The sequence below is a fragment of the Pseudomonas mosselii genome (assembly GCF_003205295.1).
In the GTDB taxonomy this organism is placed as follows: Bacteria; Pseudomonadota; Gammaproteobacteria; order Pseudomonadales; family Pseudomonadaceae; genus Aquipseudomonas; species Aquipseudomonas mosselii_B.
The window spans coordinates 1-57,671 of record NZ_QJRP01000011.1 but is presented as its reverse complement, the minus strand read 5'-3'; the positions used below and the strand labels follow the sequence as shown (position 1 = coordinate 57,671).

Sequence of the window (57,671 nt, the reverse complement as noted above, 5' to 3'; positions counted from 1 at the left end):
GCACAAGGCCGCTCCTACAGAGGACGCCTGATTACTGGGCGATGACCACGCGTCCCTTATCCCGCTCGCTGATCACATACTGCCGATACTGCGGATCAGCCTTGATCTGCGCCTCGGTGAACGGGATCGGCGCCAGTTGCTTGGCCGCAAAGGCCCGCGTCTGGTCGGCGGCATGCGCCGATGCCTTTTCGCTCGACAGCGAGAACGCCAGCAATCCCTGAGCCTGTGGCCCCTGCTCGGTGAAGCTGACCACCTGCAGATAGCTCGAACCACTGACCACCAGGCGCTTGCCCGGCCCCACCGGCACACTGACCATCGCGTTGTAGACCCCCAGGGCCTGCGGACCGCCGGGCACCGGCGTGCCATCGGCGGCCTGCTGGATCTGCCCCCAGCGCTGATCGGCGGCAATGCCTGCCTCGCCCACCTGTTCCAGCGACGCCAACGCCGCCTCGCGCAGCAGCTTGCCTACCGCGGCCTGCTCCACTGCCAGCCCGCGAGGCGTGTGCTGCGGGTCGGCCGGGTCGAACGGCACGCGCCAGCTTTGCGGGTGCTCGGCCAACGCGCCGGCGATGTTCATGAAATGAACCAGGCCGACGCCGCTGTCCAGGTCGGCCTTGCCGTTCCAGTCGCGCAGGCTGGCGCACACTGATTCCAGATCCGTCTCCACACCCTTGCACCACTGCAGCAGGTCCGGCAGCAACAGGCTGGCCTGGTACACCTCGTCATCGAACACCATGCGCTGCAGCTCGGCGACACCCAGCTTGTCCCGGCCCTGCAGGCGTTGCAGGGCAAAGCGGCTGCGCATGCCCAAGGGCTGGTCGGCACGGCTGACCAGCGGCGAGAAACCGGTCAGCGGCTGGGCCGGGTTGGCCATCCACGCCGAATCGTTGGCGTGCTGCACATAGTCGCGCCGTTCCAGGCTAGGCAGCAGGCTCGCCGGGAAGATCCCCGGCTGGGCCGCCTGCGCATCGACCTTCCACTGGCAGGCGCTGCGCGAGCCATCGAGCACCACCAGCGGGCCGGAAGCCGCCGGATTGCTGCACTGCGCCAGCAGCGCCTGGTCGACATAGGGCACCACCGACTGGTTCAGGTACAAGGCCTGGCCAGCGGCATCCACCGCCAGTGTGTTGACCCAGGGAATGCCCTGCAACTGCCCTACAGACGCTTTCAGCGCTTGCAGGCTATCGGCGCGGTTGATCCGGTACCACTGCTGCAGGACCCGGGTATTGTCCAGGTTGGCGTCGCGCAGGCTGTAGGCCGCCTGGTTATCCCAATCCAGCCGCCCTGGCCACTGCACCACCGGGCCGAATTTCGACAGGTGGATCGTGCGTTGCACCTCGCTCAGCGTGCCGTCTTCGCCCTTCACCATGACCTTGAGCGGCTTGCGCTCCAGTGGCAGCGACTGGCCGTCATACAGGTAACGGGTCGCATCCTTGGGGTCCAACTGCAGGCGGTAGAGGGTGAAATGCTTCGAGGTGTCGACGGTGTGGGTCCAGGCCAGGTGCCGGTTGAAGCCGATATTGACCACCGGCAGGCCCGGCAGGGCCGCGCCCATCACATCCAGCTGCCCGGGGATGGTCAGCTGCATCTGGTAGAAGCGCATGCCACCGACCCAAGGAAAATGCGGGTTAGCCAGCAGCAGCCCGCGACCGTTGGCCGAACGCTCGCTGCCCACCGCCACGGCATTGCTGCCACGCTCGGCGGCGAACTGCGCCTGGCGCGCGAGGGCCACGCTGTAATCGACCGCCGGACGTTGCGCCGCCAGCTTCGGCGGGGTCGCGGCCACCACCCCCTCGACGAACTGACCGACACCGCCTTCGGCCAGCAGGCGTCGGGTCAGCTTGACCAAGTCGCGGCTGCTGATCGGCCGCACCCAGTCCCCTGCCCCGCATTCGGTCGGCAGGCCTGCGGTGCGCCGCTCGCCCAGGGCGCGGTTGTAGCCGCTGGCGTAGCCTTCGAGCAGGTCGCGCACCGCCACCGGCTGCGCCTGCAGGAAGGCATCCACTGCCGCCGGTTCGTTGAGCCAGGTAAAGAACAGGTCGCTGGACAGGTTGTCGCGCTGCTCGACCGTCTTGCCGTCGCCGCCAAAATAGCGCGAGCGCTCGCCATTGACCGTCAGCACCTCGTTGGCCAGCAGGCACAGGTTGTCCTGGGCGTAGGCGTAGCCGATGCCGTAGCCCAGGCCGCGTTCGTCCTTGGCCAGGATGTGCGGTACACCGAAGCTGGTGCGGCGGATCTGCGCAGAGGCCTCGTCGGCGACCTCCCGTGCCTGGACGGCCAGGCTGGAGGCGACCAGGGCGGCGGCGAGGCCCAGGCGGAACAGGGGAAGAGGGATCACAGGCACTCCTCGTGCTATCGGGGTCATCCCGAACAGACGAATGGCCGGATGAAAATTTTACGGTCGACGCGAGGCTGCAACGTCCTCAACAGAACGTGTCAGATTTTTTTCACCGAGGGTTGCAGTTTTGTCGATCTCATTCGTCTTTAGATGTGAGGCACCCATGATTTCGGGACAGTCCACGAAAAGGAGCATTCACATGTACAACCCGCAACAAACGCTATCGGCGCCGCCCGCCCCAGGCCAGGCCGCCGCCCCCCAGGAGGAACGCGTGGGCAACGAACAGATCCGCGAGCTGCTGCGCGCCTACGGCCTGCGCACCAGCCTGATCCGCCTGAAGGTCATCGACGCCCTGCACACCGCCGGGCGCAATGGCCGCAGCATCGGCGTGCGCGGCGTGCATGCGCAACTCGAGCAACTGGACATTCCGCTGTCGTTCCTGAGTGTGCGCGAAGTGCTCAAGCGCCTGTGCAGCGAAGGCGTCATCAGCCTGGGCAGCGACAAGTGCTACAGCCTGAACCCCCAGGCCTGGGCCGTGCTCGAGCAACCCGTCTCGCGTTGAGCGCCTGGCCGGCAAGGATATGCCGGCCCGCCCGTCTCAGGGCTTGACCTTGCGCCGCAGGATCCCGTTGATCACCACCACGACCACCGCGATGGCGATGGCGATGTACTGGAACGTCTGCTCGCTGATAGTGCCCTGCTTCTGCAGGTAGCTTAGGCCGAGCATGATCCCCAGGACCACCAGGATGATCAGGATCGAGTATTTGAGGCGCTGCACATGGGTCATCGGAGTTTCCTTGCGACATCGGGGACATGAGGCTCCAGCGGAGCCGACGCCATGATACCTCGCCCGTTTTTCCCTCGCTGAAGTTCCTGCCCTCATCTTTTCCCTGCACTTCCCTGCCCTCCCCAGGCTCACCCGGAATATCCCTGGGCGCACGCCTGGGTCATCCACCCAAACTGCCATCATGGAACCCCTTCACTAGACGGTTTGGGGCCTGCAGCCAAAGGGTGAAGGCGTTTCCTACTTGAAGCTATAGGATTGCCCGCAAACAGTAGGCAGTTGCGACTACAAGCTCCGGTCCGCTTCGCGCCTAGCGACCCTTTCCACTGCTGTTCGAAAATCGGACCACGCCACTCGGACCGCCACCCGTGGCTGACCACGCCGCAGCCATTCGGGCCTCGGCGTCTGCCAAACCTACATGACGGAAGGAACCATTTCGTGGAAAAGCCAGACCTGAGCAATATCGACATCACCCAACTGCCTCAATCGCTGCAGGCGCTGATCGAGTGCGTCGGCCTGGACAGCGCCTACCGCCTGACCTGCGCCTTCGGCGGACGCCCCAAGTACATTCCCAAGCATCGTGACCGCAGCAAGCTCGCCGACATGCTGCCATCCGAGGCGCTCGACGCGCTGATCGAACGCTACGCCGGCCTGGCCCTGGAAATCCCCAAGCCCGATCACTTCCAGCGCCAGCTGCGCAACCAGCAGATCCAGAAGGAAAGCGCCAGCGGGCTGTCGCGCAGCCTGCTGGCCAACAAGTACGGCCTGAGTCTGCGACAGATCGGCAACATTCGTCGCCAGGAGTGCCACGCCCGCTGAGCAGGCACTCCACCTGGTTTAGAAATCGCGCTTGTAGAAGATATCCAGCGAGCTGGCCAGGCCGCTGGCGGCCTCGAGGTAGACCTTCTTGCTGAGCTTGTAGCGCAAGGCGATGGTGTTCGCCGGCTCGAACACCCCGACGCCATAGCGCAGGCTCAGCCGCTCGGTGAGGTTGCCGCTGGCAACCACGCTGGTCTTGTTACCCGTGCCCTGGGTGTCGAGCTGAAAGTCATCGATGCCCAGGTTGGAAGCCAGCCCCCCGGTCAAGCCGGCGCTGCCCATCAGGCCTAGGCCCAGTGCCGCTTCGGCAAGCATGTTGTTGTCCTCGCCGGAGCTGTTCAACGGCCGCCCCAGCACCAGGTAGGACAACGCCTGCTCCTGGCTCATCGCCGGCTCCGAGAACACCTTGGTGGTCGGCTGCTCGGCGCTGCCGCTCAAGCGGATGCCGGCAATCACGTCATCGACCTGGCGAATGGCCTCGATGTCCAGGTACGGCTGGTCGATGGGCCCGGCGAACAACAGGCGCGCGCGGCGGATGGTCAGATTCTGCCCATACTGCCGATAGCGCCCGTCAGCCAGGCTCAATTCCCCGCGGGTGTCGAGGTTGTCGCCGATATGCACATGCCCAAGCAGGTTGGCGGTAAGGCCGAAGCCCTTGAACGACAGTTTTTCGCTACCGACCTCGACATCGATGTCCATGGCCACCGCCATCGGCGGCTTGCCCTGCTCGGTCTGGTGGCCGACGATCACCGTGTCGTCCGAGACCTTGACCGTCGACGGCGGCAACTCGCGCACCGTGATCTTGCCTTTGGGCACCAGCACCTTGCCGGTCACCGCCAGGCGGTCGTCCAGCAGGCGGATGGTCAGGTCGGGCGCAACCTCAAGCGCCGCGTACGGCTCGACGCTGACCGGCAGCTGCTGGCCCTGCAGGCGCAGGTCCATGCCCAGCGCCTGCCCCCAGGTCAGGTGGCCGGCCAGTTGCCCACGACCGACGGCGCCGCTGCGCCAGTTGCCGCTCAACTGCACCTGCTCACCGGCGATCAATGCCTGCAACGACAGGTCCTCAAGGCTGACCGGCAGTTCCGCGCCGCTGACTTCGCCACCGCTCAAGGCAAGGTTGCCATTGACCTGGGGCGCCAGCAGGCTGCCCGACAGACGCCCGCTACCATTGAGTTGGCCGGCCAGGCGCTCGACCATCGGCAGGAACGGGCGGATGACCGACAGGTCGAGCCCGGCCAGGCGGAAGTCGCCGGACAGCGGCTTGTTGCGCCCCAGCGGGTCGATGCGGGCATTCAGGCTCAGCTCGCCCAGGCGCTCGCCACGGAAATCCACGCGGGTGTCGACCCGGCGCGGCGCCAAGGCGCTGTCCAGACGCAGCACCTGGTAGGGGAAGTCGATCCAGCGGTCCTTGTCGCGCACCCGCAGGGTGCCGCCGCCGGCATCGATGCGGATGCTGCCCTTGGGGCCGCTGGCGGGGATGTCGAGGTTGATGTCGGCGTTGAGCAGGCCCTGCCAGGCGAAGTCCTTGGGCAGCCACTGCGCCAGGCTGTCCAGCGGGAACTGCTTGAGGTGGTAGCGCAGGCGCGGCTCCGGGACCAGGCGCTGGTCTTCGCCGCACAGGCTGGCCTGGCCGGAACGCCAGCAATGGGCACCGAAGTCGAGCTGGCCGCTGGCCAGCCGTTGCAGGCGCGCCGGGGCCTGCAACTGCCAGTCCTGCCCGCCGGCCTGGATGCGACCGCTGGCCAGGCGACCGCGCCAGTCGCCCTTGTTCAGCGCGCCGTCCAGCGCCAGGTCGAGCTTGAGTTGCGGGCCGTCGAGGGCCAGTGTCGCAGCCTGCTGGCGGATATCGCCCTTGCCTTGCACATCGAGGCTGCCCAGGGCGGTGTCCCCCAGGCGGATCCCGCCGGCCTTGAGCGTCAGCTGGCCGCGCTGGGCGCTGTCCAGTCGCGCGTCGAGGTCCAGGCGCTGCACGCGGTTGTCGGCCTGGCCCAGTTGCTGGCCCTGCAGGGCCAGGGTGCCCTGGGGCGCGGCCAGGGTACCGGCCAGGTCCAGGCGGCCCTTGGCCTGCCCTTGCAGTTGCGGCCAGAGCTGGCCCAGGCGCGGCAGGTCGAGGTCGATACGCCCGGCCAGGCGCTGCTGCAGGCTGGCGCTGCCGCTGATGCGATTGTTACCCAACTGCACCGTCAGGCTGCCCAGGGTCCAGCGCTCACCGGCGCCCTCGGCGTCGACCTTGACCAGCGCCGGCTGGCCGCGAAGGCGACCCTTGAGGTCCAACTGCGCCTTGAGCGCCAGTTGCTCGTGCTTCAACTCGCCCTGGCTGCGCAGTGGCCCGGCCAGGGTGCCCGGCAGCTCCGCCAGCCAATAGGCCGGGTCCAGCGCCGACAATTGCAGGTCGACATCCCAGGCCAGGGTGTCGGCAAAGCGTAAGGCGACACTACCGGCCGCCTTGCCCTGCCCCGCGCTGAGCAGCAGCTGCGGCAGGCGTACCTGGCCCAGGTCGCCCTCGAACGGGCTGGCCAGGCTGAAGGCGCCTGCCGGGCCGTCCAGGTCGCCGTTGAACGCGCCCTTGTAGTTGCCGTCGCGGTACTGCACCTGGGCGTTGAAGCGCTTGAGGGTGACTTGGGGCGCCTGCTCCAGCGGATACAGGCGCAACCAGGGGAAGTCCAGCCAGTCGAGGCTGGCGTCGGCGCTCAGGCCCTTCTGCCAGTCGGCGCTGGCCTGCAGCTTGAGCCGCTGCGTGTCGCTGGCGTTGAGGTCCAGGGCATCAATCCGGGCACCCTTGGCGTCCACCTTGCCGGCCAGCACCAGGCCCACCGGCCCTTGCTCGGCGGGCAAGGTGGCCGAGCCCGAGAGTTGGTAACCCTTGAGCAGATCGCCCTGGGCATCGAGCTTGAGCTGGTTCAACTGCAGGGTGTCGGGCAACTCGCCGGCGGACTTGAAGGCCTCCGAGCGGATGCTCAGGCGGGCCGGCAGGTGCTCGGCCAGGGCCTGCAATTCACCGTTCAACCGGGCATCCAGGTAACCGCTGCTGGTGGCCTCGATGACGAGGGTCTTCTGCAGCTCGCCCTTGGCATTCAACGCCAGCTGCCACGGTTTGCCATCCACCGCCGGCAGTTGCAGCGTGCCCTGCAGTTGCAGTGGCCAGTCACCCTGGGGCGTCAGGTCGCCCTGAACGTCCAGGTGCAGATCGTCCCGGCGCAGTTGCAGGCTGTCCACCCGCAGGCCGCTCGCGGTCCAGTGCGCGGCCAGGCTCAGGTCACCCAGCAGGTCACTGCCATCCAGGCGCAACCGGCCCACCTTGACCTCGCCCAGCTCGATGGCCAGTGGCAGGTTCAGCGCCGGCAATTGCAACGGGCCGCTGTCGGGCTGGTCTTCACCCGGCGCAAAGGCCATGTCGATGCGCTCGGCCTGCAGGTGCTTGACGCACAGGGTGGCACGCAGCAGGCAGGCCGGCGACCAGGCCAGTTGCGGCGCCAGCAGCTCGACCCGATCGTCGCCGGCGGACCAGCGCAGCAGGCTGGCCTGCCAGCTGCCGCCAAGGCGCCCGGTAAAATCGCTGACCTCGAGCCCCGGCACCCGCGCCAGCGCCCAGCGGCTGCCCGCCTGGGTGCCGAGCACCAGCCCCAGCGCCAGGACGATCAGCATCAGCAGGCCCGCCAGCACCAGCAGGGTCGTTTTGAACACACGCATCACAGCTCTGGCCCCATGGAGAAGTGCAAGCGAAAACCACCGTCATCATCCAGCGCGCGGGCCAGGTCCAGGCGCAGCGGCCCGACCGGCGACACCCAGCGCACGCCGATGCCGACACCGGTCTTGAGGCTTGGAAATTCCAGCGAATTGAACGAGTTGCCCTGGTCGACGAAGGTCGCCAAGCGCCATTTTTCCGCGATCGAATACTGGTACTCGGCGCTGCCGGCCACCAGGTAGCGGCCGCCGATGCGGTCGCCCTGGTTGTTCTTCGGCGACAGCGACTGGTAGTCGTAGCCGCGCACGCTCTGGTCGCCACCGGCGAAGAAACGCAGCGACGGCGGGATGTTCTGCTGGTAGCCGTTGGTGGCGCTGCCGCCGAACTGCACGCGACCAAGGAAGCGATGGTTCTTACCCAGGGTGGTCAGGCCCTTGAGCAAGACGTTGCCATGGATCAGGTTGGTGTCCGAACCCAGGCCCTCCTTGGCCGCTTGCAGGTCGAACTGCAGGCGGTAGCCGTTGTGCGGATCGATGCGGTTGTCGCTGCGCAAATACGAGAAGCTGACGCCCGACATCAGCAGGTTGCTCAGGCCCGAGTCGTCGCCCAGGCGGTATTCCTCGCGTTGGTACTTGAGCGAGATCACGCGCTGCCAGCCACTGGGCAGCTTGCTGTGCCACTCGGGGCCGACGGTGAGCAGCTTGCTCAAGGTGTCGGTACCGGAAATTTCCTCGTTCTGGTAGCCGCCGGCGAAGCGCAGCTTGTCGGTGAGCGGCGGGTCCAGCGGGATGTCGTACCACAGCCCGACGTTCTGCCGGGGCGCCGACAGTTCGGTCTCCCAGCCGTAGCTGTGCCCCTGCGGGTTGACCCAGTGCCGGGTCCAGTTGGCCTTGCCCCGCGGCCCGACGTCGGTGGAAAAGCCCAGGCCCAGGCCCAGGGTGCGCGGCTTGCGGGTATCGAGGCGCACATCCACCGGGATGTCCTCGCCCACCGCGGCGGTGGGCGCAGCGTCCACGCGCACGCTGTCGAAGTAGCCGCTCGATTGCAGGTCGTTGTTGAGTTCGGCGATCAGTTCCGAGTCGTAGGGCGTGCCGGGTTTGAACGATACCATGCGTTGCAGCAAGTCGTTGTCCAGCGGCGCGTCGCCGCCGAAGGTCACCGCGCCGAGGCGGTAGCGCGGGCCGCTCTGGTAGACCAGTTCGATGTCGGCCACACCGGCCTGCGGGTCCACCGCCAGACGCTGGCGCTCGAAGCGCCCGGCAAAGAAGCCGTAGCGCGACGCCTGGTTCTGGATCAGCCGCTTGGCATCCTCGTAGGTGCCGTGGTTGAGCTGCTCGCCCGGGCGCAGCGCCTTGCTGTCGGGGATGCGAAAGACCTTGAGTTCGCTGGCCGGCCCGTCGATGCGCACGGTCACGTTGCGCAGGCGCACAGGCTCCCCGGGCTCGACCCGGATGATCAGTTGCGCGGGTTTGTCGTTGCCCCCCGGTGCCTTGACCTCGGTCTCGACCCGCGCCTGATAGTAGCCCAGGGCCTGGGCCGCCTTGCGCGTCTGCTCCTCGGCGCCCCTACTGAAGCGCAGCAGGGCCTCTTCGTCGCGCTCACCCAGGCTGCCGATATACCCTTCGATATTGGACTTGAGCGCCTTGTTGGCGGGTTTTACCCGCACCAGCAATTCGCTCTGCGCCCATGCCATGGAGCTGGCGGCCAACAACAGCAGGCCCCAGCCAAGTCTTCCTGAATACGTCATGCGCGGCATGCTACCAGAGCAAAGGGGTCAAGAGGGCTGTCGGCAAACGCCTGTCACAGGTTCGCCGCCCTGGATGAGCGGGGATTGGGGTGGAAGAACACCCGTTCCCTGATCGGCCCCACCGCGATCTCGCCGATCTCCTCATAGCCCTGGCGCTGGTAGAACGCCAGGTAGTGCGCATTGCCGGTGTCCAGCACCACACCTTCGGTACTGGCGTCTTCCGCGCACCAGTCGTGCACCGCCTGGAGCAGTTGCTCACCGTAATGCTGGCCCTGGAACTGCGGGTGCACGCCCAGCAGCGGCAGGACATGGACATTGTCGCCCGGCAGGCAGCCGGCCAGCGCGGCCTGGTAGTCCAGGTAGCGCCGGGTGCAACGCAGCCCGGTACCGAGGATCATGCGCAGGCGCCAAGCCCAGCTGTCGGCCACGCCCAGGCGCCGCTGCGGCGGCACGATCAGCGCCAGGCCGATCAGGCGGTCTTCCAGCAGCAGGCCGATCGCCGGCAGTTGCAGATAGAAGTGCTGGCGCACCCATTCGCGCACCATCACCCGCAGGCGGCGCTCGTAGCCAGGGCGCTGGCCCTCGAACAGCCAGGCGAAGGTCGGCTCGTGGCGATAGGCATGGTAGAGCAGCGAGCGCGCCTCACGGGCGTAGCCGGCGTCGAGCAGGCAGATACGGGCCGGGGCGGCGATGACGTCAGGCATTGCGGGCAGTCCTCCTGGAATGGGCGTACAGTGCCTTGGAGCCAGATTCCGGCGCTGGGTTCACCGCCTCCAGCACGTTAGCAGCGCCCGACGCACGGCGCCATGCTGGCTGTGGCCGGCGATGTCGGCTAGCATCCGTGGCTTTTACCAGGATCGTCTTTCCATGAAGATCGTCTCGTTCAACATCAATGGCCTGCGCGCCCGCCTGCACCAGCTGGCGGCACTGATCGACAAACACCAGCCGGACGTGATCGGCCTGCAGGAAACCAAGGTCAGCGACGAGCAATTCCCGTTGGCCGACGTCGAGGCGCTCGGCTACCAGGTGCACTACCATGGCCAAAAGGGCCACTATGGCGTCGCCCTGCTCTCGCGCCAGGCGCCGCTGTCGTTGTCCAAGGGCTTCGCCGGCGACGAAGAGGACGCCCAGCGCCGCTTCATCTGGGGCACCTTCGCCGATGCCGACGGTACGCCGATTACGGTCATGAACGGTTACTTCCCCCAGGGCGAGAGCCGCGACCACCCCACCAAGTTCCCGGCCAAGCAGCGCTTCTACAGCGACCTGCAGGCGCTGCTGGAAGACCAGTTCCAGAACAGCCAGCCGTTGGTGGTGATGGGCGACCTGAACATCTCGCCTCAGGACTGCGACATCGGCATCGGCGCGGACAACGCCAAGCGCTGGCTGAAGACCGGCAAGTGCAGCTTCCTGCCCGAGGAACGCGAATGGATGGAGCGGCTCAAGGGCTGGGGCCTGGTCGACAGCTTCCGCCACCTGCACCCGGAAGTGGCCGACCGTTTCAGCTGGTTCGACTACCGCAGCCGTGGCTTCGAGGACGAGCCCAAGCGCGGCCTGCGCATCGATCTGATCATGACCTCCCAGGGCTTGCTGCCGCGGATCAAGGCCGCCGGGGTCGACTATGAGCTGAGGGGGATGGAGAAGCCTTCGGACCATGCGCCGATCTGGCTTGAGTTGGGCTGAGTTGAGCCGCTAGCGCTTGACTCTAGCCTTGCAGCGCCCTCGAGATCGAGCGCCGCCCGCGCGGCGCTCGATCTCATAGGCGCCACACCTCTCTCGTCAAACACTTACACAAATCCCCCTTAAACATCGCCTCGTTCATTTCGTCCTTCAGCACGAACTCCCGCTGTCTGCCCAGCAACCCTGAACAAGGCTTCCCCATGACCGCACCCCTGAACCGCCTCACCCTGGCCGCCCTGCTGGTCGCCTGCAGCCTGCCGGCCCTGGCCGCGGCGCCCGCGCACAAACCCGGCACGGTGTTCCGCGACTGCGCCAAGACCTGCCCGGAAATGGTGGTGCTGCCCGCCGGCAGCTTCATGATGGGTACCCCGGATGACGAAAAGGGCCGCCAGGACGACGAAGGCCCGTTGCACGAGGTAACCTTCAAGAAGGCCTTCGCCGTCAGCCGCTACCAGATCACCAATGGAGAATGGAAAGCCTACCTCAAGGCCAGCGGCTACAAGGTCCCAAACGGCGACACCCGCCCGGGCCGCGAGTGCATCGCCGGCGTGCCGCGCTACCAGCAGGGTGACCGCCAGCCCGCCGTGTGCCTGAACTTCCACGAGGCCGAGGCCTACGCCGCATGGCTGTCGAAGAAGACCGGCAAGGTCTACAAGGTGCTCAGCGAGTCCCAGCGCGAGTACGCCGTGCGCGGCGGCAGCACCGGGCCGTTCCCCTTCCCACTCGATGACAACGACGAGCAGAAGTACCAGATCTCCAAGCACGCCAACACCTACGGCCCCACGGACGGTTTCTCCTTCACATCGCCCGTCGGCAGCTTCCCGCCCAACGCCTTCGGCGTCTACGACGGCCACGGCAACGTCTACGAGTGGACCCGCGACTGCTACGTCGACAGCTACGCCACCGCCCCCACCGACGGCAGCCCGCAGGCCAACAGCAGCGAATGCGAGGATCGCCGGGTGATCCGCGGCAACGACTACACCGAGGCACCGATCTTCTCCCGCTCGGGCAACCGCAACGAGCGCAGTTCCACCCTGCGCGGCGACTGGATCGGATTCCGCGTCGCCCGCGAACTCTAAGCTCTCCCCGCCTCCGGCGCCCCCGGCGCCGGATCCACCTCGCCACTAAATCCGCGCAAAACCCTCTCGTCTACCAAGATCAGGGCCTGGTCCGCCGCCCTGCGCCAACGAATACTCACGAGATGACTCCATGACGTCCAAGACCCCCAGCCTCGCCCAGGAAACCCTGCGGATACTCAAGCCGTTCTGGATGCTGGTCGCGCTTTCGGCGGCCCTCGGCGTGGTCAGCGGCCTGAGTGTCACCGCCCTGCTGGCCACCATCAACAGCGCGATGAACGCCGTGGGCGGGCCGGACACCCGCACCGCCCTGCTGTTCGGCGGCCTGTGCGTACTGACTCTAGCCTGCTCCACCGGCTCGAACCTGCTGACCAACTACGTCGGGCAGAAGGTGGTGGCGCGACTGCGCCGCGAGCTGTCCGCCAAGGTACTGGTGGCGCCGATCGCGCAACTGGAGCGCTACCGCGCCCACCGTCTGATCCCGGTGCTGCTCAACGACGTGAGCACCATCAGCGCCTTCGCCCTGTCGGTGGCGCCGATGGTCATCGCCTTCACCGTCACCCTCGGCTGCCTGTCCTACCTGGCACTGCTGTCCTGGCAGATCCTGCTGGTCACCGCGCTGACCGTGGTGATCGGCACCGGCGCGCAGTTCCTCGCCCACCGTTACGGCATGAACAACATCCTCACCGCGCGCAACAACGAAGACGAGCTGCAGAAGCACTACCAGGCCCTCTCCGGCGGCGCCAAGGAACTGCGTATCCAGCGCAGGCGCCGCCAGCACATGCACGACCATCTGATCCATGGCGCCACCGAGCGCATCAGCAAGGCCAACATTCGCGCGGCGAACATCTTCGTCAGCGCCGAGACCTTCGGCTCGATGCTGTTCTTCGCGGTGATCGGCATCGCCATCGCCTTCCAGGCCCTGTGGCCGAGCACCGACCGCACCGTGCTGGGCGGCTTCGTGCTGGTGATGCTGTACATGAAGGGGCCCCTGGAACAGCTGATCAACAACCTGCCGAGCATCAGCCGGGCGCAGATCGCCCTGCGCCGCATCGCCGAGCTGTCCCGGCGTTTCTCGTCGCCCGAACCGCACCTGCTGGTCAGCGACCGCACACCGCAGGTGACCGAGGTCGCCTCCATCGAGCTGCGCCAGCTGCGCTACGACTACCCCCAGGTCGAGGGCAGCCAGCCGTTCCACCTGGGCCCGGTGGACCTGACCATCCGCCAGGGCGACATCGTCTTCATCGTCGGCGAGAACGGCTGCGGCAAGACCACACTGATCAAGCTGCTGCTGGGCCTGTACACCCCGCAGCAGGGCGAGGTTCGCCTCAACGGCGAGACGGTCACACCGCAGCACCTGGACGACTATCGCCAGCTGTTCACTACCATCTTCGCCGACTACTACCTGTTCGACGAACCGCTGCCCGGATTGGCCGAGCTGCCACTGGAGGCTGCCAAATACCTCGAACGCCTGGACATCGCCCACAAGGTCGGGATCCGCGACGGCAGCTTCACCACCACCGACCTGTCCACCGGCCAGCGCAAGCGCCTGGCGCTGATCAACGCCTGGCTCGACCAGCGCCCGGTGCTGGTGTTCGATGAATGGGCCGCCGACCAGGACCCGGCCTTCCGCCGGGTGTTCTACACCGAACTGCTGCCGGAGCTGAAGCAGCAGGGCAAGACCATCATCGTCATCTCCCACGACGACCGCTACTTCCCGGTGGCCGACCAGCTGGTGCGCATGCACAGCGGCAAGATCCTGGTCGAACGCAACCAGGAACCCGCCCTGCCCGCCTGACCCCTCTCGCGGGCGGCGCCTGGCGCCGCCCGCCGCTTAAATTCCCCGCCGTACCGCTCGTTCCCCTATTGCCGCACGCCGAATCAACCCTGCCCACAGGGAAGTCGCAGGTCACGCCTCTACCAACCGTAATAATTATTTTTCCGGTTTTGGCATTCGCATGCGTCCTACTCGCAACGGAATAATTTTCATTTACTTTGCGTACCTTGAGCCAGAGCATAAAAATGCCATTACCAGCCAACACACTGACCCCTTTGAGCAAGGCACTGATGCTGCGCCGGATGCTGCGCTCCTCCCCGGCCATGGCCACCCTCGGCCTCGCCCTCTCACTGCCGCTGGCCGCCCAGGTGCAGGCCCAGGAGCAGGACTTCGACATCCCGGCGCAATCGCTGGCCAGCGCCCTGCAAGAGCTCGGCCGCCAGGGCAACCTGCAGGTGCTGTTCAGCCCCGAGACCGTCCAGGGCCTGCGCAGCAGCCCGGTCAAGGGCCGCTTCTCGCCAACCCAGGCAGCTGGGGAGCTGCTCAGGAACAGCGGGATTCGCTACAGCGTGCAGGACAACACCCTGATCATCAGCGGTGCGGCGGAGTCCGGCTCGGCCATGACCCTGGACGCCACCACCATCAACGGCCAGGTCCTCGGCGCCACCACCGAAGGCACCAACTCCTATACCACCGGTGCGGTGACCATTGGCAAGACCGCGCAGTCGCTACGTGAGACCCCGCAGTCGGTGACCGTGGTCACTCGTAAGCTGATGGACGACAAGAACCTTGTGTCGCTGGACCAGGTGATGGCCCAGGCCACCGGCATCACCCGCGCCAACCGCGGCTACGGCAACCACCACTTCAGTTCCCGCGGCTTCGACCTCACCGACGACAGCTACATGGTCGATGGCGTGCCCGGCCAAGCCTACGCCTACACCGGCTGGATGACCCCGGACATGGCAGTGTTCGACCGCGTCGAAGTGCTGCGCGGCGCCTCCGGGTTGCTGGTGGGCGCGGGCAACCCGGGTGGCGCGGTGAACCTTGTGCGCAAGCGTCCGACTGCGGACCCACGCTTCTCCGTCATCACCCGTGCCGGCTCCTGGGACAACTACCGCCTGGACCTGGACGCCAGTGGCCGGCTCAACCCCGAAGGCACCCTGCGCGGGCGCATGGTCGCCTCCTACGAGGACCGCGGCTACTTCACCGATGTGACCAAATCCAAGCGGCCGCTGCTGTACGGCATCGTCGAAGCCGACCTGAGCGATGCCACCACCCTTGGCCTGGGCCTGCGTCGCCAGACCTCGCGCATCGACGGCTACAGCGTGCTGGGCATCCCGAACAATCCCGATGGCAGCAACCCGCACCTGAAGCGCTCGACCTTCCTGGGGCAGGACTGGGCCACGCTGCAGAGCGACATGGACGAGGTGTTCGGCGACATCACCCATCGTTTCAACGACAACTGGAGCGGAAAGCTGGCGCTGTCGCACTCCGAGGGTGGCTACAACCGCAGCGCCATCGAGTGGAGTGCGGATGACACCCTTGAGTACGGCGCAGCCGGCGGGCCGGTGGTCAAGGATGTGAGCTACCACAAGTTCGACGTCACCTCCAACGCCGTCGACGGTCATCTGGACGGTAACTTTGAAGCCTTCGGCCTGACCCATCAGGTGACCCTGGGCGCCAACTGGTCCAAACGCAAGATGAACGACAAGGACCGCACTGAGAACCTGCCGACGCCTATCCCACTGAACGTGTTCGACCCCAGCCACAGCAACATTCCCAAGCTGGCACGCCAGGGCTGGGACTACAAGGACGACACCATCGACACCCGTTACGGCACCTACCTCAGCACGCGACTGCGCGCGACCGAGGACCTGAGTTTCGTACTCGGTGCGCGCCTGAGCTGGTACAAGACCGAGGCCTGGGACGGCGACAACGTGTCGACCAACGAGCAGAAACACGAGTTCACCCCCTTCGCCGGCGTGATCTACGACCTGAACGACCAGTGGTCCTGGTACGCCAGCTACGCCGACATCTTCCAGCCGCAGGCCAACTACCGCACTGCAGGCGGCAGCATGCTGGACCCATCCACTGGTACGAACTCCGAAACCGGTATCAAGGGTGAGCTGTTCGACAAGCGCCTGAACGTCTCCTTCGCCGTGTTCTACATCGAACAGGAAGACGTTGCCGCACGCGACTGGGAAAACGACGGCAAATGCCAGAACGATGTGAACGGTCGCTGCTGGGTAAACAGCAATGGCATCAACCGCAGCAAGGGTTTCGAGGCCGAGGCCAGCGGCGAGCTGCTGCCAGGCCTGCAGGTGGCTGCCGGTTACACCTACAACACCACCAGTTCCTCCGACGGCGGCCCGATCTCCGCACAGACGCCGAAACACATGCTGCGCCTGAACACCAACTACACCCTGCCGGGCGAGTGGAGCCGACTGAGCATCGGTGGTGGCGTCTCGGCGCAGAACTCCTACGTCGACAAGGGCAACGAGGCCTACAACAGCGGCCGGGCGATCTTCGACGCGCGCGCCGCCTACAAGCTCGACAAGCACTGGACCGTCGGCGTGGACGTCGAGAACCTGTTCGACCGCAAGTACTTCGACTCGATGGGCTACTGGACCCGCGGCACCACCTACGGCACCCCACGTAGCTACATGTTCACCCTGCGCGGCGACTTCTAAGCCCCGCCTGGCAACAACCGGCGCCCCCTCTAGAGGGGGCGCTGTGCTTTCAGCGCCGGCAAGTGCCGCCTGTTGTCTTTCCCCCCGCCTCACCGCACACTCGTCCCCGCCAGCCAGGAAGCGGAGTCCGCAGTGCCCACGCCACGTCAGTTCAGCAAGAAGACCAGCACCAGCAACATGCTGCGGCTCAAGTCCGGTGACGCCGGCAGCCAGCGTCCCTATCGCGTGGACTTCGTCCTGCTCGAGCATTTCTCCATGGCCAGCTTCACCGTGGCGATGGACGTGCTGGTCACCGCCAACCTGCTGCGCGCCGACAGCTTCACCTCCACCCCGCTGTCGCTGGCGGGCGATCGCGTGCTCAGCGACCTGGGCCTGGAGCTGGTGGCCAGCCCGCTCGAGCCCCGCAGCCTGCAGGATCTCGATCTGCTGGTGATCTGCGGCGGTCTGCGCACACCGTTGAAATACCCCGAACTCGACCGCCTGCTGGGCGACTGCGCCAGCCACGGCATGACCCTCGCCGGGCTGTGGAACGGCGCCTGGTTCCTCGGCCGCGCCGGGGTGCTCGACGACTACGGCTGCAGCGTGCACCCCGAGCAGCGCGCCAGCCTGGCCGAGATCAGCCCGCAGACGCGCATCACCCCGGCCAGCTTCACCCTCGACCGCGACCGCCTGAGCGCCGCCAGCCCCAACGGCGCCATGGAGCTGATGCTTGGCCTGGTGCGGCGGCTGTACGGCGATGCCCTGGCCGAAGGCGTCGAGGAGATCCTGTCGTTCTCCGGGGCGCGCTATCGCCAGGTCGGGCCGGGGGCGAAGAAGTCCATGAGCCTGCACCTGCGCACCATCGTCGAGCTGATGGAGAACAACCTCGAGGAGACCCTGAGCCTCGATCAGCTGGCCGCCTACTCCGGGCGCTCGCGGCGGCAGATCGACCGGCTGTTCCAGGCCCAGCTGGGCACCTCGCCCCGGCGTTACTACATGGAACTGCGCATCACCAAGAGCCGCCGGCTGCTGCAGTACTCGGACCTGTCGGTGATGGAGGTGGCGGTGGCCTGCGGGTTCGTCTCGGTGTCGCACTTCAGCAAGTGCTATGCGGCGTATTTCGGCTATCCGCCGTCGCGGGAGCAGCGGCTCGGGGAATGATGTTGCCTGAACCGGCCCTATCGCGGTGCGCCGATGCGACTTGCCCCGCGACAGGGCCGAAACGGACAACGGATCAACCCTGCTCATTCAACAACGCCTGAATCACCCGCTCCTGCCCCGCATAATCCCCCTCGCCAAAGTGCACATGGCGCACCTGCCCCTTGCGGTCGACAAAGTAATGCGCCGGCCAGAACTGGTTGCCCCAGGCGTTCCAGATCCGGTAGCCATTGTCCACCGCCACCGGGTAAGCAATGCCCAGTTGCTGTACCTGCACCCGGACATTGCCCAGATCGTGCTCGTAGTCGTACTCCGGCGTATGCACCCCGACCACCACCAGCCCCTGCTCGCCATAGCGCCGCGCCCAGTCGTTGACATGGGGCAGGCTGCGCCGGCAGTTGATGCAGTCGTAGGTCCAGAAGTCCACCAGCACCACCTTGCCCTTGAGCGCCGGACCGTCCAGCGGTGGCGAGTTGAGCCACTGCTCGGCCCCCGCCAGCGACGGCATGGGGCCGTAGCTGTCGCGGGCCAGCAGGTGGCCGGCCAGGCCCAGCCCGAGCAGGGCCAGGGCCACGCCGCCGGCCTTGAGCAGGCGGCGTTTGCCGCACGCCTCAGTTGTCATGGCAGCCACTGGTGGCGTAGGTGCGGTACTCGACGCTCTGCGGCTTGCCCTGGGAGTCGAGGTAATCCATGCGGGTCTTCACCGGTCCGCAGGTGGAACCTGACTCATCCTTCACCGACAGCACCTTCTTCACATCCAGCCGGTCGCCGTAGCGGTATTGCATCACGCTGGCGTCGTTCAGCGAGCTGCTGCTGGCCTGGGCAGTCAGGGCGCCGAGGCCGAGGACGGCGAACAGGGCGGCGCTGGCGAGGGTCTTGATAGTCATGGCGTGTCTCCTGATGCGAGGTCTTGTGTGGGGAGGCTTTGCTCCCCGGTCGAGAGCCATTTCACGCCTGCCAGGTATCGCGCTTGTGTCCGCCCAGGGGTCGCCGTGCTTCTTCCTGTATCTGTGCCACCAGCAGATACACTGCAATACAAACCCGGGCAGGCAAGCCCGGATCCGCTCGGTACACTGCGCCCATTCCCCACGTACAAGGACACCCCGATGGAACACGCCGATCACATCCTGATCGTCGACGACGACCGCGAGATCCGCGAACTGGTCGGCAATTACCTGAAGAAGAACGGCCTGCGCACCAGCATCGTCGCCGATGGCCGGCAGATGCGCGCCTTCCTGGAAAACAACGCCGTCGACCTGATCGTCCTCGACATCATGATGCCCGGCGACGACGGCCTGCTGCTGTGCCGCGAACTGCGCGCCGGCAAGCACCGCAACACGCCGGTGCTGATGCTCACCGCGCGCAACGACGAGACCGACCGCATCATCGGCCTGGAGATGGGCGCCGACGACTACCTGACCAAACCCTTTTCCGCCCGCGAGCTGCTGGCGCGGATCAACGCCGTGCTGCGGCGCACGCGCATGCTGCCACCGAACCTGACCATCAGCGAGAGCAGCCGGCTGATCGCCTTCGGCCAGTGGCGCCTGGACACCACCGCCCGCCACCTGCTCGACAACGAAGGCACCCTGGTGGCGCTGTCGGGCGCCGAGTACCGCTTGCTGCGGGTGTTCCTCGACCATCCGCAGCGGGTGCTCAGCCGCGAACAGCTGCTCAACCTCACCCAGGGCCGCGAGGCGGACATCTTCGACCGCTCCATCGACTTGCTGGTCAGCCGCCTGCGCCAGCGCCTGGGCGACGACGCCCGCGAGCCCACCTGCATCAAGACCGTGCGCAGCGAAGGCTATGTGTTCTCGCTACCGGTGCAGCTGCTGGAGTCGCCGGCATGAAATGGCCGCGCACCCTGGCCTCGCGCCTGGCCCTGATCTTCTTCACCGGGCTGGTGCTGGCCTATGGCCTGTCGTTCAGCCTGCAGGCCTACGAGCGTTATGTCAGCAGCCGCTCGATGATGCTCAGCAACCTGGAACTGGACGTCTCGACCTCGGTGGCCATCCTCGACCGCCTGCCCGCCGCCGAACGGCCGGCCTGGCTGTCGCGCCTGGAGCGGCGCACCTACCGCTACCGGCTGGACGGCGGCCTGCCCGGCGAAGCCATGCCCAGCGCCGACCCGCCCATGGCCGCCGAATCCATCGTCAAGGCCATCGGCGACCGCTACGCCCTGACCTTCCAGGAGATCCCCGGCCCCAACGCGCATTTCCAGGCCCACCTGCGCCTGGCCGACGGCGCGCCGCTGACCATCGACGTCACCCCCGCCGCGGTGCCGGTGGCCACCTGGCTGCCGGTGGTGCTGCTGATCCAGCTGGCGGTGCTGCTGGCCTGTACCTGGCTGGCGGTGCGCCTGGCCATCGGCCCGCTGACCCGCCTGGTCCAGGCGGTGGACAACCTCGACCCGAACAGCCCAGGCCCGCTACTGGACGAAAGCGGCCCGCGCGAGGTGCGCTACGCCGCCGTGGCCTTCAATGCGCTGCAGGCGCGCATCGGCGCCTACCTCAAGGAACGCATGCAACTGCTCGCCGCCATTTCCCACGATCTGCAGACGCCGATCACGCGCATGAAGCTGCGGGTCGAGCAGATGGACGACGGCCAGGAGAAGGACAAGCTGGCGCATGACCTGGACGCCATGGAGCACCTGGTGCGCGAAGGCGTGGCCTATGCCCGCAGCATGGACAGCGGCACCGAGGCGCCATGCCGGGTCAACCTCGACGCCTTCCTCGACAGCCTGGTGTTCGACTACCAGGACAGCGGCGCCCGGGTGGACCGGCGCGGCAGCGCCCAGGCGACCCTCGAAACCCGTCCCCACGCCTTGCGCCGGGTACTGGTGAACCTGGTGGACAATGCCCTCAAGTTCTCCGGTGCCGCGCAGCTTGAGGTGGGGTGCGAAAACGGCGTGACGTTGATCCGCGTGCTGGATGACGGCCCGGGGATTCCCGAGGCGGAGCTCGACGATGTGCTCAAGCCTTTCTATCGAGTCGAGGGTTCGCGCAACCGCAGCACCGGCGGCACCGGGCTGGGGCTGGCGATCGCCCAGCAGCTGACCCAGGCCATGGGCGGCAGCCTGACCCTGCGCAACCGCGCCGAAGGGGGGCTGTGCGCGCAGGTCGAGCTGCGCTGAATCCACAGCCGCTCTCATGGAACAAACCGTAACTTATTGATTTAGCTGGACCCTGTGGGAGCGGCCTTGCGTCGCGAAAGGGGCGCGCAGCGGCCCCATATTCCGAGCCATCATCGAAATTGCTGGGGCTGCTGCGCAGCCCTTTCGCGACGCAAGGCCGCTCCCACAGGGGACAGTTCCCTGCGCGACAGCGCAGCCCGGAAGGGCTGTGTGATCTCCTACAGGGATTGCGCAAGGCCTGAGGAGAGGGGCCAACAAAGCAAGATCGTTCAAGCCACCCTCTGAGCTGTCTGTCATGCTGGCCTGCCCTGTCGATTCGTTGCCGTTCCCATGTCCAGCCCGCCGCTCGCCCGCCATGCCTTCCTCCACGGCGCCATCGCCATCCTGCCGCTGTCCCTGGCCGTCGCGCCCTGGGGCCTGCTGGCCGGTTCCATGGCCATCGAGGCCAACCTCAGCGCCTGGCAAGGCCAGGGCCTGTCGGCCATCGTCTTCGCCGGCGCCGCGCAGCTGGTGGCCATCGGCATGCTCAAGGGTGGCGCCAACCTGCTGTCGATCCTGCTCACCACCCTGCTGCTGACCTCGCAGCACCTGCTCTACGGGCTGTCCATGCGCCCGGTGATGTCCGGCTTGCCGACCCGCTGGCGGCTGGGCCTGGGCTTTCTGCTCACCGACGAGTTCTTCGCCCTGACCAGCCACCACGACCAGCAGCAGTTCAACCGCTGGTACGCCCTGGGCGTCGGCCTGACCTTCTACGTGGCCTGGAACCTGTTCACCCTGGCCGGCATCGTCCTCGGCCAGAACATCCCGCACCTGGACCAGCTGGGCCTGGACTTCTCCATCGTCGCCACCTTCGTCGCGCTGATCGCGCCGCTGGTGCGCAACCTGCCGACCGTGGTGTGCGTGGCGGTGTCGCTGTTCTGCTCGGTACTGTTCAGCTACTGGCACTGGGAAACCGCCCTGGTGGTGGCCGGCCTGCTGGGCATGGCCGCGGGTTTTATCTGCCAGAAATTCTCCGGAGGCCGCGCATGATCTGGCTGCTGATCGTCGCCATGGGCGCGGTGGTGTTCCTCAACCGCTACGCCTTCCTCGAACCTCGCCTGCCGCTGCGGCTGAGCTCCAACGCACGGCAGTTCCTCGGCTTCGCCGTGCCCGGCATGCTCACCGCGATCTGCGGGCCGATCATCTTCCTGCCCGGCCACCAGCTCGAGCTGAGCCCGCTCAACCCCTACCTGCTCGGTTCGCTGGTGGCAATCGCCCTGGTGCTGTTGACCCGCAGCGTGTTGCTGAGCATGCTGGCGAGCATGCTGATCTTCTTCCTCCTGCGCAGCTGGCTGGTATGACCACGCCCCTGCGCGAACAGGCCCACCTGTGGCAGGCGCCCGCCCTCGGCGACGTCGAGATGCTGCACGCCCGCTACATCCAGCAGCGCTTCGCCCCGCACGTGCACGAAGGCTACGTGTTCACCGTGATCGAGTCCGGTGCCCAGCGTTTCTGGCACCGGGGCAGCGAACACCTGGCGCCGGTGGGCAGCATGGTGCTGATCAATCCCGACGAGCTGCACACCGGCGCCACCGCCCACGAGGCCGGCTGGCGCTACCGGGGTTTCTACCCCGAGCACGAGCGGGTCACCGGCGTGCTCGACGAACTGGAGCTGGGTCGCCACGGCCTGCCCCGGTTCAAGGACAGCGTGATCCAGGACCCGGCCCTGGCCGCCGCCTTCAGCCAGCTGCACCGGTTGTCCGAGTGCTGCGCCAGCGCCCTGGAGCAGCAGACCGCCTGGCGCCAGGCGGTGCTGGCGCTGGTACAACGCCACGGCCACTGCGCCGAACCTGCAGCCCCCGGCAACGAACCGCTGGCCGTGGCCCGTGCCCGCGAGCTGCTGGAGAGCCGGCTGGCCGAGCCGCCCTCGCTGGAGACTTTGGCGGCGGCGGTGAACCTTTCGCCGTTCCACTTCGCCCGGGTGTTCCGCCAGGCCACCGGCCTGCCGCCCCACGCCTGGCTCAAGCAGCGCCGCCTGGCTCGCGCCCGGGAGCTGCTGCGCAGCGGCCTGCCGGCACTGGAGGTCGCCGTCACCCTGGGCTTCGCCGACCAGAGCCACCTCAGCCGCCAGTTCAAGCAGGCCTATGGCGTCACGCCGGGGGCCTATCGCCAGGCCTGCCTGGGCCTGTAGCCACGCCACGGTTCCAGGCGCCCGGCGTGATGCCGGTCATGCCACGGAAGAAGGCGATGAAGGCGCTGTCGGTGGCAAACCCCAGGTCGTCGGCGATAGCGCCCAGCGGCCGCTGCAACGCCAGCTGCTCCATTGCCCGCAGCAACCGCCACTGCTGACGCCATTGCTGATAGGACATGCCAGTGTCCCGGCGCAGTAGGCGGCTGATGGTCTTCTCGCTGGCACCAACCTGCCGCGCCAGTTCACCCAGCGCCGGCGGCAGGCGCTCGAGCCGCTCGACCAGCCCGGCCAAGCGCCGATCGCCGGGCAGTGGCAGGAACATCGGTTGGCGCGGCGCCAGTCGCAGCTCGCCAAGGCACAATGCCAGCAGGTGCGTTTCGTCACCTCGTTCCCAGGCCGTGTCGAACGGCGCCTGGGCGATGCGTTCGAGCAGCTCGCGCAGCAACGGGTTGACGCTGATGATCGTCACCTCGTCGGGCAGCCCCACGCTGAGCGCGGCGCTGAAGTAGAGCGAGCGATAGTCCACCGTCTCGCGCATGCGCGCCCGATGCTCAAGCCCCGCCGGAATCCACGCCGCCTGAGTCGGCGGCAACAGGCATAGACGCCCGGGGGTCTGGATACGCACGCAGCCCTGGCGGGTGAACAGCACCTGGCCGCGGCCATGGCGGTGGCGCCCGGAGTCGTGGTCGCCCAGGGCCGAGCAGATGCCCAGTACCGGCGCGTCGAAAGCATCGGGATCGAAGTGGGCGTCGGGGGCTAACCAAGCCATGGCAAGAATGTCCGATTTCAATGATAGATTAGCAGAACCGCGATAATAGCTCACGACACAACCCACCTACCATGAACGCCCGTTTGTACCGCAAGGCGTTCATTCCCATGCTTTCCCGTTCCTGGCTGGCCCTGGCCAGCGCATTGCTGATGTTTCCCCAGGTTGCCGAAACCCTCTACAGCCCTGCCCTGGTCTCCCTGGCCAAGGGTTTCGCCGTCAGCCCCGCCCAGGCTTCTCTGACCCTGTCGCTGTACTTCGTGGCCTTCGCCGTCGGGGTGCTGGCCTGGGGGCGTGGCTGTGACCTGTGGGGGCGGCGCCGGGCAATGCTTGCCGGCCTGCTGCTCTACAGCGGCGCGGCGCTGGCGGCGCTGCTGGCGGTCGACTTCAGCCAACTGCTGCTAGCGCGGATCGTGGCGGCGTTCGCCGCGGCGGTGGGCTCCGTGGTCACCCAGACCGTCCTGCGCGATCGCCATGCCGGCCCTGAACTGGCCCGGGTGTTCTCGGTGATCGGCGTGTGCCTGGCGCTCAGCCCGGCGCTGGGGCTGGTCAGCGGCGCCTGGCTGGAGCGGTTGTTCGGCTATCACGGCGTGCTCGCCGGCCAGTTGCTGATGGCCGCGCTGCTGCTCGCCTGGACTTGGCACAGCCTGCCCGAGACACGACCCACCGCGCAGGCGACGCCCGCGTTCGGCCAGGTGCTGCAGCGCCTGCTGTGTGACCGTCGCGTGTTGCTGGCCAGCGCCCTGGTGGCAGTGTTCAACATCAGTGTTTTCAGCTGGTACAGCCTGGCGCCATTCGTCTTCGAGCGCCTCGCCGCCAGCCAATGGATGGGCTACTCCGGCGCGGCACTGGCGCTCGGCTCGCTACTGGGCGCACGCCTCAATGCACGGCTGCTGCAACGCGGGGTGGCCACGGCGCGCCTGCTGCGCCTGGCCTGCCTGCTCGACCTGCTGGCGGCGCTGGCACTGCTGGGGCTGGGCGACAGCCTGTGGTCGGTGCTGGCCATGACCCTGGTGATGTTCGCTTTCGCCATGGCGATTCCGTTGGTGCTGGGCTCGGCGCTGGTCGATTACGCCGACTGCCGTGGTACGGCGGGCGCGCTGTTCGGCTTGTTCTACTACCTGCAGATCGGCGCGGGACTGCTGCTGGCAGGCGCCAGCCAGGCCCTGGGAGCGACGTTGTTCGCCTGTGCCCTGGCGACCTGGGTGCTGGCCCTCGGCTACGAGCAGCCTGGCCGCGCGCTGCTACACTCAAGGGGCTGAATGGAGGATCGCGTCATGTCCGAACGAGAAATCACCACGCTCCTGTCGCTGATGAGCCAGCGCCAGGCCTGCCTGAGCAGCGCCTGCAAGGAGATCGCCGACTGGATCGACCGCCAGGGCGACGTGCCCGCCGCCGGCAAGATCCGCGCCAGCCTCAAGGCGCTGGAGGCCGAGGATGCCCAGGTGCGCAAGACCCTGACATCGCTGAATATCGAACGGCCGCTGCCACGTTTTCGTAGCTGACCGCCGAAAAGCATCGCGGGTCAAGCCCGCTCCCACCGATCACGTGGGAGCGGGCTTGACCCGCGATGGTGGCTGCATCAGTGGTTCATGTGCATATGGTCATGCCCGCCGCCGCTCTCGGCGTTGAGCGCACGCACCGGCGCCTGCACCTGCAAGGTTTCCTTCTCGCCCTTGGCATCGATGATGGTCAGGGTCAGCGGCACCTGCTCGCCTTCCTTCACCTGCTGGTTCAGGCCCATCAACATCACGTGGTAGCCATTGGGGTCCAGCTTGACGGGCTTGCCTGCCGGCAGCGCGATGGCATCGACCGGCCCCATCTTCATCACATCGCCGTTCATGACCATCTCATGCACCTGTACGTCCTTGGCCACGGGCGAAGCAACGCTCACCAGCTTGCTGTCGCTGCTGGCGGTCAGGGTCATGAAGGCGCCGGTCGATGGCTGGTGCGGCACGCTGGCGCGCACCCAGGCGTCGCTCACGGTGGTCTGGGCGAAAGCCGGCAGGGCCATGCCCAGCAGGGCCAGGGCGGCCAGGCCGCGTTTGATCGGTTGCATCGACATTCAGCAGATCTCCATCAGGGTGACCAGGTCCTCGGCGCATTCCTTGGCGTTCAGGGAATGGCCCAGGCTCAGGCGCAGGGTGCCACGCGTATCGTAGACGTAGCTGGTGGACGAGTGAGAGACAGTGTAGGTGTCGCCGGCCGGGACCTTTTCATAGAACACCTTGAACTCCCGGGCCACCTCGGCGATTTCCTCGGGGGTACCGGTCAGGGCGACGATCGACGGGTCAAAGGCCTTGACGTAGGCATCAAGTATCTCGGGGGTGTCGCGCTCCGGATCCAGGGTGATGAACACCGGCTGGAACAGGTCACGGTCACGGCCGCGCAGGATCTTGCGGATCTGCGCCACGCGCGCCATGGCGGTCGGGCAGACGGCCGGGCACTGGGTGAAGCCGAAGAATATCATCGGCATCGAGCCGTAGAAACTCGACAGGGTGCGCTCATTGCCTTGAGGGTCCTTGAGCTTGAACTTGCGCCCGAGGATCTCGTTGCTCATGTTCTTGCCGTACTTGAAATCAAGGCCCCGGGCCGGGCTGCAACCCGCCAGCAGGCCAAGCCCCAGTACGCCCATCCCGGCGACAACCGCGCGCCGGGTCAACAGATCATTCATGGAACCATCCTTTACAGGGAAGGTGCCGACCCCTGGGATGGGCCGGCCAGAAAACCGGGGCATTCTGTCACGCCCCCCCTGCACCATCCACCCGATATCCGGCCAATCGGGCTGCAGCCCTTTGTTTACGGGGCGCGACCGGTTGTCGCAGGGGTTGAATCCGTAACACTTTGTTGCTAGGGATCAATGCACAACGCCTGAAAAGCATCACGGGCGGTGCGGCGTTCCGACAAGCCCGCTCCCACGCTGTGACCCAGGTATGCCCTAGGCGTGGGAGTGGGCTTGCCCCGCGATTGGAAAGACGCCTTAGTAGTAGGCGTTTTCCTTCTGGCTGTGGTCGGTCACATCACGCACGCCCTTGAGCTCCGGAATGCGCTCGAGCAGGGTGCGTTCGATGCCTTCCTTCAGCGTCACATCGGCCTGGCCGCAGCCCTGGCAGCCGCCGCCGAACTGCAGCACGGCGATGCCGTCGTCGACCACGTCCACCAGGCTCACGGCGCCGCCGTGGCTGGCCAGGCCTGGGTTGATCTCGGTCTGCAGGTAGTAGTTGATGCGTTCGTTGATCGGGCTGTCTTCGTTGACCATCGGTACCTTGGCGTTCGGCGCCTTGATGGTCAGCTGGCCGCCCATGCGGTCGGTGGCGTAGTCGACCAGCGCGTCCTCGAGGAACGGCACGCTGACCGCGTCGAGGTAGGCGGTGAAGCTCTTCAGGCCCACCGGCTGGTCGTCGGGCTTCTCCTCGCCCGGCTTGCAGTAGGCGATGCAGGTTTCGGCGTAGGTGGTGCCCGGCTGGGTGATGAAGATACGGATGCCGATGCCAGGCGTGTTCTGCTTGGAGAGCAGATCGGCCAGGTAATCATGGGCGGCGTCGGTAATGGTTATAGCGCTCATGGAAGTTCCTCACAGACTTGCCGGCAGTGTACGCCAACCCGGCCCTCGAACAAAGTCCTAGCATTTGACTCGGGAAAGCGCCAGCACAGGCTCCTGGGTGCCATGCCCCGCGAATCCGGCCTTGAGCCGCCCATACAGGCCACGCTCCAGCCAGTGGTAGCTGAGCCACGACATTAGTCCGATTGACGGCACGCACAAGGCGAATACCAGGTAAGGGTTCAAGTGCAGGCGTTCGCTGGCGAACAGGCCGCCGTACAGCACAAGCACATGCACCAGGTACACCGAATAGGAGCAATCGCCCAGCGCCTTGAGCAACCGGTTGCCCTTGAAGTAGCGCTCCAGGGCGATAAACGCCAGCACCACCAGGGCGCTGGGCAGCCCCCAGTGCAGCAGGCGTTGCGAGGCGTCCAGGTGATACAGCGCATATCCTGCCACCCCCAGCAGCCCCAACGGCAGCCACAGGCCCTGGCGAATCAGCCCGCGGCGGTACAGCACGCCCAGGCCGATGCCCAGCAGAAACTCGTAGACAATGTCGTTGCTGTAGAAACGGCTGAGCACGCCGAGGCGGCCCAGCACCTCGCTGACCAGCAGCAGCGCCGCCGTCACCAGCAGCAGGTGATGACGCTGGCGCACCAGGAACGCCAGGCCGAACAGCAGGTAGAAGAACATCTCGAAGTTCAGCGTCCAGCCGACGTTGAGGGTCGGGTACAGGCCGTAGCCGCCCGGATTCTCCGCCGGGATAAACAGTAGCGACAGCAGCAGGTGCTGCCATTCGAACACCTGGTGCGGCATCCAGTGGCTGGCGACCAGCATCAACGCGGCCATCAGCAGGGTGTAGAACCAGTAGGCGGGCACGATGCGCAGGGCGCGGTTGAGCAGGAACTGCGCGGGCGCGATGTCCTTGTCGCGGGTCGAGAGGTAGATCACCAGGCCGCTGATGACGAAGAAGATGTCCACCCCCACCGCGCCGCGGTCGGCGAGCAGTTGGCCGATCGGGCCGCTGGCGTTGAAGTCGAAGAAGATCTGCATGAAGTGGTGGCAGACCACCACCCAGGCGGCGAATGCCCGAAGAGCCTGAAGCGAATACAGCATGAAAAACCCTGCGTTGACCGGTGCGTTGAGGCCCTTGCGAGCGCGTTGCGCTCGTTCGCGGATAAACCCGCTCCCACAGGTACTGTGCTGAACCCAAGGCCTGCACTATTCCTGTGGGAGCGGGTTTACCCGCGAAGGGCTGCAAGGCAGCCCCAAGGACCTGTTCACCGACTCCGACCGCAACAGGCCGGGAAAGTCCCGGCCAACCGATCAGAGGTTCTCGTAGCGGTTCATGTCCAGCACCCCCGCCTCCACCGGCTCGGTCTGCTTGATGTAGCTGTTCAGGTCATGGAAGTATCGCCAGAACTCGGGATGGCTGCGGCGCACGCCCCAGCGCATGACGATGCGCTCGAACTTCGCCGTATCGTCCCGCGCCGCCTCCATGTCCTCGACGAACTCCGGCACATCGGCCGCCGGGATGTTGAAGATGAAGTTGGGGTAGCTGCTGAGCACACCCGGGTACAGGGTCAGGGTGTCCAGCCCCGGCTGGTAGCGGTAGGCCTCGCCGAGCAGGAACGCCACGTTGCTGTGGGCGCGGTTGCGCAACAGACTGTAGACCTGGCGCTGGCCGCCCTGCCCTTCGATACGCAGCATGGTCGCCTCGGGCAGCTGGCCGATCACCTTCAGCCCTGCGGCCGGGCGCGACACCAGGCGGCTGAGCGACTGCTCGACGTCACGGAACTCCTCGCTCACCTGCGCCCGTGAGCAGAACGCGCCCTGGCAGCGGTTGATCGGGTCGGGCGCCACGTTCAGGCTGCCGGTGCGCTGCAGCAGCTTCAGGCCAAAGTCACGCTTGGGGTCGTGCTTGTCCAGTTTCAGCGCGCTCGGGGTGCTGGTGTCGATGTCCTCGTAGTCCATCCACATCTTCACCTTGCCGCTGTTCTGGTACCAGTCGCCAAGGATCTCGCCGCGCTTGCCGGCCGGCATCAAGCGCAGGAAGTTGATCTCGGCGCCGTTGCGGATCAGGTCGAAGTACAGGCGTGTCTGCAACTGGTGCGAGACGTTGCCGAACACATCGAAATTCACCGCCAGCTGGTAGTAGGTGCGCTCGAACAGCGGGTAGTCGAACAGCCACATGGTCAGCGGCACGTCACCGATCAGGCCCTTGGTCACCGAGGCGCTGTCGAAGTGGCGGAAAATGCTCAGCAGCGCGTTGTCGTTGCCGGCCCACAGGGTCGACCAGCTCGGCGCCGGCTGCTCGGCATAGGCCTCGCGGCGCAGCGCCTCGTAGTCGTTGCGCTTGTCGCGGTAGGCGTGCCACAGGCTCAGCACGCTGCCGACATCGTCGATCTGCCCGGGCATGGCCAGCAACGGCGTGGCCTCGCCACGGTACTGGGCATCGGTGATGTACAGGTCGTGGGCCGGCTCCTGGAACAGCGCCCAGAAGTTGTCGCGGATCACGTCGGTGGCGATCTGGCCGCGGCACACCGGGCCACGGATGAAGGTGCGCACGAAGTACTCGGCGTTGTCCAGCATGAACTGGTAGCGGGCCACCGCCGGGATCGCCTCGAAGGTCTCGAACGGGTTGGCGCGGTGCCGCGGGCCGTAGCCGGGCAACGACGAGGCATGCCAGTCGCCGCTGTAGAACAGCTGCTTGACCCGCTTGAGCTTCTGCGGCCCCATCGGGTAGGTGATGTGGGTCTTGTGGACGATCACGCCTTGCACCGGGATCAACCGGTAGTAGAAATCGGTGCCCGGCGGGTCATTGGGCCGGCGGGTGGCGATCAGGTCCACCGGCTGGCCGCTCGGCGTGCGCGAACGCACCCATTGGAAGAAGTGGCCCGGCTCGCCGCCGACGAAATGGATATGCGCGAGGAACAGGTGCTCGTACAGCCAGCGGCCGACCAGGGCCTCGGTCGAGCCCGGGCGGTTGAGCAGCTCTTCCCAATCGGCGATCTGCTTCGCCTCCGCCGCACTGGGCTGGATCGGCGTCTTCTCGACCGGAGCGCCAGCGGCCAGCCAGCGCTGCAGGGTCTGGTACTCCTGGTCGGTCAGGCCGGTGACCGCCAGCGGCATGCCCTCTTTGGGGTGGGCGCCGGCGTAGGCGTCGAACTCGTGGGGCAACGGGCACATGTTGTTGCGGTTGAGCCCCAGGACGATCTCTTCGGGCAGCTTGGCATTGGGCGTGAGCGGGGTCTTGTGGCCCAGCTCGAGCATGCGCGCCATCAGCGCGGCCTGGCTGCCCTGCTTGTCCAGCACCGAGTAGAAGCCCTGCTTGCGCCAGCCGGCTTCGTCACGGGCGTCGTAGAACAGCCGCGTGGTGGGCACCGCCTGGCTGCGCTCGCCCTGGTAGACCGGCACCTTGGAGGCGCCGCGCTCGGCACCCTCGGCGCTGCCCAGGTTGAGCTGGCAGGCCGCGTCGTTGCAGGCGTGGCAGGCTACGCACTTTTCGGTGAAGATCGGTTGGATATCCCGGGTGTATGAAATCGTCGGGCTCGATTGGGGGGCCTGCCCGAACGCCGCGCCACTGAGGAGCAGGGCGAAGGCGCTGGCAAGTATGCGATGCAACATGTGCCGAATGTCCTGGTTCTTGAAAGCCATCACGATGTGCCTGGCGGGTCCTGAGGTGTTGGGGGCGCCGCACCAACATGAGGGAAATTCATGCAAATGGGCAGTACGCCTAAAATCCGTGCAGCTTTGTTATTATTCGGCACCTTCTGATATTTGCCCGACCAGGTAGTTCCTATGTCCGACCGCAGCGCTCGTTACCAAGCACTCCAGAAAGCACTCAAAGAGCGCATCCTGATCCTCGACGGCGGCATGGGTACTATGATCCAGAGTTATCGCCTCGAGGAACACGACTATCGTGGCACGCGCTTCGCCGATTGGCCAAGCGATGTTAAGGGCAACAACGACTTGCTGCTGCTCAGCCGCCCCGATGTCATCGCCGCGATCGAGAAGGCCTACCTGGATGCCGGTGCCGATATCCTCGAGACCAACACCTTCAACGCCACGCAGATTTCCCAGGCCGACTACGGCATGGAGGCGCTGGTCTACGAGCTCAACGTCGAGGGCGCGCGCGTCGCTCGCCAGGTGGCCGACGCCAAGACCCTCGAGACCCCGGACAAGCCGCGCTTCGTCGCCGGCGTGCTCGGCCCGACCAGCCGCACCTGCTCGATCTCCCCCGACGTCAACGATCCGGGTTATCGCAACGTCACCTTCGACGAACTGGTAGAGAACTACATCGAGGCCACCCGTGGCCTGATCGAAGGTGGCGCCGACCTGATCCTGATCGAGACCATCTTCGACACCCTCAACGCCAAGGCGGCGATCTTCGCCGTGCAGCAGGTGTTCGAGGAGGATGACGTCGAACTGCCGATCATGATCTCCGGCACCATCACCGACGCCTCAGGCCGCACCCTGTCGGGCCAGACCACCGAAGCCTTCTGGAACTCGGTGCGCCACGCCAAGCCGATCTCCGTCGGCCTGAACTGCGCCCTGGGCGCCAAGGACCTGCGTCCGTACCTGGAAGAGCTGGCGACCAAGGCCGACACCCATGTGTCCGCCCACCCCAACGCCGGCCTGCCCAACGCCTTCGGCGAGTACGACGAGACCCCGGCGGAAATGGCCGCGGTAGTCGAGGAGTTCGCCGCCAGCGGCTTTCTCAATATCATCGGCGGCTGCTGCGGCACCACCCCGCCGCACATCCAGGCCATCGCCGAGGCGGTCGCCAAGTACAAGCCGCGCGAGATCCCGGAGATCCCCAAGGCCTGCCGCCTGTCGGGCCTGGAGCCGTTCACCATCGATCGCCAGTCGCTGTTCGTCAACGTCGGCGAGCGCACCAACATCACCGGTTCCGCCAAGTTCGCCCGGCTGATTCGCGAAGAGAACTACACCGAGGCCCTGGAAGTCGCCCTGCAGCAGGTCGAGGCCGGCGCCCAGGTGATCGACATCAACATGGATGAAGGGATGCTCGACTCCCAGGCCGCCATGGTCCGCTTCCTCAACCTGATCGCCGGCGAGCCGGACATCTCCCGGGTGCCGATCATGATCGACTCCTCCAAGTGGGAGGTGATCGAGGCCGGCCTTAAGTGCATCCAGGGCAAGGGTATCGTCAACTCGATCTCGATGAAGGAAGGTGTCGAGCAGTTCAAGCACCACGCCCGCCTGTGCAAGCGCTACGGCGCCGCCGTGGTGGTGATGGCCTTCGACGAGGTCGGCCAGGCCGACACCGCCGCGCGCAAGCGCGAGATCTGCCAGCGCAGCTACGACATCCTGGTCAACGAGGTGGGCTTCCCGCCGGAAGACATCATCTTCGACCCGAACATCTTCGCCGTCGCCACCGGCATCGAAGAGCACAACAACTACGCCGTGGACTTCATCGAGGCCTGCGCCTACATCCGCGATCACCTGCCGTATGCCCTGAGCTCGGGCGGCGTGTCCAACGTGTCGTTCTCGTTCCGCGGCAACAACCCGGTGCGCGAGGCGATCCACTCGGTGTTCCTCTACCACGCGATCCAGAACGGCCTGACCATGGGTATCGTCAACGCCGGCCAGCTGGAGATCTACGACGAGATCCCGGCAGCATTGCGCGAAAAGGTCGAGGACGTGGTGCTCAACCGTACCCCGCACGGTACCGACGCCCTGCTGGCGATCGCCGACGACTACAAGGGCGGCGGCGCCACCAAGGAAGTCGAGAACGAAGAATGGCGCTCGATGCCGGTGGACAAGCGCCTCGAGCATGCGCTGGTCAAGGGCATCACCGCCTACATCGTCGAAGACACCGAAGAGTGCCGCCAACAGTCGGCACGCCCCATCGAAGTCATCGAAGGCCCGCTGATGAGTGGCATGAACGTGGTCGGTGACCTGTTCGGCGCCGGCAAGATGTTCCTGCCCCAGGTAGTGAAATCCGCCCGCGTGATGAAACAGGCCGTGGCCCACCTCATTCCGTTCATCGAGGAAGAGAAAGGCGACAAACCCGAGGCCAAGGGCAAGATCCTCATGGCCACGGTCAAGGGCGACGTGCACGACATCGGCAAGAACATCGTCGGCGTGGTACTGGGATGCAACGGCTACGACATCGTCGACATGGGCGTGATGGTCCCGGCCGAGAAGATCCTGCAGACCGCCCGCGAGCAGAAGTGCGACATCATCGGCCTGTCCGGGCTGATCACCCCGTCGCTGGACGAGATGGTCCATGTCGCCCGCGAGATGCAGCGCCAGGACTTCCACCTGCCGCTGATGATTGGTGGCGCCACCACCTCGAAAGCCCACACCGCGGTGAAGATCGAGCCCAAGTACTCCAACGACGCCGTGGTCTATGTCACCGACGCCTCCCGCGCGGTGGGCGTGGCCACCCAGCTGCTGTCCAAGGAGCTCAAGAGCGGCTTCGTCGAGAAGACCCGCCAGGAATACGTCGAAGTGCGCGAGCGCACCGCCAACCGCAGCGCCCGCACCGAACGCCTGAGCTACGCCCAGGCCATCGCCGCCAAGCCGCAGTACGACTGGGCCGGCTACCAGGCCGCGGTGCCCTCCTTCACCGGCGTCAAGGTGCTGGAAGACATCGACCTGCGCACCCTGGCCGAGTACATCGACTGGACACCGTTCTTCATCTCCTGGGACCTGGCCGGCAAGTTCCCGCGCATTCTCACCGACGAAGTGGTCGGCGAGGCTGCCACGGCGCTGTACAAGGATGCCCGCGAGATGCTCGACAAGCTGATCGACGAGAAGCTGATCAGCGCCCGCGCGGTGTTCGGCTTCTGGCCGGCCAACCAGGTCGAACATGACGACATCGAGGTGTACGGCGACAACGGTGAAACCCTGGCCACCCTGCACCACCTGCGCCAGCAGACCATCAAGCCCGACGGCAAGCCTAACTGGTCGCTGGCCGACTTCGTCGCGCCCAGGGACAGCGGCGTGACCGACTATGTCGGCGGCTTCATCACCACCGCCGGCATCGGCGCCGAGGAAGTGGCCAAGGCCTACCAGGACAAGGGCGACGACTACAGCTCGATCATGGTCAAGGCCCTGGCCGACCGCCTGGCCGAAGCCTGCGCCGAGTGGCTGCACGAGCAGGTGCGCAAAGAGCACTGGGGCTATGCCAAGGACGAGCACCTGGACAACGAGGCGCTGATCAAGGAGCAGTACAGCGGCATCCGCCCGGCGCCTGGCTACCCGGCCTGCCCGGACCACACCGAGAAGGAAACCCTGTTCCGCCTGCTCGACGGCACCGCCATCGGTGAAACCGGCCCGAGCGGCGTGTTCCTCACCGAGCACTTCGCCATGTTCCCGGCGGCGGCGGTCAGCGGCTGGTACTTCGCCCACCCGCAGGCGCAGTACTTCGCCGTGGGCAAGGTGGACAAGGACCAGATCGAGCGATACAGCGCCCGCAAGGGCCAGGATGTCAGCGTCAGCGAACGCTGGCTGGCGCCGAACCTGGGCTACGAGGGCTGAATCCAACCCTGCGCTGCCCCCCCATCTGGCAGCCTTGCTCGGCTTCCTCAATCTAGCGCGATCCCTGTGGGAGCGGCCTTGCGTCGCGAAAGGGCCGCAGAGCGGCCCCGACGATCGTTGCATCAACACTGAGATCCAGGGGCTGCTAAGCAGCCCTTTCGCGACGCAAGGCCGCTCCCACAGGGCGACATGAATCAGCCTTTCCTTCCCGACACATGCACAAGGACCCCCGCATGTCCCCGAGAATCCTGGTGATCGGCGCCTACGGCAACTTCGGCCGGATCATCTGCCGCCACCTGCAGCAGATGCCCGCCGTGCAACTGGTGATCGCCGGCCGTAATGCCAACAGCCTCGCCCAACTGGCCACCCGACTGAGCGGCAGCGAAAGCTGGTGCGGCGATGCCATGGTCCCCGGTTTTGCCGACGCACTGCGCGCCCTGCGCATCGACTGGGTAATCCACACCGGCGGGCCCTTCCAGGGCCAGCCCTACAGCGTGGCCGAAGCCTGCATCGATGCCGGTGCCAACTATTGCGACCTCTCCGACTGCCGGGTGTTCGTCAACGGCATCGAGCGCCTGGACGCCCGCGCCCGCCAGGCCAATGTCGCGCTACTCAGCGGCTGCAGCTCGGTGCCGAGCCTGTCGTCGGCGATCCTCGACGAGCAGCGCCATCACTTCAGCCGCATCGAGCGCATCGAGCACGGCATTTCCTCCTCGGCGAAGATGCCCGGCCTGTCCACCATCGAAGGCGTGCTGGCCTACGCCGGTCGGCCGATCCGCCAGTGGCGCGACGGACGCCCGCACGCCGTGGACGGCTGGCTCGGCCTGCAGCTGCGCCAGTTGCCCGGCCTGGGCTGGCGCCTGCTGAACAACGTCGATGTGCCGGACATGGACATCTTCGCCGAGCGCTACGGCGCCCGGGACCTTGCATTCAAGGCCGGCTCCGGGCTCATGGCCGGCGGCCTGGCCAATGCCGCGCTGGCGTTGCTGGTCAAGCACGGCCTGGTACGCGACCCGCTGCCCTGGGCGCGGCGCCTGCATCGCCTGGGCGGCCATTTCGAGCGTTTTGGCGATGGCATGAGTGCGATGTACCTGGATGTCCGCGGGCTGGACATGCAGGGCCAGCCACTGCGCCTGCAGGCCCAGGTCAGCGCCAGTGACGACAAGGGCCCGGAAATCCCCAGCTGCGCGGCGGTGGCGCTGATGACCAGGGTGATCGAGGGCCACACCCCGGCCCCGGGCGCCCGCCCCTGCGTCGGCGAGATCAGTGTCGAGCAGTACCTGGCGGCCATCGGCGAACCCGACAAGGTGCGTTACAGCGTCAGCTTCCAGCACGGGCGAGGCTGAAATGAGCTACCTGCTGCTCAAGTACCTGCATGTGATCGCCGCCGTGTTCCTGTTCGGTTTCGGCATGGGCTCCTACCTGTACCTGATCGCCGCGAACCGCAGCCGCGATCCACGGGTGATCGCCGCCGTGGCCAGGATGGTGGTGCGCTTCGATGCCTGGATCACCACGCCCGCCGGGGTCCTGCAGTTGCTGACCGGCTACGCCATGGTCAGCATGAGCGGCATGCCGTGGTCCGCCGACTGGCTGCAGGGCGCGCTGCTGATCTTCTTCGCGGTGGGCGCCCTGTGGCTCCCGGTGCTGCTGTTGCAGACGCGCATGCAGCGCCTCGCGGCCCAGGCGGTCGAGCATGGCACCGCGCTGGGTGAGGACTATCAGCGGCTGTACCGCCCCTGGCTGTGGATGGGGGTGGCGGGGTTTGCCGGCATGTTCCTGATCGTGCTTGTGATGATCACCAAGCAGGCACCGTGGCAATGGCCCTGACCCAGGGCAGAAAAAAATTCTAAATACATAACGAAAAAGAATAGAATTTTTTTCGAAAACCGCCCTGAAACGGGAAAAAGAAAAAACATTCATATCGGCAGTTGCCTAGGATGATGTCCATGGATGCCGACAGGCGGCGTCCACGCACGGACCCGCCCGCGATCATGCCCAGCACCCCGCTCTACTTCGATTACGCCGCCACCACTCCGGTCGATGACCGGGTCATTGCCGCCATGCTCACCTGCCTGGGCCGCGAAACCAACTTCGGCAACCCCGCTTCCAGCGGCCACTTCCATGGCCAGGCCGCCCGCGAGGCCGTCGAACAGGCCCGTCGCCAGGTGGCCGAGCGCGTAGGCGCCCAGCCCGACGATCTGGTCTGGACCTCCGGCGCCACCGAATCCAACAACCTGGCGCTCAAGGGCATCGCCCAGGGCTTCGCGCAGCCGGGCCACCTGCTGACCAGCCAGCTCGAACACAAGGCCATCCTCGACACCGCCGCCGAACTGGAGCGCCAGGGCTGGACGGTGACCCGCCTGGCGCCCGACGCCCATGGCCTGATCCAGGCCGAGGCCGTGCAGGCCGCGCTGCGTCCGGACACCCACCTAGTGTCGCTGATGGCGGTAAATAACGAACTGGGCACCGTGACCGACTTCGCCCGCATCGGCCAGCTGGTCCGCGACCATGGCGCCCTGTTGCATGTGGACGCGGCGCAGGCGGTGGGCAAGGTCGGCATCGACCTGGCGCACCAGGCCGTCGACCTGATGTCGTTCTCGGCGCACAAGGTCTACGGCCCCAAGGGCATCGGCGCCCTCTACGTCGGCCCCCGCGCCCGCCCGGCCATGCGTGCGCAGATGCACGGCGGCGGCCATGAGCGCGGCCTGCGCTCCGGCACCCTGGCCACCCACCAGATCGTCGGCATGGGCAGCGCCTTCGACCTGGCCGGCCAGCCCGGCGAGGCCGAATACCAGCGCCTGGAACAGCTCTCCCGGCGCCTGCGCGACGGCCTGCTGGCCCTGCCCGGGGTCACCCTCAATGGCTGCGCGGTACAGCGCATTCCCCACACCCTCAACCTGCGCATCGACTCCAAGGGGTTCAATAGCCTGGCGCTTGCCGGCGAGCTGGCGCTGTCCACCACCTCGGCCTGCAACTCGGCGAGCAACGCCGCGTCCCACGTGCTGCTGGCCCTCGGCCTCGACGAGCGCCAGGCGCGCAACAGCGTGCGCCTGAGCCTCGGGCGCTACACCAGCGAGGCGGACGTGGACACGGCGCTGGCGGTGTTCGGACGGGTGGTCGGAGCGGCGGCGGTGACGCTCTGGTAGGTCACGCCGCCGGTACAGAGGTCAGAAATCCAGGGTCCCCGAGAACTTCACCAGCCTCGGGTCGCCCTGGGTCAGGTACCCGCCATTGGCCGAGGCCCAGTAGTTCTTGTCGGTCAGGTTCTCCACGTTGACCCGCAGGGTCACGGCCTTTTCCTGCACCTTGAAGCGATAGCGCGCGCCGACGTCGAAGCGGTTCCAGGTCGGCAGGCTCAGGGTGTTGGCCGGGTTGGCGTACTGCCCGCCGGTGCGCAGCATGCGGGCATTGAGCGCCACCCCCTCCAGGCCTGGCACATCCCAATCGACACTGGCGTTGAGCTGGAAGGTCGGCACCCCGACGGCATGGTTGCCATCGGCCGTGCCGCCCTGGGTGTTCTTCAGTTGGGTGTCCATGCGCGTGCCACCGGCCATCAGCCGCAGCCCCGGCAGCGGCTCGCCGAACACGCTGAGTTCGAGCCCCTTGTTGACCTGCTCGCCATCCTGGACAAACACGTTGCCCTCGACGAAGCCATCGGTGGGCCGCTCGATGCGGAACACCGCCAGGTTGGCGCCGAAGCGCTGGTAGTCGAGTTTCACACCCGCCTCCACCTGCTTGGTCTTGGCCGGCGGGAACACCTCGCCAACGTTGACCACCTGCCCGGACGCCGTGGCCCCCTGGGCCAGGCCCTCGATGCGGTTGGCGTACAGCGAGATCGACGGATCGAGCTTGTAGACGATGCCGTACACAGGGGTGGTGACCGCCTCGTCATAGAAAGCGTTGCGCCCCAGGTCCGGGCCGGGGCCGTCGTAGGCGTAGCCTTCGACCCGCAGTTGCTGGCGGCGCACGCCCACCGTGAGCAGCAGCGTGTCGTCGAACAGGCCCACGGTATCGGACACCGCGATGCTGCGGTTGCGGGTCTTGCCGGTCACGCCGGGATCGTCCAGCTTGCCGCCGACGAAGGTCGGCGTGGTCGGCTTGGGCAGCGGGTCGGTGTGGTAGATGTTGGTGGCCTGGGAATTGTAGAAAACAAAGGCGTTTTCCTGCTGTGTCCAGATGCTCGCCGCGCCGATGTTCAACTGGTGGCTGACCGGCCCGGTCTGGAAACGGCCGTTGATGCCACCCATGAAGGTGGTGTTGTCCTCGTTGTGGGGGATCTTCGAACCGCCGATGGTAGCGGCGCCGGTGGCCGCGTCGGTGAGGATCGGCGTGCCGTAGAAGCCGTTCTCGTGGGTGTGCTTGACGCCACCGGCCAGGTAGCCGCTCCAGTTGTCGTTGAAGTCGTAGTCGCCGCGAACCATGCCGAAGGTGTCCTCGGTCTCGGTCCAGGCCCAGTCCTGGCCGTAGTTGTGGTCGGCGTCCGGCGCATGGGGGATGTCGGTCAGCCCCGCGCCCAGGCGCACCGAGTTGCGCATATGGTTGACCCGCTGCTTCTGGTAGCCGAAGTCGCCGGACAGACGGAAGTTGTCGCCACGATAGTCGAGGCCGGCGACGAACAGCTTGCTGCGCTGGTCCTGGTCGTCGACCGCGGTCTCGCCCTCGCGCTGCGAGAGGTTCAGGCGCACGCCGAAGCGATTGTCCGCGCCGAAGCGCTGGCCGAGGTCCAGGTGCTCGCCGATGCGCCCGTCGCTGCTGATGTCCTGGGTGTAGCGGCGGGTCGGGGTGTCGCCGGCACGCTTGGGCTGCAGGTTGACGTTGCCGCCCAGGCCCGTGCCGGTGGGGCTGGCGCCATTGAGAAAAGCATTGGGGCCCTTGAACACCTCGACCCGCTCCACCGCATCGGTGGAGATCATCTGCCGTGGCAGCACACCGTACAGCCCGTTGAATGCCACATCGTCGCCGTTGAGCGGCAAGCCACGGATGACGAAGACCTGGGACTGATTGCCGAAACCAAACGACTGACGCACCGACGGGTCGTTGAGGAGCACGTCGCCAACATCCTCGGCCTGCTGCTCCTCGATCAGTTGCGCGGTATAGCTGGTCATGGTGAACGGCACGTCCATCATGTCCTGGTTGCCCAACACGCCCATCTGCCCGCCCCGGGCCACCTGACCTCCGGCGTAAGGCTCGGGCAACTCTCCGGGGGTCTTGAGCGCCTCGGCGTTGATGGCGGTGGCATCCAGCTCGATGGCACCGTCGGCGGCCTGAGCACCGACGGCGACGGAACAGCACAGGGCCAGCAGGGTCGATTGATACGGACAGGAACGTGCCATGTAGGGCTCCCGGACGATGGGTAGAGGCCTTCCTGGCGGATGAGAAACCTAAGGTGACTGAGTAGTGTTTCTAGCTGATAGTGCGAATTATTACCAAATCATCGCACTTTTTCGCCGACCAGCGGTCTACCCCCTCTTTTGCCGACCGCAATCGATTGCCAAGGCTCGCTTTTTTCACACTGCACAGGGCCGGGCCAAAAGCCTTGCTGTTGTGTAGGATGGGCAGCGCAGATCCCGACGCTGCCAGTTACAGGGAGAACCACATGCGCGTCCCATCCGTTGCCTGCCTCTTCGGCCTGACGCTGGGCCTGCTCGCCGCGACCAGCGCCCAGGCCTTCACCGGTGAAGAGGCGCAACTGATCGATACGATCAACATCTACCGCAGCCAGGCCCAGCGCTGTGGCGGCGAAGCCTCGCTGGAGCTGCCGCCGCTCAACAGCGACACCCGCCTGGCGCTGTCGCCCGAAGGCACCCGCGACCTGCAGCAGGCCATGACCCGCGCCGCCTACCCGATGGTCAACGTCCAGGCCATCAGCCTGTCCGGCCCGCGGGATGCCCAGGCGGCGATGAAGGCCATCGAGGAGAGCTTCTGTCAGGTGGTGCTCGACCCGCAGTTCGTCGACATCGGCGTCAGCCAGGAGGGCCGCGACTGGCGCATCGTCCTGGCCCGGCCGCTGCTCAGCGCCCGCCTGGGCGACTGGCAGGCCGAAGGGCAGAAGCTGCTGCAGGAGATCAATGCCGCGCGCAAGCTACCCCGCCAATGCGGCGGCCAGCCCTTCGCCGCCGCCCCGGCGCTGGCCTGGAGCACGACCCTGGCGGGCGTGGCCGCCAACCACACCCGGGCCATGGCCAACCAGAACTTCTTCGACCATATCGATCGCGATGGCCGCACCCCGGGCGACCGGGCGGAGCTGGCCGGCTACCTGTACCGGCAGATCGGCGAGAACATCGCCGCCGGTCGCGACACCGCGCGCAAGGTGGTCGATGGCTGGCTGGCAAGCCCAGGGCACTGCGCTACGCTGATGAACCCGGACTTGCGCGAGCTGGGGGCGGCGTATGCGGTGGATCCGAAGAGCGATGCCGGGATCTACTGGACGGGGTTGTTCGGCACGCCGCAGTAGGGCACGAATGAATCCGCCTGCCATGCACAGCCCCTGTGGGAGCGGCCTTGCGTCGCGAAAGGGCCGCAAAGCGGCCCCGGCAATCTCAGCGGTTCCCCGAAAATAGGGGCCGCTGCGCAGCCCTTTCGCGACGCAAGGCCGCTCCCACGGGGCGTGCGTCTGGCCATAGAGGCGCACGCTGCCAGCGACCCCGCAATCTCAGGACCTGCGCAACGCCAGCGCCGTGCAACCAAACCGCCGCCGTACCCACTTGCCCAGGTAGCTGGCATCCCCCATCCCAACTTCATCGGCAATCTGCGCCAGGCTGTGGCTGGAGTTGAGCAGCCGCCAGCGCGCCTGCTGCAGGCGCAGTTCCTGCCACCAGGCCTTGGCGCTCATGCCATGGCAGGCCTGGAACTGGCGGTCGAGCTGACGCCGGCTGATGCCCAGTTCCGCCGCCAGCGCCTCCACCGGCAACTGCGCCGCCAGGTGGTGGCGCATCAGCGCCGTGGCCCGCTGCACCTGGCGCCCCTGCCCGGCTCCGGCCTCCAGTGAACGCAGGGCGTGACGGCTGTCGCGGCTCTCGTCCACCAGCATGTCGGCCAGGCCCTTGAGCGCCCGGGCGCGGCCACTGGCGCGGGCGATCAGCTCCACCGCCAGGTCGATGGCTGCCGTGCCGCCGGCACAGGTGATGCGCTCACCGTCGAAGCAGAACAGCTGCCCGGTCAGCAGGCGCACGCGGGGAAAGGCCAGGCGAAACTCCGCCTCATGTCGCCAGTGCACCACCACCTGGTGACCGTCCAGCAGGCCACAGGCCGCCAGCAGGAACGCCGCGTTGTCGACGCATACCAGCTTGACCCCGGCCTTGGTCGCCTGCCTGAGCAAGGACTTGTAACGCGGCGCCAAGGCCGCCGTGGCACTGGCGTTGCGCCCACCGAACAGGACCAGATGGTCGTAGTCGCCCCAGCGGATGTCCGCTGGCGTCGCCTCGACCTGGACGATCGCCGCGCTGCTGGAAACCACGGGCTCCCGGTCCAGCCCGAGCACGGTCCAGCGGCAATAGCGCTGGCGGCTGTAGTCCTCGTCGTCGGCGGAAAAACGCAGCTTGTCGAGGAACGCGCCGAACGGCAGCAGGGCGAACTCCGGCAGCGGCAGGATCAGCAGGCGCAGGTCGGGTGTCATTGAGGCATGTCCAGATATGACCTTTGAATGACCAGATACTACCCTGTATTCCCATCGCTCTGCCCTACACTGGCGCCCTGCACCTCCACAAGGCTCCCCCATGGCACTCGACACCTGGCTCATCTACCTGCTCGCCAGCATCGGCCTGTCGCTGACCCCAGGTCCGAACAGCCTGCTGGCCCTGACCCATGGCGCGCTGTACGGCGCCCGCCGCACGCTGTTCACCATCCTTGGCGGGGTGCTCGGCTTCAGCACCCTGATCGCCCTGACCATGTTTGGCCTGAGCGCCCTGCTGCAGGCCTCGGCCTCGGTGCTGACGGTGCTCAAGTGGGTCGGCGGGGCGTACCTGGTCTGGCTGGGGATCCAGCTGTGGCGCACCCCGGCGCTGCACCTGGAGCAAGCTCTGGGCGGCGTGGCGCTGAGCAATGCCGGACTGTTCCGCCAGGGCTGCCTGTCGGCGCTGGCCAACCCCAAGGTGTTGCTGTTCTATGGCGCATTCCTGCCCCAGTTCATCGACCCGCAGCGCGGCCTGCTGGTGCAGTTCGTGGTGATGGCGGCGACCTTCGCCGGTGTCGAATGCCTGGTGGAGTACCTGCTGGCACGCCTGGCATTTCGTATCCGCCCATGGCTGGCCAAGGGCGGACGCGGGTTCAACCGCTGCTGCGGGAGCCTGTTCGCCCTGATTGGCGTGGCCCTGCCGCTGGGACGATGAACGCCCTGGGATCAACGCCGGGAAGTGATCAGGAACACCACCAGCGCCACCGCCGGCAATCCCGCTCCCAGCCATGCCACGCCACTCCAGCCATACTGCGCATACACCCCGCTGGCCAGCGCCGAACCCAACGCCCCGCCGAGGAAGATGCTGGTCATGTACAGGGCATTGAGCCGGCCACGGCTGGCCGGATCCAGCGCGTACACCTCACGCTGGCCGATGACCATGTTCATCTGCACAGCGAAATCCAGCAGCACCCCGGTCAATCCCAGGCCGATCACGCCGGCGCCCGGTGCGCTCAAGCCCAGCAGCAAGGCCAGCGGCGCCAGGGCCATCGCCAGCAGCGAGCCGCGTCGCGCATGGCCGGCATCGGCCAGGCGCCCGGCCAGCGGCGCCGCCACCGCGCCCACCGCCCCCACCAGGGCGAACAACGCGATCTGGCTCTGCGACAGGCCGTGCTCGCCGGCCAGCGCCAGCGGCACCGCCGTCCAGTACAGGCTGAACGCCGCGAACATCAGCGCCTGGTACAGCGCCCGCCGGCGCAACACCGGATAGCGGCGCAACAGCACCAGTAACGAGGCCATCAGCCCGGCATAGCTGGCCTTGTGCTCCGGCATCCGGCGCGGCAAGGTCAACGCCAGCAACAGGATGATCGCCACCATCACCCCGGCGGCGCCGAGGAACACCGCGCGCCAGCCGAAGTGATCGGCCACCAGGCTCGCCAGTGGCCGCGCCAGCAGGATGCCCAGCAGCAAACCGCCCATGATGTTGCCGACCACCCGGCCACGCTCGCGCTCCGGCGCCAGGTGCGCCGCCAGCGGTATCAGCATCTGCACCGCTACCGAGCTGAAGCCGATCAGCAGCGCGTACAGCAGGAACACCTCGCCCTGCCCATGACCGCTGGTGCCGGCCAGCAGCAGGCTGCCGGTGGCCAGCACCGCCGTGGCGATCATCAGCCGGCGGTTCTCCAGCAGGTCGGCCAGCGGCACCAGGAACAACAGGCCCAGGGCGTAGCCGATCTGGGTCAGCGACACGATCAGGCTGGCGCGCTCGGTGGACAGCCCCAGGTCCGGCGCGATCAGGCCGACGATGGGCTGGGCGTAGTAGATGTTGGCGACTATAGCGCCGCAGCAGAACGCCAGCAGCGTTACCAGGGCCCGGCTCAGGCCTGGGACCGATGCCTGGGTGACGGCGAGGGAGGGATTCATTCGAGGGAGCCTCGGCTTGCGAAAGGATGTGCGCGAAGGGTGACGGACATCCGCCCCGGCGAGAATCCATCGCCTGCGCAACGGGCCTTTGCGCGGCGCGCAACGCCTCAGCCGGCCAGCAACTCCTCGCAGAAGGCGATGAACGCCATGACCCGCCGCGAGCCTCGGTGGTTGGGCAGGTAAAGGGCGTTGATGCTGGCGCTGGCCGCCCCCGGGCTCACCGTCCAGTCGGCGAACAGCCGCTGCAGGCGCCCGGCCTCGACATCCTCGCGCACCAGCCAGTCGGCCAGCAGCGCCACACCGCTGCCGGCCATGGCCGCCTCGCGCAACAGGTCGGCGTTGGCGCAACGCAACGGGCCGCTGACGTCCAGTTCCAGGCGCTGCTCACCCCGGCTCAGGCGCCAGGGTCGCGCCGACTGGCCGTAGCGAAAGCGCAGGCAGGCGCACGCGGCCAGTTGCTGCGGCTCGCTCAGCGACGGCTGCCGGCGCAGGTACGCAGGGCTGGCCACCAGCCAGCGCTCGAAGCGCCCCAGCGGGCGACACACCAGTTCATCGCTGGGCGCCGGCTCGCCGAGGCGGATGGTCAGGTCGTAGCGGCCATCGAGCAGGTCGTCGAAGCGGTCGCTCAGGTCGATGTCCAGCTCCAGTGCCGGGTGACGGGCAAGGAATGCGCCCAGGTGCGGGGCGATCACCCGGCGGCCGAACTCCACCGGCAGGCATAGGCGCAACACGCCAACCGGCTCCTCGCCGCGGTCGGCGACGCTGGCGTCGGCCTCGGCCAGGGCCTCGAGGATCTCGCGGGCACGCTGGTAGTAGCTGGTGCCGGCTTCAGTCAGGCTGACCTGGCGGGTCGAACGGTTGAGCAGGCTGGCCCCCAGCGCCAGCTCCAGGGCGTCGACCTGGCGGGTCACCGAGGAAGTCGCCACCCCGAGCCTGCGCGCGGCGGCGGAGAAGCCGCCGGCCTCGGCGGTGGCCATGAACACCTTGAGCGCCAGCAGCTTGTCCATCGTGATCTTCCGTGGGGCAAAGGTCGAAACCTTCCTACAATCACTGCCTGGAATCAACCACGCGCGAGCCGTCCATGCCCGACAACCTGTTCACCGCCCTGCCCCCGCTCGCGCCCGACGCCGACGAGCAATTCACCGACCTGCTCCGGCGTGCGGGCCTGCGCATCGAGCGTATCGTCTCCAGCGGCCAGGCCAGCCCGCCGGGGTTCTGGTACGACCAGGCCGAGGGCGAATGGGTGGTCGTGCTCAGCGGCAGCGCCGGACTGCGCCTGGAACACGAGGCGCATACCCGCGTGCTGCGCCCCGGCGACTACCTGGACATCCCACCCCGCTGCCGCCACCGCGTGGAATGGACCGAGGCCGGCGTGGCCACGGTGTGGCTGGCGGTGTTCTATCAGGGCTGAGCCATTGCCACCCGGGTGGGCGCCGCCTGCAACCGATAGAACCGCCACGGCAGCATCACCGCCGCCACGGCCAGGCCACAAGCGAAACCTACCCAGACACCCACCGCGCCCAGCGAGGAGTGGAAGGCCAGCCAGTAGCTCAGCGGCAGCGCCAGCAACCAGTAGCTGATCATGGTCACCCCCACCGGCCAGCGGTAATCCTGCAGGCCGCGCAAGGCGCCCAGCGCTGTGGACTGCAGGCCGTCGGCCACCTGCATGGCCGCGACCACCACGAACATCGGCACGGCGATGGCGATCACCTGCGGGTCGTCGCTCATGGCCTCGGCGATGGAGCGGCCGAACAGCGCCAGCAGCACGGTGGCCACCAGCATCCAGACGGTGACGCTGGCAAAGGTGGCACTGCCGATGGCGCGGATGCGCGCCGTCTCGCCGCGGCCCTGGGCCTGGCTGATGCGGATGCTCACCGCCGCTGCCATGCCCAGCGGCAACATGTACAGCAACGCGCCGATCGACTGCACCACCTGGTTGGCCGCCAGGGCCGCATTGCCCAGCCAGCCCAGCATCCAGGCGGCGATCACCACCGCGCCGGCCTCGGCGAGATAACCCAGGCCCAGCGGCCAGCCCTCGCCCAGCAACGTGCGCCAGGACAGACGCGCCCCCTGTGGCGCCAGGCGGTAACGGGCCAGCGATGGCGCCAGGCGCCAATAAGCCAGGGCCAGCAACACCGCCAGCGATTCGGCGATCACCCCGGCGATACCCGCCCCCAGCAGGCCCAGCGCCGGCAAACCGAAATGCCCGTGGATCAGGCCATAGCTCAGCGGAATGTTGAACAGCACCGCGCTCATCACCAGCAGCACACCCACCCAGGGCCGGCCGATGGCTTCCAGCACATCCTTGAACACCACCGCCAGGCAGTACGGGATCAGGAACACCGCCATGGCCTGCCAGTACGGCGTCAGTAACGCCACGTCGGGCAGCGGCACGCCCAGCCATTGCACCAACGGCAGGCAGGCCAGCATCGCCAGGCAGCCGAGGATACCCACCAGCAGGCCATAGCCCAGCCCGGCGCGCAGCGTGCGCGCCACGGCAGCGGGGTCGTCGGCACCGTAGGCATGACCGACGCGCACGCTGAGGGTGGCGAGCATGCCGTACAGCCCGGCATGGAAGATCAGCCCGGCGCTGCTGGTCAGCGCGACACAGGCCAGCACCACGGTGCCCAGCGAGGCCAGCAGCACGGTATCGGTCAGGCTGATCAGCTCGGCCGCCGACAGGCCCAGCACCAGCGGCAGCGCCAGGCGCAACAGGCCGGGCAACTCACCCAGCCAGGCAACCTTCTTACGTGAAACGAGGGCAGTCACGGTAGTAACCTCCAATTGACATACGCCGCGTATGCTAATGTCATTTATTGACATACGCAACGTATGCTAATTTGCAGCCACCGCTTTTCACCCGGAGCCCTCCATGCCCACCCCTCGCCGCAGCCGCGCCGCCATGAGCGCGGACACCACCGAACGGCTGATCGCCGTCGCCCGCCGCCAGTTCGCCGAAAAGGGCTTTGCCGCCGTGGTGATGGACGAACTGTGCGCCGAAGCCGACCTCACCCGGGGTGCCCTGCACCACCATTTCGGCGGCAAGGCCGGGCTGTTCACCGCCGTGGTGCAGCACCTGCTCGAGGAGATCAACCAGGCGATCGACGCCCGCTACGCCACCCATGACGACCCGTGGGAGGGCTACATCGACACTTGCCTGTACTACTACGACCTGCTGCACGAGCCGGCCCTGCGGCGCATCCTGCTGCAGGACGCCCCCGGGGTGCTCGGCCCGCGCCTGCGCGAACTGGAGGAAGCCAGCTACATCGGACCCATGGCCCAGGGGCTGGTGGAGTTGCAGCAGGCCGGCAGGCTGCGCGCCTTCGACGCCGTGGCCATGGCTCACCTGATCAACGGCGCGATGGGCGACAGCGGCATGTGGGTGATCGCCCAGGACGATCCGCAGGCGGCGGCGGAGCGGGTGAAGGGGGCGTTGCGCTGTTTGATGGAGGGGTTGCAGGTCTGAGTGCTTACTCATCACTACAGGGGTAAGCGCCGCTCCTACAGGAGGGCGCGTAATCTGCAGAATTTTGCTTGCCGCAAAATGTACTAACTTGTTAATTAGCTTGCTAAGGGCTTAAACTTCTCGCATTCCACCTGCGAGATCCCTGGCATGAAAGACTCACCCCGCGCCTCTGGCGCCTCAACCCTCATCCTGATCGGCCTGGGCGTCGTCATCGCCCTGCTCGGCCTGCTCCTGGCTGCCGGCGGCATCAAGCTGGCCGGCCTGGGCGGTTCCTGGTACTTCCTGGTCGGCGGCCTGACCATGGCCATTGCCGGCATTCTCATCGCCCGTCGCAAGCCCGCTGGCGCCTGGCTGTACACGCTGTTCCTCGCCGGCACCGCGATCTGGGCCGTGGCCGACGCCGGGCTGGTGTTCTGGCCGCTGTTCTCGCGGTTGTTCATGTTCGCCGCCATCGGCCTGGTGGTGGCGCTGGTCTATCCGCAGCTGGTGCGTCGCAAGGCACAGGGTGCCTACGGCGTCGCTTGCCTGCTGGGCGTGGCGCTGGCGATCGCCGCCGGCAACATGTTCGTCGCCCATCCCAGCGTTGCCCCGACCGGCAAAGGCCCGGGCCTGACCCCGGTGGAACCCGGCCAGCAGCAGAAGGACTGGGCCCACTACGGCAACACCGAGGGCGGCAGCCGCTTCGCCGCGCTGGACCAGATCAACCGTGGCAACGTCGACCAGCTCAAGGTGGCCTGGACCTACCACACCGGTGACGTCGCCCTGAGCGACGGCAACGGCGCCGAAGACCAGCTCACCCCGCTGCAGGTGGGCGACAAGGTGTTCATCTGCACCCCGCACAACAACCTGATCGCCCTCGACGCCGACACCGGCAAGGAGCTGTGGAAGAACGCCATCAACGCCCAGTCCAAGGTCTGGCAGCGCTGCCGCGGCCTGGCCTACTTCGACGCCAGCGCGCCGATCGTCCAACCGACCCGGCCCGACAGCACACCGGTCAGCGTGAGCAGCGTGCCGGCCAGCGCCAACTGCCAGCGCCGCCTGCTGACCAACACCATCGATGCCCGCCTGATCGCGGTCGATGCCGACACCGGCGCGTTCTGCGAAGGCTTCGGCGACAACGGCCAGGTCGACCTCAAGGCCGGCCTGGGCAACGTGCCGGACTCGTACTACCAGCTGTCCTCGGCGCCGCTGATGGCCGGCACCACCGTGGTGGTCGGCGGCCGCGTCGCCGACAACGTCCAGACCGACATGCCCGGCGGCGTGATCCGTGGCTTCGATGTGATCACCGGCGCCCAGCGCTGGGCCTTCGACCCGGGCAACCCGCAGGACCGCGAAGCCCCGCAAGGCGACCGGACCTACGTGCGCAGCACGCCCAACAGCTGGGCGCCGATGTCGTACGACCCGGCGATGAACACCCTGTTCCTGCCGATGGGTTCCTCGTCCACCGACATCTACGGCGTCGAACGCAACAAGCTTGATCACACCTACGGCGCCTCGATGCTGGCCCTGGACGCCACCACGGGCAACGAAAAGTGGGTGTACCAGACCGTGCACAACGATCTCTGGGACTTCGACCTGCCAATGCAGCCGAGCCTGATCGACTTCACCAAGGATGACGGCAACACCGTGCCCGCCGTGGTGATCGGCACCAAGGCCGGGCAGATCTACGTGCTCGACCGCGCCACCGGCAAGCCGCTGACCCAGGTCGACGACGTGCCGGTCAAGCCGGGCAACATCCCCAATGAACCGTACTCGCCGACCCAGCCTAAGTCGGTGGGCATGCCACAGATCGGCGCGCAGACCCTGACCGAGTCGGATATGTGGGGCGCCACCCCGTACGACCAGCTGCTGTGCCGCATCGACTTCAAGAAGATGCGCTACGACGGCCTGTACACCGCGCCGGGCACCGACCTGTCGCTGAGCTTCCCGGGCTCGCTGGGCGGCATGAACTGGGGCAGCATTTCCACCGACCCGGTGCATGGCTTCATCTTCGTCAACGACATGCGTCTGGGCCTGTGGATCCAGATGATCCCATCACAGAACAAAGGCGCCGCCGCAGGCGGTGGCGAAGCACTGAACACCGGCATGGGCGCCGTGCCGCTCAAAGGCACCCCGTACGCGGTGAACAAGAACCGCTTCCTGTCGGTGGCCGGCATTCCGTGCCAGGCACCGCCGTTCGGCACCCTCACCGCCATCGACATGAAGACCCGACAGATCGCCTGGCAGGTGCCGGTCGGTACCGTCGAGGACACAGGCCCCCTGGGCATCCGCATGCACCTGCCGATCAAGATCGGCCTGCCGACCCTGGGCGGCACCCTGTCCACCCAGGGCGGTCTGGTGTTCATCGCCGGCACCCAGGACTTCTACCTGCGTGCCTACGACAGCGGCAACGGCAACGAGATCTGGAAGGCCCGCCTGCCGGTCGGCAGCCAGGGCGGCCCGATGACCTACGTGTCGCCGAAAACCGGCAAGCAGTACGTGGTGGTCACCGCCGGTGGCGCGCGCCAGTCGACCGATCGTGGCGACTACGTCATTTCCTACGCCCTGCCGTAAACGCCGACTTCATCGCGGGGCAAGTCGCATCGGCGCACCGATGCGACTTGCCCCGCGATGGCTTCCACCCTAGCTTCCAGGAATATCGCAATGCGCTCCCGCCTCCCCTCCACACTGCTGCTGGCCCTGGCCAGCACCACCGCCCTCGCCGACGGCGACCTGCTCACCCGCAACACCCTGACCGGCGACTGGGGCGGCCTGCGCCACCAGCTCGCGGCAGACGGCATCACCTTCACCGGCGACTACAGCGGCGAGACCGCCTACAACGCCCATGGCGGCCTGCATCGCTCCGCCCGCTACTCGCAGAACCTCAAGCTGGGCGTGCAGTTCGACCTGTCGAAGCTGTACGGCCTGGACAACGGCGGCAAGGTCCAGCTGACCATCAACGACCGCCGTGGCAACAGCGCTTCAGAAGACCTGGTAGGCAACCGCCTGCCGATCCAGGAAAACTACGGCGGCCTCTACACCCGCCTGACCGAGCTCAGCTACGAGCGCAACCTGTCGCCCGCGCTGAACCTCAAGCTCGGCTACATGGCCATGGGCAACGACCTCGGCGGCCTGGACAGCGGCATCCTGTGCAATTTCATGAACGCCGGATTCTGTGGCCACCCGCTGAACATGTCCGGCGGTAGTGGCTGGACCAACTACCCCAACGCCCACCTCGGCGTACGAGTGAAGTATGACCTCGCGCCCGACTGGCAACTGCGGGTGGCGGCGTTCAATGTCGACCCCGAGAGCAACGGCAATGCCAGCCGCGCCTGGCACCTGGGCCCCAAGCACACCACCGGCACCGTGGTCCCGGTGGAGCTGGTGTACAAGCTGCGCGGCGAGCTGCCGGGCGAATACAAGCTCGGTTACTACTACGACAGCTCGAACGTGAAGCGCATTGGCAGCAACGAGGACGTCGCCGGTCGTGGCGGACATTACCTGCTGGTCGACCAGGCTGTATGGAACGACCCCGCGTTGGTTGGGCGCAGCCTGCATGCCTTTGGCCAGTACTCGGCATCGAGCAAGGCCGCCTCGCCGTTCACCAGGTGGTATGGCGCTGGGGTGGTGTTGTACAAGCCGTTCGCAGACCGGCCACGGGACACCGTCGCGCTGGGGTATGGCCGCGCGGTACCGAACCCGCGTAGCCGCGATGTACTGGAAGAGGCGGCCGTCGATGCCGGGCAACCCTTCCCGAACCTCGACAGCGCCGAGCAACTGGTCGAGTTGAGCTATGGCTACCAGGCCACCGCGTGGCTGAACCTGCGGCCGGATGTGCAGTACATCGTCGAGCCGGGTGCGTTTTCCGGGAAGGACATCGACAACGCGCTGGTGTTCGGGTTGCAGGTCAAGGCGACGTTCTGAAGCCAAGCCTGGCGTGACCTGTAGGAGATCACCCAGCCCTTCGGGCTACGCTGTCGCGCAGGGAACTATCTCCCCTGTGGGAGCGGCCTTGCGTCGCGGAAGGGGCGCGTAGCGGCCCCAGATTCCGAGCCATCATCGAAATTGCTGGGGCTGCTGCGCAGCCCTTTCGCGACGCAAGGCCGCTCCCACAGGGATCGCGCTAGCTTTAGCAGTTGAGCAAGACAGTTGCTCCTACAGGTCGGCGTTGACTCGTATAGCTTTTTCCTGCCCAGCAACCACATATTTACTAATTTCCCCGCCCCGCACCCTGTCCCAGTATCTGGCGCAACTACAACAACAAAGAGCGGGGAACTGTCATGAGTGCAAGTGCGTCCGTGCCTGCCAGCGTGCAGCACGATCAAGCCGGCTTTCGCCGGGTCCTGGGGCTGGGGTCGCTGCTGGCGGTGGCCGTGGGCCTGGTGGTGTCGCAAGGGGTGATGGTGATGATGCTGCAGGGGGTCGGCGCCGCCGGCCTGGGCTTCATCGTGCCGCTGGGGCTGGCCTACCTGCTGGCCCTGAGCTACGCCTTTTCCTTCTCCGAACTATCCCTGCTGGTGCCGCGCGCCGGCAGCCTGTCGAGCTACACCGAAGTGGCGCTGGGCCACTTCCCGGCGATCCTGGCGACCTTCTCCGGCTACGTGGTGGTGGCCATGTTCGCCCTGTCGGCCGAGCTGCTGTTGCTCGACCTGATCGTCGGCAAGGTCTACCCCGGGGTGTTCCCGCAATACTCGGTGGCCTTTGGCGTGCTCGCCCTGTTCACCGGCCTCAACCTGATGGGCATCGACATCTTCGCCAAACTGCAGAGCGCCATGGCCGTGGTCATGGTGATCGTGCTGCTGATTCTTGGCGTGGCCGCGATCAGCGAAGGGCATGCCGAGGGTGTCACCACCACCCTGCTGCAGGGCGACTGGAACCCCATGGGCGCCGGGGTGCTGGCCCTGACCGCCATGGCCGTGTGGGGCTTCGTCGGCGCCGAGTTCGTCTGCTCGTTGGTGGAGGAAACCCACAAGCCCGAGCGCAACATCCCACGCTCGATGATCATCGGCCTGACCGTGATCTTCGCCACCATCGGCCTGTACGGGTTGGGCGCGCTGTTCCTGGTGCCCCGCGAAGCCCTGAGCAGCGATGCCCTGCCCCATTACCTGTTCGCCACCACGGTGTTCGGCAAGACCGGCGAGGTGTTTCTGGTGATCGCCGCGGTGACCGCCACCTGCAGCACCCTCAACACCTCGCTGGCGGCCATTCCGCGCATGCTCTACGGCATGGCCTGCAATGGCCAGGCGTTCCCCCAGTTCAAAAAGCTCAGCCCGCGTGCGCGCACGCCCTGGGTCGCCGTGCTGTTCGTGGCGGCGATCACCGGCGTGCCGATCCTGCTGATGGGCCAGGACGCCGCGGCGATCAACCTGTTGCTGCTGGCCGCCGCGCTGGCCTGGCTGCTGGCGTACATCATCGTGCACCTTGACGTGATCGCCCTGCGGCTGCGCTACCCGCATCTGGCGAGGCCATTCCGCACCCCGCTCTACCCGCTGCCGCAGCTGTTCGGCATCGGCGGGATGCTGTATGCGATCTGGCATGCCTCGCCCAGCCCTGAGATGAGCCTGAAGGTCTTCGGTACGGCAGGGATCGTGCTGGCGGTGGTATCGCTGATCGCGCTGGTCTGGATCAAGGGCGTGATGAAGAAACCGTTGTTCAGGCCTGAACCGCTTTAGCGATAGCAGACCAAGCACGCCCCATCATGCCGAAGAGGCGCGCTTGGCCCGATAGCTGCCCGGGCTCTGTCCGGTCCACTTCTTGAACGCCCGATGAAACGCGCTGGGTTCCTGGAACCCGGTGTGCTCGGCGATCTCGGCGATGCTCAGGTGGCCTTCGCGCAGCAGTTCGAAGGCCATCGCCCGGCGCACCTCGTCCTTGATCTGCTGGTACGAGCGCCCTTCCCGCTCCAGCTGGCGGCGAAAGCTGCTGGCGCTGAGCCGCTGCCGTTCAGCCATGGCGTTGAGCGTCGGCCACTGCCCGTAATGGCGGGCGCGCAGGTGGCGATAGACCTCGGCCACCAGGCCGTTCTGGTTGCGAAAGCGGATCACCAGCCCTTGCGGCGCGCTGCGCAGGAAGCCCTTCAGTGCCGCCAGGTCCTGCACCACCGGCAGGCGCAGCCAGGCGCTGTCGAACTCCACCTCGGTGCGTCCGCTGCCCAGGCGCAGGTCCGGCCCCCAGAGCAGCGCGTCATCCTCCTGCGCCGGGCGCGCCAGGGCCAGCTCGGTGCGGTCGATGGCGATGCGCCGACCGGCCAGCCAGCACAGCAGGCCGATCACCAGGACCAGGTAGGTTTCCTCGGCGTAGACCCGTGTCAGCGGGTCGGCGATGTTCGACTGCACGCTGATCACCGTGCGCGCGCCGCGCACCGTGACGCTGCCGTTCAGGTCGCGCAAGAACAGGGCGAAACTGCCCAGGCACTGGCGCAGCGCCTTGCCCAGGGTGGGCTCCTGAATGAGGCCGCGGCAGATCAGGGCGAAGCTGCCCAGGGGCATGCCGTGGCTGTCGAGGCGAAAGAACTCGTCGTGCAGCTCGTCGATCAGCGCCAGCCACAGCTGGGCGAAGGCCTTGGCCGGCACCCGCGCCTGGGGCTCGGCCAGCACCTGCGGATCGATGCCCACCGCCCGCAGATGGGCGTCGCGCGCCTGTGGTCGCTCACCCAGGGCGTGGACCATGGCATTGAGGAAATACACCGCGACCGTATCGCTATCGCGCATGGCAGAAGTCCGCTGTCTATGCTGAGTGGCAAAAAATGCCAGGTTGACTGAACAGATCCGGCATAGGCCGCCTGAGGGCCTTTGCCTAGACTCGATCCACCCCGGGAGGGTGCGGCCGCCATTCTCGCAGAGCCACCCCCGCCCCGCCACGCCTTCGCAAACGGAGCCCCCCATGAGCAGCACAGAAATCTTCGTCGTCAGCGCGGTACGTTCGGCCATCGGCAGCTTCGGCGGTTCGCTCAAGGACCTGCCCCTGGCCGACCTCGCCACCCAGGTGACCCGCGCCGCCATCGAGCGTTCGGGCGTCGCCGCCGAGCAGATCGGCCATGTGGTGATGGGCAACGTGATCCCCACCGAACCGCGCGACGCCTACCTGGGCCGGGTCGCGGCGATGAACGCCGGCATCCCCAAGCAAACCCCGGCCTTCAGCGTCAACCGCCTGTGCGGTTCGGGCCTGCAGGCCATCGTCTCGGCCACCCAGGGCCTGCTGCTGGGCGACAGCGACATCGCCCTGGCCGCCGGTGCCGAATCCATGAGCCGCGGCCCGTACCTGCTGCCGCAGGCCCGCTGGGGCGCGCGCATGGGTGACCTGCAGGGCATCGACTACATGGTCGGCATCCTCCAGGACCCGTTCGAGCACTTCCACATGGGCATCACCGCCGAGAACGTCGCGGCGGCCCATGGCATCAGCCGCGAGATGCAGGACGAGGTCGCCCTGACCAGCCAGCGTCGCGCCGCCCGCGCCATCGCCGAAGGCCGCTTCGACGGCCAGATCGTGCCGATCGAGATCAAGACCCGCAAAGGCCCCGTGCAGTTCGCCGTGGACGAGAACGTGCGTGGCGATGCCAGCGCCGAGCAGCTGGCGGCCATGAAGGCGGTGTTCAAGAAAGACGGCACCGTCACCGCCGGCAACGCTAGCAGCATCAACGACGGCGCCGCCGGCCTGGTCCTGGCCACGGGTGATGCCGTGCGCCGCCAGGGCCTCAAGCCGCTGGCGCGCATCGTCGCCTACGCCCACGCCGGGGTGGAGCCAGCGCTGATGGGCCTGGGCCCGATCCCGGCCACGCAGAAGGTGCTGGAAAAAGCCGGTTTGAAGGTCGCCGACCTGGACGTGATCGAGTCCAACGAAGCGTTCGCCTCCCAGGCCTGCGCCGTGGCCCGCGCCCTGGGCTTCGATCCGGAAAAGGTCAACCCCAACGGCTCGGGCATTTCCCTCGGCCACCCGGTTGGCGCCACCGGCGCGATCATCGCCACCAAGGCCATCCATGAACTGCATCGCGTCCAGGGCCGCTACGCCCTGGCCACCATGTGCATCGGCGGCGGCCAAGGCATCGCCGTCGTCTTCGAACGCGTCTGAAAGGAGTCAGCAACATGAACATCGAACACATCGCCGTGATCGGCGCCGGCACCATGGGTAACGGCATCGCCCAGGTGTGCGCGCTGGCCGGCTACCAGGTTTTGCTGGTGGACGTCTCCGACGCCGCGCTGGAGCGCGGCGTGGCGACCTTGGGCAAGAACCTCGAACGCCAGGTCGGCAAGGGCACCATCGACGCCGACAAGGCCAGCGCGGCCAAGGCACGGATCCGCACCAGCACCGACTACGCCCAACTGGCGGACGCGCAGCTGGTGATCGAGGCGGCCACCGAGAACCTTGCCCTCAAGCAGCGCATCCTGCAGCAGGTGGCTGCCAATGTCGGCGCCGAGTGCCTGATCGCCACCAACACCTCGTCGCTGTCGGTCACCCAGCTGGCGGCCTGCATCGAGCAGCCGCAGCGCTTCATCGGCGTGCATTTCTTCAACCCGGTGCCGATGATGGCGCTGGTCGAGATCATCCGTGGCCTGCAGACCAGCGATGCAACCTACGCCCAGGCGCTGCTGGTCACCGAGAAGCTCGGAAAGACGCCGATCACCGCCGGCAACCGCCCGGGCTTCGTGGTCAACCGGATCCTGGTGCCGATGATCAACGAGGCGATCTTCGTGCTCCAGGAAGGCCTGGCCAGCGCCGAGGACATCGACACCGGCATGCGCCTGGGCTGCAACCAGCCGATCGGCCCGCTGGCACTGGCCGACCTGGTGGGCCTGGACACCTTGCTGGCGATCATGGAGGCCTTCCTCGAGGGTTTCAACGACAGCAAGTACCGCCCCGCCCCGCTGCTCAAGGAGATGGTGGCCGCCGGCTACCTGGGTCGCAAGAGCGGTCGCGGCTTCTTCACCTACTGACGGAGCCGCGCCATGCCCCCGGTCAACGCGGCGCTGCGCTGCGCCAACTTCGAGGAGCGGCGTGACCGGGCCATGGCCCTGTTCGCCGAGAAAGGCTTCGGTCAGGTCAGCATGCGTGAGCTGGCGGCGCACGTGGGCTTGACTGCGGGCTCGCTGTATCACCATTTCCCCAGCAAGCAGGACCTCTTGTACGACCTGATCGAAGAACTGTACGAAGAGTTGCAGGCCACCCTGGACCTGGGGCGCCGGGCGCGGGCCCAGGGTCGGCCGGTGCTGGCCTGCCTGATTGCCGGGCACTGGCAGTTGCATGGGGAGCGGCCGTTGCAGTTTCGCTTGGCCGAGCGGGATTTTTGCTGCCTGACCGCAGAGCAGCAGGTACGCCTGATGGGCTTGCGGGAGCGCTATGAGACCGGGCTATTGCGGTTGATTGCGCCGCAGGCGCGGTTGGGGGCGCAGGCGCTGGCCGCTACCGGGCATGTGCTGGCTACGCTGTTGAATCAGTTGCCTGGGATGTTGCGGGGGAAGGGGCTGGGTGAGGTTGAGGGGGTTGGGTTGATGGAGAGTTTGGTGGTGGGGGCTGTGGAGAGGGCTTTGGGGTAGGGTTCTGGCTCTCTGGCTCTCTGGCTCTCTGGCTCACTGGCTCACTGGCTCACTGGTGATTGTTTCGGTTTTTATATGCACATTCGTAGGCGATGTCGACTTTTAGTCACCTTTTCGCCTTTACGGCGACCTACTTTTCTCTAGGGAAAAGTAGGCAAAACCGTTCCGCTCCATTCATCCGGCCCCTGCGCTTCGCTCCGGGGTTCCCTCGCTCCGTTCTTGCTCCCGGGAGGACCGCGCTGAACGCCCCATCCTGGGGCGCAGCGCTTGACGGGCATCCATGCCCGTCACCTCCCTCCGCAAGAACTCCGCTCG

General features: G+C 66.8%; 47 protein-coding genes. 28 read left to right on the top strand and 19 right to left on the bottom strand.

The genetic code is table 11. The features are described 5' to 3' along the window. Positions 1-31: 31 nt before the first annotated feature. Positions 32-2,338, bottom strand: a complete 2,307-nt coding sequence (gene pvdQ, locus DMX06_RS12960) for a bifunctional acylase PvdQ (RefSeq protein ID WP_375538097.1) — start codon at positions 2,336-2,338, stop codon at positions 32-34. Positions 2,339-2,537: 199 nt separating this feature from the next. Between pvdQ and DMX06_RS12955 the strand changes: the two genes are divergently transcribed. Further along, a complete protein-coding gene (locus DMX06_RS12955; protein WP_110737627.1) occupies positions 2,538-2,900 on the top strand; it encodes a fe2+ zn2+ uptake regulation protein in 363 nt (120 codons plus the stop codon). A gap of 36 nt (positions 2,901-2,936) precedes the next feature. On the opposite strand, the gene DMX06_RS12950 is transcribed toward DMX06_RS12955, so the two are convergent. Next, on the bottom strand, positions 2,937-3,125 hold the full coding sequence (locus DMX06_RS12950; RefSeq protein ID WP_011533313.1) for a hypothetical protein: 189 nt from the start codon (positions 3,123-3,125) through the stop codon (positions 2,937-2,939). Between the two features lie 435 nt (positions 3,126-3,560). On the opposite strand from DMX06_RS12950, the gene DMX06_RS12945 reads away from it, so the two are divergent. Continuing rightward, positions 3,561-3,941: a Mor transcription activator family protein gene (locus tag DMX06_RS12945; RefSeq protein WP_110737625.1), complete on the top strand. Its 381-nt coding sequence runs from the start codon at positions 3,561-3,563 to the stop codon at positions 3,939-3,941. 18 nt (positions 3,942-3,959) lie between these two features. On the opposite strand, the gene DMX06_RS12940 is transcribed toward DMX06_RS12945, so the two are convergent. The 3 genes from DMX06_RS12940 to DMX06_RS12930 are packed head-to-tail and all read right to left on the bottom strand — an operon-like array spanning position 3,960 to position 10,077. Next, entirely contained in the window at positions 3,960-7,634 is a 3,675-nt protein-coding gene (locus DMX06_RS12940; protein WP_110737623.1) for a translocation/assembly module TamB domain-containing protein, read from the bottom strand. Next, positions 7,631-9,373: an autotransporter assembly complex protein TamA gene (locus DMX06_RS12935; protein ID WP_110737621.1), complete on the bottom strand. Its 1,743-nt coding sequence runs from the start codon at positions 9,371-9,373 to the stop codon at positions 7,631-7,633. Before DMX06_RS12935 ends, DMX06_RS12940 begins: the two co-directional genes overlap by 4 nt. 53 nt (positions 9,374-9,426) lie before the next feature. Beyond that, on the bottom strand, positions 9,427-10,077 hold the full coding sequence (locus tag DMX06_RS12930; protein ID WP_110737619.1) for a GNAT family N-acetyltransferase: 651 nt from the start codon (positions 10,075-10,077) through the stop codon (positions 9,427-9,429). 163 nt (positions 10,078-10,240) lie between these two features. On the opposite strand from DMX06_RS12930, the gene xthA reads away from it, so the two are divergent. The 5 genes from xthA to DMX06_RS12905 all read left to right on the top strand — a co-directional run bounded on the left by xthA (position 10,241) and on the right by DMX06_RS12905 (position 17,733). Beyond that, on the top strand, positions 10,241-11,053 hold the full coding sequence (gene xthA, locus DMX06_RS12925) for an exodeoxyribonuclease III (RefSeq protein WP_110737617.1): 813 nt from the start codon (positions 10,241-10,243) through the stop codon (positions 11,051-11,053). Positions 11,054-11,250: 197 nt separating this feature from the next. After that, complete coding sequence (locus DMX06_RS12920; protein ID WP_110737615.1) at positions 11,251-12,129, top strand: formylglycine-generating enzyme family protein; 879 nt, start codon at positions 11,251-11,253, stop codon at positions 12,127-12,129. 130 nt (positions 12,130-12,259) lie between these two features. Continuing rightward, positions 12,260-13,924: a cyclic peptide export ABC transporter gene (locus DMX06_RS12915; RefSeq protein ID WP_110737613.1), complete on the top strand. Its 1,665-nt coding sequence runs from the start codon at positions 12,260-12,262 to the stop codon at positions 13,922-13,924. A 224-nt stretch (positions 13,925-14,148) separates the two neighbouring features. Next, positions 14,149-16,593: a TonB-dependent siderophore receptor gene (locus tag DMX06_RS12910; protein ID WP_110737611.1), complete on the top strand. Its 2,445-nt coding sequence runs from the start codon at positions 14,149-14,151 to the stop codon at positions 16,591-16,593. Between the two features lie 132 nt (positions 16,594-16,725). Then, positions 16,726-17,733, top strand: coding sequence for a GlxA family transcriptional regulator (locus tag DMX06_RS12905; protein ID WP_110737609.1), 1,008 nt, complete (start codon positions 16,726-16,728; stop codon positions 17,731-17,733). A 73-nt stretch (positions 17,734-17,806) separates the two neighbouring features. Here the strand turns inward: DMX06_RS12905 and DMX06_RS12900 are convergent, their stop codons facing one another. Both DMX06_RS12900 and DMX06_RS12895 read right to left on the bottom strand, forming a co-directional pair. Next, the gene (locus DMX06_RS12900; protein WP_110737794.1) at positions 17,807-18,322 is read right to left on the bottom strand and encodes a thioredoxin family protein; all 516 of its coding nucleotides are present in this window, start codon (positions 18,320-18,322) and stop codon (positions 17,807-17,809) included. Between the two features lie 19 nt (positions 18,323-18,341). Next, positions 18,342-18,617, bottom strand: a complete 276-nt coding sequence (locus tag DMX06_RS12895) for a DUF2790 domain-containing protein (RefSeq protein WP_110737607.1) — start codon at positions 18,615-18,617, stop codon at positions 18,342-18,344. A gap of 219 nt (positions 18,618-18,836) precedes the next feature. Here DMX06_RS12895 and DMX06_RS12890 point away from each other — a divergent pair, with 219 nt between their 5' ends. The 5 genes from DMX06_RS12890 (at position 18,837) to DMX06_RS12870 (ending at position 23,030) form a co-directional block, all read left to right on the top strand. Further along, positions 18,837-19,577 (top strand): response regulator, encoded by a 741-nt coding sequence (locus tag DMX06_RS12890; RefSeq protein WP_110737605.1) that lies wholly within the window; start codon positions 18,837-18,839, stop codon positions 19,575-19,577. After that, positions 19,574-20,860, top strand: coding sequence for a sensor histidine kinase (locus DMX06_RS12885; RefSeq protein WP_110737603.1), 1,287 nt, complete (start codon positions 19,574-19,576; stop codon positions 20,858-20,860). The genes DMX06_RS12890 and DMX06_RS12885 overlap by 4 nt, the downstream gene beginning before the upstream one ends. Positions 20,861-21,190: 330 nt before the next feature. Beyond that, positions 21,191-21,889 (top strand): AzlC family ABC transporter permease, encoded by a 699-nt coding sequence (locus DMX06_RS12880; protein ID WP_110737601.1) that lies wholly within the window; start codon positions 21,191-21,193, stop codon positions 21,887-21,889. Next, complete coding sequence (locus tag DMX06_RS12875) at positions 21,886-22,200, top strand: AzlD domain-containing protein (protein WP_110737598.1); 315 nt, start codon at positions 21,886-21,888, stop codon at positions 22,198-22,200. The genes DMX06_RS12880 and DMX06_RS12875 overlap by 4 nt, the downstream gene beginning before the upstream one ends. Next, positions 22,197-23,030 (top strand): AraC family transcriptional regulator, encoded by an 834-nt coding sequence (locus DMX06_RS12870; RefSeq protein WP_110737596.1) that lies wholly within the window; start codon positions 22,197-22,199, stop codon positions 23,028-23,030. Before DMX06_RS12875 ends, DMX06_RS12870 begins: the two co-directional genes overlap by 4 nt. Here DMX06_RS12870 and DMX06_RS12865 read toward each other — a convergent pair. Beyond that, positions 22,990-23,799 (bottom strand): AraC family transcriptional regulator, encoded by an 810-nt coding sequence (locus DMX06_RS12865; RefSeq protein ID WP_110737594.1) that lies wholly within the window; start codon positions 23,797-23,799, stop codon positions 22,990-22,992. The two genes, DMX06_RS12870 and DMX06_RS12865, sit on opposite strands and share 41 nt — an antisense overlap. A 107-nt stretch (positions 23,800-23,906) precedes the next feature. Here DMX06_RS12865 and DMX06_RS12860 point away from each other — a divergent pair, with 107 nt between their 5' ends. Together DMX06_RS12860 and DMX06_RS12855 are read left to right on the top strand one after the other, a co-directional pair. Next, entirely contained in the window at positions 23,907-25,058 is a 1,152-nt protein-coding gene (locus DMX06_RS12860) for an MFS transporter (RefSeq protein ID WP_110737791.1), read from the top strand. A 15-nt stretch (positions 25,059-25,073) separates the two neighbouring features. Then, positions 25,074-25,301 carry a hypothetical protein gene (locus DMX06_RS12855; RefSeq protein WP_023630605.1) on the top strand — a complete coding sequence of 76 codons (228 nt, stop codon included), beginning with the start codon at positions 25,074-25,076 and terminating at the stop codon, positions 25,299-25,301. Between the two features lie 77 nt (positions 25,302-25,378). On the opposite strand, the gene DMX06_RS12850 is transcribed toward DMX06_RS12855, so the two are convergent. The 5 genes from DMX06_RS12850 to DMX06_RS12830 form a co-directional block, all read right to left on the bottom strand. After that, entirely contained in the window at positions 25,379-25,861 is a 483-nt protein-coding gene (locus tag DMX06_RS12850; protein WP_110737592.1) for a copper chaperone PCu(A)C, read from the bottom strand. Then, a complete protein-coding gene (locus tag DMX06_RS12845; RefSeq protein WP_110737590.1) occupies positions 25,862-26,470 on the bottom strand; it encodes an SCO family protein in 609 nt (202 codons plus the stop codon). It abuts the gene before it with no gap. Positions 26,471-26,776: 306 nt separating this feature from the next. Then, entirely contained in the window at positions 26,777-27,361 is a 585-nt protein-coding gene (gene nfuA, locus DMX06_RS12840; protein WP_023630602.1) for a Fe-S biogenesis protein NfuA, read from the bottom strand. Positions 27,362-27,418: 57 nt separating this feature from the next. Continuing rightward, complete coding sequence (locus DMX06_RS12835; RefSeq protein ID WP_110737589.1) at positions 27,419-28,453, bottom strand: acyltransferase family protein; 1,035 nt, start codon at positions 28,451-28,453, stop codon at positions 27,419-27,421. A gap of 210 nt (positions 28,454-28,663) precedes the next feature. Next, positions 28,664-30,964, bottom strand: coding sequence for a fatty acid cis/trans isomerase (locus tag DMX06_RS12830; protein WP_110737587.1), 2,301 nt, complete (start codon positions 30,962-30,964; stop codon positions 28,664-28,666). Between the two features lie 174 nt (positions 30,965-31,138). Between DMX06_RS12830 and metH the strand changes: the two genes are divergently transcribed. The 4 genes from metH (at position 31,139) to DMX06_RS12810 (ending at position 37,992) form a co-directional block, all read left to right on the top strand. Beyond that, positions 31,139-34,846 (top strand): methionine synthase, encoded by a 3,708-nt coding sequence (gene metH, locus DMX06_RS12825; protein WP_110737584.1) that lies wholly within the window; start codon positions 31,139-31,141, stop codon positions 34,844-34,846. A gap of 233 nt (positions 34,847-35,079) precedes the next feature. After that, the gene (locus DMX06_RS12820) at positions 35,080-36,192 is read left to right on the top strand and encodes a saccharopine dehydrogenase family protein (protein WP_110737582.1); all 1,113 of its coding nucleotides are present in this window, start codon (positions 35,080-35,082) and stop codon (positions 36,190-36,192) included. A 1-nt stretch (position 36,193) separates the two neighbouring features. Beyond that, a complete protein-coding gene (locus tag DMX06_RS12815) occupies positions 36,194-36,673 on the top strand; it encodes a DUF2269 family protein (RefSeq protein ID WP_110737580.1) in 480 nt (159 codons plus the stop codon). 164 nt (positions 36,674-36,837) lie between these two features. Then, positions 36,838-37,992, top strand: a complete 1,155-nt coding sequence (locus DMX06_RS12810) for a cysteine desulfurase family protein (RefSeq protein ID WP_110737789.1) — start codon at positions 36,838-36,840, stop codon at positions 37,990-37,992. A gap of 21 nt (positions 37,993-38,013) precedes the next feature. Here DMX06_RS12810 and DMX06_RS12805 read toward each other — a convergent pair whose 3' ends face one another. After that, the gene (locus DMX06_RS12805) at positions 38,014-40,179 is read right to left on the bottom strand and encodes a TonB-dependent receptor (RefSeq protein ID WP_110737578.1); all 2,166 of its coding nucleotides are present in this window, start codon (positions 40,177-40,179) and stop codon (positions 38,014-38,016) included. A gap of 263 nt (positions 40,180-40,442) precedes the next feature. On the opposite strand from DMX06_RS12805, the gene DMX06_RS12800 reads away from it, so the two are divergent. Next, entirely contained in the window at positions 40,443-41,300 is an 858-nt protein-coding gene (locus DMX06_RS12800; protein WP_110737576.1) for a CAP domain-containing protein, read from the top strand. Between the two features lie 198 nt (positions 41,301-41,498). Here the strand turns inward: DMX06_RS12800 and DMX06_RS12795 are convergent, their stop codons facing one another. Then, complete coding sequence (locus tag DMX06_RS12795) at positions 41,499-42,461, bottom strand: GlxA family transcriptional regulator (protein ID WP_110737573.1); 963 nt, start codon at positions 42,459-42,461, stop codon at positions 41,499-41,501. A gap of 100 nt (positions 42,462-42,561) precedes the next feature. Between DMX06_RS12795 and DMX06_RS12790 the strand changes: the two genes are divergently transcribed. Beyond that, positions 42,562-43,173, top strand: a complete 612-nt coding sequence (locus DMX06_RS12790) for a LysE family translocator (RefSeq protein ID WP_110737571.1) — start codon at positions 42,562-42,564, stop codon at positions 43,171-43,173. Positions 43,174-43,184: 11 nt separating this feature from the next. On the opposite strand, the gene DMX06_RS12785 is transcribed toward DMX06_RS12790, so the two are convergent. Together DMX06_RS12785 and DMX06_RS12780 are read right to left on the bottom strand one after the other, a co-directional pair. After that, positions 43,185-44,381: an MFS transporter gene (locus tag DMX06_RS12785; RefSeq protein ID WP_110737569.1), complete on the bottom strand. Its 1,197-nt coding sequence runs from the start codon at positions 44,379-44,381 to the stop codon at positions 43,185-43,187. Between the two features lie 107 nt (positions 44,382-44,488). After that, the gene (locus DMX06_RS12780; protein ID WP_110737567.1) at positions 44,489-45,388 is read right to left on the bottom strand and encodes a LysR family transcriptional regulator; all 900 of its coding nucleotides are present in this window, start codon (positions 45,386-45,388) and stop codon (positions 44,489-44,491) included. A 74-nt stretch (positions 45,389-45,462) separates the two neighbouring features. Here DMX06_RS12780 and DMX06_RS12775 point away from each other — a divergent pair, with 74 nt between their 5' ends. Continuing rightward, positions 45,463-45,792: a cupin domain-containing protein gene (locus DMX06_RS12775; RefSeq protein WP_110737565.1), complete on the top strand. Its 330-nt coding sequence runs from the start codon at positions 45,463-45,465 to the stop codon at positions 45,790-45,792. Here the strand turns inward: DMX06_RS12775 and DMX06_RS12770 are convergent. Next, positions 45,783-47,150, bottom strand: a complete 1,368-nt coding sequence (locus tag DMX06_RS12770; protein ID WP_220037410.1) for an MATE family efflux transporter — start codon at positions 47,148-47,150, stop codon at positions 45,783-45,785. The genes DMX06_RS12775 and DMX06_RS12770 overlap by 10 nt on opposite strands. Positions 47,151-47,253: 103 nt before the next feature. Between DMX06_RS12770 and DMX06_RS12765 the strand changes: the two genes are divergently transcribed. From DMX06_RS12765 to DMX06_RS12750, 4 genes are all read left to right on the top strand, one after another. Next, positions 47,254-47,847, top strand: a complete 594-nt coding sequence (locus DMX06_RS12765) for a TetR/AcrR family transcriptional regulator (protein WP_110737561.1) — start codon at positions 47,254-47,256, stop codon at positions 47,845-47,847. 147 nt (positions 47,848-47,994) lie between these two features. Beyond that, positions 47,995-50,400: a glucose/quinate/shikimate family membrane-bound PQQ-dependent dehydrogenase gene (locus DMX06_RS12760; RefSeq protein WP_110737559.1), complete on the top strand. Its 2,406-nt coding sequence runs from the start codon at positions 47,995-47,997 to the stop codon at positions 50,398-50,400. 90 nt (positions 50,401-50,490) lie between these two features. Further along, positions 50,491-51,750: a carbohydrate porin gene (locus tag DMX06_RS12755; protein WP_110737557.1), complete on the top strand. Its 1,260-nt coding sequence runs from the start codon at positions 50,491-50,493 to the stop codon at positions 51,748-51,750. A gap of 356 nt (positions 51,751-52,106) precedes the next feature. Next, entirely contained in the window at positions 52,107-53,498 is a 1,392-nt protein-coding gene (locus DMX06_RS12750) for an APC family permease (protein WP_110737555.1), read from the top strand. Positions 53,499-53,522: 24 nt separating this feature from the next. On the opposite strand, the gene DMX06_RS12745 is transcribed toward DMX06_RS12750, so the two are convergent. Continuing rightward, positions 53,523-54,536, bottom strand: a complete 1,014-nt coding sequence (locus DMX06_RS12745; RefSeq protein ID WP_110737553.1) for an AraC family transcriptional regulator — start codon at positions 54,534-54,536, stop codon at positions 53,523-53,525. Between the two features lie 172 nt (positions 54,537-54,708). Between DMX06_RS12745 and DMX06_RS12740 the strand changes: the two genes are divergently transcribed. The 3 genes from DMX06_RS12740 to DMX06_RS12730 are packed head-to-tail and all read left to right on the top strand — an operon-like array spanning position 54,709 to position 57,356. Continuing rightward, on the top strand, positions 54,709-55,893 hold the full coding sequence (locus DMX06_RS12740; RefSeq protein WP_110737550.1) for an acetyl-CoA C-acyltransferase family protein: 1,185 nt from the start codon (positions 54,709-54,711) through the stop codon (positions 55,891-55,893). 14 nt (positions 55,894-55,907) lie between these two features. Then, a complete protein-coding gene (locus tag DMX06_RS12735; RefSeq protein WP_110737548.1) occupies positions 55,908-56,756 on the top strand; it encodes a 3-hydroxybutyryl-CoA dehydrogenase in 849 nt (282 codons plus the stop codon). 12 nt (positions 56,757-56,768) lie between these two features. Next, positions 56,769-57,356: a TetR/AcrR family transcriptional regulator gene (locus DMX06_RS12730; protein ID WP_110737546.1), complete on the top strand. Its 588-nt coding sequence runs from the start codon at positions 56,769-56,771 to the stop codon at positions 57,354-57,356. Positions 57,357-57,671: the final 315 nt, after the last annotated feature.

Excerpts from the sequence above, each read along its gene's own strand:
- DMX06_RS12955 (WP_110737627.1), top strand. The coding sequence starts at position 2,538 with ATGTACAACCCGCAACAAACGCTATCGGCGCCGCCCGCCCCAGGCCAG.
- DMX06_RS12950 (WP_011533313.1), bottom strand. The coding sequence starts at position 3,125 with ATGACCCATGTGCAGCGCCTCAAATACTCGATCCTGATCATCCTGGTG.
- DMX06_RS12935 (WP_110737621.1), bottom strand. The coding sequence starts at position 9,373 with ATGACGTATTCAGGAAGACTTGGCTGGGGCCTGCTGTTGTTGGCCGCC.
- DMX06_RS12930 (WP_110737619.1), bottom strand. The coding sequence starts at position 10,077 with ATGCCTGACGTCATCGCCGCCCCGGCCCGTATCTGCCTGCTCGACGCC.
- xthA (WP_110737617.1), top strand. The coding sequence starts at position 10,241 with ATGAAGATCGTCTCGTTCAACATCAATGGCCTGCGCGCCCGCCTGCAC.
- DMX06_RS12920 (WP_110737615.1), top strand. The coding sequence starts at position 11,251 with ATGACCGCACCCCTGAACCGCCTCACCCTGGCCGCCCTGCTGGTCGCC.
- DMX06_RS12915 (WP_110737613.1), top strand. The coding sequence starts at position 12,260 with ATGACGTCCAAGACCCCCAGCCTCGCCCAGGAAACCCTGCGGATACTC.
- DMX06_RS12910 (WP_110737611.1), top strand. The coding sequence starts at position 14,149 with ATGCCATTACCAGCCAACACACTGACCCCTTTGAGCAAGGCACTGATG.
- DMX06_RS12895 (WP_110737607.1), bottom strand. The coding sequence starts at position 18,617 with ATGACTATCAAGACCCTCGCCAGCGCCGCCCTGTTCGCCGTCCTCGGC.
- DMX06_RS12890 (WP_110737605.1), top strand. The coding sequence starts at position 18,837 with ATGGAACACGCCGATCACATCCTGATCGTCGACGACGACCGCGAGATC.
- DMX06_RS12885 (WP_110737603.1), top strand. The coding sequence starts at position 19,574 with ATGAAATGGCCGCGCACCCTGGCCTCGCGCCTGGCCCTGATCTTCTTC.
- DMX06_RS12880 (WP_110737601.1), top strand. The coding sequence starts at position 21,191 with ATGTCCAGCCCGCCGCTCGCCCGCCATGCCTTCCTCCACGGCGCCATC.
- DMX06_RS12875 (WP_110737598.1), top strand. The coding sequence starts at position 21,886 with ATGATCTGGCTGCTGATCGTCGCCATGGGCGCGGTGGTGTTCCTCAAC.
- DMX06_RS12870 (WP_110737596.1), top strand. The coding sequence starts at position 22,197 with ATGACCACGCCCCTGCGCGAACAGGCCCACCTGTGGCAGGCGCCCGCC.
- DMX06_RS12865 (WP_110737594.1), bottom strand. The coding sequence starts at position 23,799 with ATGGCTTGGTTAGCCCCCGACGCCCACTTCGATCCCGATGCTTTCGAC.
- DMX06_RS12860 (WP_110737791.1), top strand. The coding sequence starts at position 23,907 with ATGCTTTCCCGTTCCTGGCTGGCCCTGGCCAGCGCATTGCTGATGTTT.
- DMX06_RS12855 (WP_023630605.1), top strand. The coding sequence starts at position 25,074 with ATGTCCGAACGAGAAATCACCACGCTCCTGTCGCTGATGAGCCAGCGC.
- DMX06_RS12850 (WP_110737592.1), bottom strand. The coding sequence starts at position 25,861 with ATGTCGATGCAACCGATCAAACGCGGCCTGGCCGCCCTGGCCCTGCTG.
- DMX06_RS12845 (WP_110737590.1), bottom strand. The coding sequence starts at position 26,470 with ATGAATGATCTGTTGACCCGGCGCGCGGTTGTCGCCGGGATGGGCGTA.
- nfuA (WP_023630602.1), bottom strand. The coding sequence starts at position 27,361 with ATGAGCGCTATAACCATTACCGACGCCGCCCATGATTACCTGGCCGAT.
- DMX06_RS12835 (WP_110737589.1), bottom strand. The coding sequence starts at position 28,453 with ATGCTGTATTCGCTTCAGGCTCTTCGGGCATTCGCCGCCTGGGTGGTG.
- DMX06_RS12830 (WP_110737587.1), bottom strand. The coding sequence starts at position 30,964 with ATGTTGCATCGCATACTTGCCAGCGCCTTCGCCCTGCTCCTCAGTGGC.
- metH (WP_110737584.1), top strand. The coding sequence starts at position 31,139 with ATGTCCGACCGCAGCGCTCGTTACCAAGCACTCCAGAAAGCACTCAAA.
- DMX06_RS12820 (WP_110737582.1), top strand. The coding sequence starts at position 35,080 with ATGTCCCCGAGAATCCTGGTGATCGGCGCCTACGGCAACTTCGGCCGG.
- DMX06_RS12815 (WP_110737580.1), top strand. The coding sequence starts at position 36,194 with ATGAGCTACCTGCTGCTCAAGTACCTGCATGTGATCGCCGCCGTGTTC.
- DMX06_RS12810 (WP_110737789.1), top strand. The coding sequence starts at position 36,838 with ATGCCCAGCACCCCGCTCTACTTCGATTACGCCGCCACCACTCCGGTC.
- DMX06_RS12805 (WP_110737578.1), bottom strand. The coding sequence starts at position 40,179 with ATGGCACGTTCCTGTCCGTATCAATCGACCCTGCTGGCCCTGTGCTGT.
- DMX06_RS12800 (WP_110737576.1), top strand. The coding sequence starts at position 40,443 with ATGCGCGTCCCATCCGTTGCCTGCCTCTTCGGCCTGACGCTGGGCCTG.
- DMX06_RS12795 (WP_110737573.1), bottom strand. The coding sequence starts at position 42,461 with ATGACACCCGACCTGCGCCTGCTGATCCTGCCGCTGCCGGAGTTCGCC.
- DMX06_RS12790 (WP_110737571.1), top strand. The coding sequence starts at position 42,562 with ATGGCACTCGACACCTGGCTCATCTACCTGCTCGCCAGCATCGGCCTG.
- DMX06_RS12785 (WP_110737569.1), bottom strand. The coding sequence starts at position 44,381 with ATGAATCCCTCCCTCGCCGTCACCCAGGCATCGGTCCCAGGCCTGAGC.
- DMX06_RS12780 (WP_110737567.1), bottom strand. The coding sequence starts at position 45,388 with ATGGACAAGCTGCTGGCGCTCAAGGTGTTCATGGCCACCGCCGAGGCC.
- DMX06_RS12775 (WP_110737565.1), top strand. The coding sequence starts at position 45,463 with ATGCCCGACAACCTGTTCACCGCCCTGCCCCCGCTCGCGCCCGACGCC.
- DMX06_RS12765 (WP_110737561.1), top strand. The coding sequence starts at position 47,254 with ATGCCCACCCCTCGCCGCAGCCGCGCCGCCATGAGCGCGGACACCACC.
- DMX06_RS12760 (WP_110737559.1), top strand. The coding sequence starts at position 47,995 with ATGAAAGACTCACCCCGCGCCTCTGGCGCCTCAACCCTCATCCTGATC.
- DMX06_RS12755 (WP_110737557.1), top strand. The coding sequence starts at position 50,491 with ATGCGCTCCCGCCTCCCCTCCACACTGCTGCTGGCCCTGGCCAGCACC.
- DMX06_RS12750 (WP_110737555.1), top strand. The coding sequence starts at position 52,107 with ATGAGTGCAAGTGCGTCCGTGCCTGCCAGCGTGCAGCACGATCAAGCC.
- DMX06_RS12745 (WP_110737553.1), bottom strand. The coding sequence starts at position 54,536 with ATGCGCGATAGCGATACGGTCGCGGTGTATTTCCTCAATGCCATGGTC.
- DMX06_RS12740 (WP_110737550.1), top strand. The coding sequence starts at position 54,709 with ATGAGCAGCACAGAAATCTTCGTCGTCAGCGCGGTACGTTCGGCCATC.
- DMX06_RS12735 (WP_110737548.1), top strand. The coding sequence starts at position 55,908 with ATGAACATCGAACACATCGCCGTGATCGGCGCCGGCACCATGGGTAAC.
- DMX06_RS12730 (WP_110737546.1), top strand. The coding sequence starts at position 56,769 with ATGCCCCCGGTCAACGCGGCGCTGCGCTGCGCCAACTTCGAGGAGCGG.